This window comes from Kitasatospora sp. NPDC034533 (assembly GCF_055575155.1).
In genome coordinates, this window is record NZ_JBVITE010000010.1 from 116,218 (window position 1) to 172,429 (window position 56,212).

50 protein-coding genes and 1 pseudogene (1 of these 51 cut by a window edge) are annotated in these 56,212 nt (G+C 74.0%); 34 read left to right on the plus strand and 17 right to left on the minus strand.

Translation table 11 applies throughout. The features are described from left to right. Positions 1-130 precede the first annotated feature (130 nt). The 3 genes from ACZ55U_RS10275 to ACZ55U_RS10285 all read right to left on the minus strand — a co-directional run bounded on the left by ACZ55U_RS10275 (position 131) and on the right by ACZ55U_RS10285 (position 2,085). A complete protein-coding gene (locus ACZ55U_RS10275) occupies positions 131-718 on the minus strand; it encodes a TetR/AcrR family transcriptional regulator (RefSeq protein WP_465524486.1) in 588 nt (195 codons plus the stop codon). Between the two features lie 165 nt (positions 719-883). Next, positions 884-1,186 carry a GNAT family N-acetyltransferase gene (locus ACZ55U_RS10280; RefSeq protein WP_465524488.1) on the minus strand — a complete coding sequence of 101 codons (303 nt, stop codon included), beginning with the start codon at positions 1,184-1,186 and terminating at the stop codon, positions 884-886. A 50-nt stretch (positions 1,187-1,236) separates the two neighbouring features. Continuing rightward, entirely contained in the window at positions 1,237-2,085 is an 849-nt protein-coding gene (locus ACZ55U_RS10285; protein ID WP_465524490.1) for a class I SAM-dependent methyltransferase, read from the minus strand. A 309-nt stretch (positions 2,086-2,394) separates the two neighbouring features. Here ACZ55U_RS10285 and ACZ55U_RS10290 point away from each other — a divergent pair, with 309 nt between their 5' ends. The 8 genes from ACZ55U_RS10290 (at position 2,395) to paaE (ending at position 11,481) form a co-directional block, all read left to right on the plus strand. Continuing rightward, positions 2,395-3,810 carry a sensor histidine kinase gene (locus tag ACZ55U_RS10290; RefSeq protein ID WP_465524492.1) on the plus strand — a complete coding sequence of 472 codons (1,416 nt, stop codon included), beginning with the start codon at positions 2,395-2,397 and terminating at the stop codon, positions 3,808-3,810. Positions 3,811-3,870: 60 nt separating this feature from the next. Next, positions 3,871-4,530, plus strand: a complete 660-nt coding sequence (locus ACZ55U_RS10295) for a response regulator (RefSeq protein WP_465524494.1) — start codon at positions 3,871-3,873, stop codon at positions 4,528-4,530. A gap of 1,118 nt (positions 4,531-5,648) precedes the next feature. Next, positions 5,649-7,013: a M20 family metallopeptidase gene (locus ACZ55U_RS10300; RefSeq protein WP_465524496.1), complete on the plus strand. Its 1,365-nt coding sequence runs from the start codon at positions 5,649-5,651 to the stop codon at positions 7,011-7,013. Positions 7,014-7,333: 320 nt separating this feature from the next. Beyond that, entirely contained in the window at positions 7,334-8,332 is a 999-nt protein-coding gene (gene paaA, locus ACZ55U_RS10305) for a 1,2-phenylacetyl-CoA epoxidase subunit PaaA (RefSeq protein ID WP_465524498.1), read from the plus strand. Beyond that, complete coding sequence (gene paaB / locus ACZ55U_RS10310) at positions 8,329-8,646, plus strand: 1,2-phenylacetyl-CoA epoxidase subunit PaaB (protein WP_465524500.1); 318 nt, start codon at positions 8,329-8,331, stop codon at positions 8,644-8,646. Before paaA ends, paaB begins: the two co-directional genes overlap by 4 nt. Before the next feature lie 13 nt (positions 8,647-8,659). Beyond that, the gene (gene paaC, locus ACZ55U_RS10315) at positions 8,660-9,598 is read left to right on the plus strand and encodes a 1,2-phenylacetyl-CoA epoxidase subunit PaaC (protein ID WP_465524502.1); all 939 of its coding nucleotides are present in this window, start codon (positions 8,660-8,662) and stop codon (positions 9,596-9,598) included. Beyond that, positions 9,592-10,260, plus strand: a complete 669-nt coding sequence (gene paaD, locus ACZ55U_RS10320) for a 1,2-phenylacetyl-CoA epoxidase subunit PaaD (protein ID WP_465524504.1) — start codon at positions 9,592-9,594, stop codon at positions 10,258-10,260. The genes paaC and paaD overlap by 7 nt, the downstream gene beginning before the upstream one ends. Then, positions 10,261-11,481 carry a 1,2-phenylacetyl-CoA epoxidase subunit PaaE gene (paaE, locus tag ACZ55U_RS10325; protein ID WP_465524506.1) on the plus strand — a complete coding sequence of 407 codons (1,221 nt, stop codon included), beginning with the start codon at positions 10,261-10,263 and terminating at the stop codon, positions 11,479-11,481. Positions 11,482-11,484: 3 nt separating this feature from the next. On the opposite strand, the gene ACZ55U_RS10330 is transcribed toward paaE, so the two are convergent. Further along, entirely contained in the window at positions 11,485-12,669 is a 1,185-nt protein-coding gene (locus ACZ55U_RS10330) for an NAD(P)-binding domain-containing protein (protein ID WP_465524508.1), read from the minus strand. Between the two features lie 156 nt (positions 12,670-12,825). After that, positions 12,826-13,197 (minus strand): YbjQ family protein, encoded by a 372-nt coding sequence (locus ACZ55U_RS10335; RefSeq protein ID WP_465524510.1) that lies wholly within the window; start codon positions 13,195-13,197, stop codon positions 12,826-12,828. A 125-nt stretch (positions 13,198-13,322) separates the two neighbouring features. Between ACZ55U_RS10335 and ACZ55U_RS10340 the strand changes: the two genes are divergently transcribed. From ACZ55U_RS10340 to ACZ55U_RS10355, 4 genes are all read left to right on the plus strand, one after another. Further along, positions 13,323-14,252 carry a hypothetical protein gene (locus ACZ55U_RS10340; RefSeq protein WP_465524512.1) on the plus strand — a complete coding sequence of 310 codons (930 nt, stop codon included), beginning with the start codon at positions 13,323-13,325 and terminating at the stop codon, positions 14,250-14,252. Positions 14,253-14,402: 150 nt separating this feature from the next. Beyond that, on the plus strand, positions 14,403-15,143 hold the full coding sequence (locus tag ACZ55U_RS10345; protein WP_465524514.1) for a peptidyl-tRNA hydrolase: 741 nt from the start codon (positions 14,403-14,405) through the stop codon (positions 15,141-15,143). A 238-nt stretch (positions 15,144-15,381) separates the two neighbouring features. Next, positions 15,382-15,903: a SigE family RNA polymerase sigma factor gene (locus ACZ55U_RS10350; RefSeq protein WP_465524516.1), complete on the plus strand. Its 522-nt coding sequence runs from the start codon at positions 15,382-15,384 to the stop codon at positions 15,901-15,903. After that, complete coding sequence (locus tag ACZ55U_RS10355; RefSeq protein WP_465524518.1) at positions 15,900-16,808, plus strand: hypothetical protein; 909 nt, start codon at positions 15,900-15,902, stop codon at positions 16,806-16,808. Before ACZ55U_RS10350 ends, ACZ55U_RS10355 begins: the two co-directional genes overlap by 4 nt. A 196-nt stretch (positions 16,809-17,004) precedes the next feature. Here the strand turns inward: ACZ55U_RS10355 and ACZ55U_RS10360 are convergent, their stop codons facing one another. From ACZ55U_RS10360 to ACZ55U_RS10370, 3 genes are all read right to left on the minus strand, one after another. After that, positions 17,005-17,739, minus strand: a complete 735-nt coding sequence (locus tag ACZ55U_RS10360; RefSeq protein ID WP_465524520.1) for a hypothetical protein — start codon at positions 17,737-17,739, stop codon at positions 17,005-17,007. A 118-nt stretch (positions 17,740-17,857) separates the two neighbouring features. Further along, positions 17,858-18,604 (minus strand): hypothetical protein, encoded by a 747-nt coding sequence (locus ACZ55U_RS10365; RefSeq protein WP_465524522.1) that lies wholly within the window; start codon positions 18,602-18,604, stop codon positions 17,858-17,860. Next, positions 18,601-19,518 (minus strand): ABC transporter ATP-binding protein, encoded by a 918-nt coding sequence (locus tag ACZ55U_RS10370; protein WP_465524525.1) that lies wholly within the window; start codon positions 19,516-19,518, stop codon positions 18,601-18,603. The genes ACZ55U_RS10365 and ACZ55U_RS10370 overlap by 4 nt, the downstream gene beginning before the upstream one ends. Positions 19,519-19,880: 362 nt before the next feature. Between ACZ55U_RS10370 and ACZ55U_RS10375 the strand changes: the two genes are divergently transcribed. Both ACZ55U_RS10375 and ACZ55U_RS10380 read left to right on the plus strand, forming a co-directional pair. Further along, complete coding sequence (locus ACZ55U_RS10375) at positions 19,881-21,218, plus strand: sensor histidine kinase (protein ID WP_465524527.1); 1,338 nt, start codon at positions 19,881-19,883, stop codon at positions 21,216-21,218. Then, a complete protein-coding gene (locus ACZ55U_RS10380; protein WP_465524529.1) occupies positions 21,215-21,922 on the plus strand; it encodes a response regulator in 708 nt (235 codons plus the stop codon). The genes ACZ55U_RS10375 and ACZ55U_RS10380 overlap by 4 nt, the downstream gene beginning before the upstream one ends. A gap of 174 nt (positions 21,923-22,096) precedes the next feature. Here the strand turns inward: ACZ55U_RS10380 and ACZ55U_RS10385 are convergent, their stop codons facing one another. The 3 genes from ACZ55U_RS10385 to modA all read right to left on the minus strand — a co-directional run bounded on the left by ACZ55U_RS10385 (position 22,097) and on the right by modA (position 25,095). Further along, complete coding sequence (locus ACZ55U_RS10385; protein ID WP_465524531.1) at positions 22,097-23,182, minus strand: ABC transporter ATP-binding protein; 1,086 nt, start codon at positions 23,180-23,182, stop codon at positions 22,097-22,099. Positions 23,183-23,299: 117 nt separating this feature from the next. Beyond that, positions 23,300-24,100 (minus strand): ABC transporter permease, encoded by an 801-nt coding sequence (locus tag ACZ55U_RS10390; protein WP_465524612.1) that lies wholly within the window; start codon positions 24,098-24,100, stop codon positions 23,300-23,302. A 143-nt stretch (positions 24,101-24,243) separates the two neighbouring features. Next, entirely contained in the window at positions 24,244-25,095 is an 852-nt protein-coding gene (gene modA / locus ACZ55U_RS10395) for a molybdate ABC transporter substrate-binding protein (protein WP_465524533.1), read from the minus strand. A gap of 557 nt (positions 25,096-25,652) precedes the next feature. Between modA and ACZ55U_RS10400 the strand changes: the two genes are divergently transcribed. From ACZ55U_RS10400 to ACZ55U_RS10420, 5 genes are all read left to right on the plus strand, one after another. Continuing rightward, positions 25,653-26,501 (plus strand): MHYT domain-containing protein, encoded by an 849-nt coding sequence (locus ACZ55U_RS10400; RefSeq protein WP_465524535.1) that lies wholly within the window; start codon positions 25,653-25,655, stop codon positions 26,499-26,501. Positions 26,502-26,599: 98 nt separating this feature from the next. Continuing rightward, complete coding sequence (locus tag ACZ55U_RS10405) at positions 26,600-29,635, plus strand: sensor histidine kinase (RefSeq protein ID WP_465524537.1); 3,036 nt, start codon at positions 26,600-26,602, stop codon at positions 29,633-29,635. Continuing rightward, positions 29,632-30,042 carry a roadblock/LC7 domain-containing protein gene (locus tag ACZ55U_RS10410; RefSeq protein ID WP_465524539.1) on the plus strand — a complete coding sequence of 137 codons (411 nt, stop codon included), beginning with the start codon at positions 29,632-29,634 and terminating at the stop codon, positions 30,040-30,042. Before ACZ55U_RS10405 ends, ACZ55U_RS10410 begins: the two co-directional genes overlap by 4 nt. Positions 30,043-30,185: 143 nt before the next feature. Next, a complete protein-coding gene (locus tag ACZ55U_RS10415) occupies positions 30,186-30,518 on the plus strand; it encodes a DUF742 domain-containing protein (RefSeq protein WP_465524614.1) in 333 nt (110 codons plus the stop codon). Positions 30,519-30,660: 142 nt separating this feature from the next. Continuing rightward, the gene (locus ACZ55U_RS10420; protein WP_465524616.1) at positions 30,661-31,233 is read left to right on the plus strand and encodes a GTP-binding protein; all 573 of its coding nucleotides are present in this window, start codon (positions 30,661-30,663) and stop codon (positions 31,231-31,233) included. Between the two features lie 202 nt (positions 31,234-31,435). Here ACZ55U_RS10420 and ACZ55U_RS10425 read toward each other — a convergent pair whose 3' ends face one another. Further along, on the minus strand, positions 31,436-31,807 hold the full coding sequence (locus ACZ55U_RS10425) for a hypothetical protein (protein WP_465524541.1): 372 nt from the start codon (positions 31,805-31,807) through the stop codon (positions 31,436-31,438). A 332-nt stretch (positions 31,808-32,139) separates the two neighbouring features. Here ACZ55U_RS10425 and ACZ55U_RS10430 point away from each other — a divergent pair, with 332 nt between their 5' ends. Further along, a complete protein-coding gene (locus tag ACZ55U_RS10430) occupies positions 32,140-32,688 on the plus strand; it encodes an RNA polymerase sigma factor (protein WP_465524543.1) in 549 nt (182 codons plus the stop codon). 45 nt (positions 32,689-32,733) lie between these two features. Further along, entirely contained in the window at positions 32,734-33,792 is a 1,059-nt protein-coding gene (locus ACZ55U_RS10435; RefSeq protein ID WP_465524545.1) for a hypothetical protein, read from the plus strand. Positions 33,793-34,071: 279 nt separating this feature from the next. On the opposite strand, the gene ACZ55U_RS10440 is transcribed toward ACZ55U_RS10435, so the two are convergent. Then, positions 34,072-35,472 (minus strand): cation:dicarboxylate symporter family transporter, encoded by a 1,401-nt coding sequence (locus tag ACZ55U_RS10440; protein ID WP_465524547.1) that lies wholly within the window; start codon positions 35,470-35,472, stop codon positions 34,072-34,074. Between the two features lie 207 nt (positions 35,473-35,679). Between ACZ55U_RS10440 and ACZ55U_RS10445 the strand changes: the two genes are divergently transcribed. From ACZ55U_RS10445 to ACZ55U_RS10460, 4 genes are all read left to right on the plus strand, one after another. Continuing rightward, positions 35,680-37,608 (plus strand): sensor histidine kinase, encoded by a 1,929-nt coding sequence (locus tag ACZ55U_RS10445; RefSeq protein WP_465524549.1) that lies wholly within the window; start codon positions 35,680-35,682, stop codon positions 37,606-37,608. Next, a complete protein-coding gene (locus ACZ55U_RS10450) occupies positions 37,605-38,336 on the plus strand; it encodes a response regulator (RefSeq protein ID WP_465524552.1) in 732 nt (243 codons plus the stop codon). Before ACZ55U_RS10445 ends, ACZ55U_RS10450 begins: the two co-directional genes overlap by 4 nt. Before the next feature lie 258 nt (positions 38,337-38,594). Continuing rightward, a complete protein-coding gene (locus tag ACZ55U_RS10455; protein WP_465524554.1) occupies positions 38,595-40,112 on the plus strand; it encodes a diaminobutyrate--2-oxoglutarate transaminase family protein in 1,518 nt (505 codons plus the stop codon). Next, positions 40,109-41,629 carry a pyridoxal phosphate-dependent decarboxylase family protein gene (locus ACZ55U_RS10460; RefSeq protein WP_465524556.1) on the plus strand — a complete coding sequence of 507 codons (1,521 nt, stop codon included), beginning with the start codon at positions 40,109-40,111 and terminating at the stop codon, positions 41,627-41,629. Before ACZ55U_RS10455 ends, ACZ55U_RS10460 begins: the two co-directional genes overlap by 4 nt. Before the next feature lie 79 nt (positions 41,630-41,708). Here the strand turns inward: ACZ55U_RS10460 and ACZ55U_RS10465 are convergent, their stop codons facing one another. Further along, positions 41,709-42,506 carry an inositol monophosphatase family protein gene (locus ACZ55U_RS10465; protein ID WP_465524618.1) on the minus strand — a complete coding sequence of 266 codons (798 nt, stop codon included), beginning with the start codon at positions 42,504-42,506 and terminating at the stop codon, positions 41,709-41,711. 288 nt (positions 42,507-42,794) lie between these two features. Here ACZ55U_RS10465 and ACZ55U_RS10470 point away from each other — a divergent pair, with 288 nt between their 5' ends. Next, entirely contained in the window at positions 42,795-43,196 is a 402-nt protein-coding gene (locus ACZ55U_RS10470; protein WP_465524558.1) for a VOC family protein, read from the plus strand. On the opposite strand, the gene ACZ55U_RS10475 is transcribed toward ACZ55U_RS10470, so the two are convergent. Further along, positions 43,157-43,537, minus strand: a complete 381-nt coding sequence (locus ACZ55U_RS10475; RefSeq protein ID WP_465524560.1) for a DUF6191 domain-containing protein — start codon at positions 43,535-43,537, stop codon at positions 43,157-43,159. The genes ACZ55U_RS10470 and ACZ55U_RS10475 overlap by 40 nt on opposite strands. Before the next feature lie 158 nt (positions 43,538-43,695). Here ACZ55U_RS10475 and ACZ55U_RS10480 point away from each other — a divergent pair, with 158 nt between their 5' ends. The 6 genes and pseudogenes from ACZ55U_RS10480 to ACZ55U_RS10505 all read left to right on the plus strand — a co-directional run bounded on the left by ACZ55U_RS10480 (position 43,696) and on the right by ACZ55U_RS10505 (position 51,589). After that, the gene (locus ACZ55U_RS10480) at positions 43,696-44,454 is read left to right on the plus strand and encodes a dienelactone hydrolase family protein (RefSeq protein ID WP_465524562.1); all 759 of its coding nucleotides are present in this window, start codon (positions 43,696-43,698) and stop codon (positions 44,452-44,454) included. A 157-nt stretch (positions 44,455-44,611) separates the two neighbouring features. Further along, positions 44,612-45,598, plus strand: coding sequence for an alpha/beta fold hydrolase (locus ACZ55U_RS10485; RefSeq protein WP_465524564.1), 987 nt, complete (start codon positions 44,612-44,614; stop codon positions 45,596-45,598). 169 nt (positions 45,599-45,767) lie between these two features. Further along, positions 45,768-46,424, plus strand: a pseudogene (locus ACZ55U_RS10490) (serine/threonine-protein kinase); the annotation flags it as partial. 445 nt (positions 46,425-46,869) lie between these two features. Next, the gene (locus ACZ55U_RS10495; RefSeq protein WP_465524620.1) at positions 46,870-47,772 is read left to right on the plus strand and encodes a hypothetical protein; all 903 of its coding nucleotides are present in this window, start codon (positions 46,870-46,872) and stop codon (positions 47,770-47,772) included. Positions 47,773-48,512: 740 nt separating this feature from the next. Continuing rightward, positions 48,513-50,153, plus strand: a complete 1,641-nt coding sequence (locus ACZ55U_RS10500; RefSeq protein ID WP_465524566.1) for a M4 family metallopeptidase — start codon at positions 48,513-48,515, stop codon at positions 50,151-50,153. Positions 50,154-50,599: 446 nt separating this feature from the next. Beyond that, a complete protein-coding gene (locus ACZ55U_RS10505; protein ID WP_465524568.1) occupies positions 50,600-51,589 on the plus strand; it encodes a CPBP family intramembrane glutamic endopeptidase in 990 nt (329 codons plus the stop codon). Positions 51,590-51,749: 160 nt separating this feature from the next. Here the strand turns inward: ACZ55U_RS10505 and ACZ55U_RS10510 are convergent, their stop codons facing one another. After that, on the minus strand, positions 51,750-52,727 hold the full coding sequence (locus ACZ55U_RS10510; protein ID WP_465524570.1) for an ABC transporter substrate-binding protein: 978 nt from the start codon (positions 52,725-52,727) through the stop codon (positions 51,750-51,752). Between the two features lie 59 nt (positions 52,728-52,786). Beyond that, the gene (locus tag ACZ55U_RS10515) at positions 52,787-53,575 is read right to left on the minus strand and encodes a MerR family transcriptional regulator (RefSeq protein WP_465524572.1); all 789 of its coding nucleotides are present in this window, start codon (positions 53,573-53,575) and stop codon (positions 52,787-52,789) included. Positions 53,576-53,775: 200 nt separating this feature from the next. On the opposite strand from ACZ55U_RS10515, the gene ACZ55U_RS10520 reads away from it, so the two are divergent. Next, positions 53,776-55,347, plus strand: a complete 1,572-nt coding sequence (locus tag ACZ55U_RS10520; RefSeq protein ID WP_465524574.1) for a flavin-containing monooxygenase — start codon at positions 53,776-53,778, stop codon at positions 55,345-55,347. Next, positions 55,344-56,212 carry the 5' portion of an alpha/beta fold hydrolase gene (locus ACZ55U_RS10525; protein WP_465524576.1) on the plus strand. Its footprint extends 139 nt past the window's final position, so the window shows 869 of its 1,008 coding nt (coding positions 1-869); it begins with the start codon at positions 55,344-55,346; the stop codon falls past the right edge of the window. Before ACZ55U_RS10520 ends, ACZ55U_RS10525 begins: the two co-directional genes overlap by 4 nt.

Genomic DNA, 56,212 nt, shown 5'->3' on the forward strand with positions numbered 1-56,212 from the left:
CGGCGCCGGCGAGCGGTTTTCCCTCCGCCGGCCGGCGCCGCGCCACGGGGGCGGGCGGTCACCGCGCCCATCCCCGTACCTGGGGGCACCCCCCGTCCCCGTACCGGGGCACCCCGTCACTTCATGCGCGTCACTTGGCCTGCAGGCCGCCGAGGATGAGCTTCCAGACGACCTCGAAGCGGTCGTGGGTCGCGGGGTCGGGCCAGGTGGAGGCGTAGACCGGGTCGTGGAAGGGGCAGGTGGCGTCGAGGACGGCGCGGGCGGTGTTCCGGATGTGGGCGAGCTTGAACTCCTTGCTCTCCATGCCGTCCGCGACGATGTTGGAGACCTGGTCGACCAGCGTGTCGATGTGGGCGGCCACCAGGGTGCTGTTCTCCTCGACCAGCACCCTGTAGGTGGCGAACAGCTCCGGGTCGTCCAGCGCCTTCTTCCGCTTGGCCGCGAACAGGGCCGTCAGCAGGAGGTGCAGTCGCTCGGAGGCGGAGCCGGCGCCGGTGGAGATGGTCTCCAGCTCGTAGTGCGCCTGGTCGAGCCAGCGCCGGGTGACCGCCTCGCGCAGCGCGGTCTTGCTGGGGAAGTGGCGGTAGACGCTGCTGTGGCTGACGCCGAGGACGCGGGCGACGTCCACGACGGAGGCCTTGGCCGGGCCGAACCGCCGCAGGACGTCCTCCGCCGCGATCAGGATCTGGTCGGCGGTGAGTGCGGTGTCCGTGGTCACGTGGTCCGTCCTTGGGGTCGCTCGGTCGGAGTGGGTGTGCCACTATGGCACGACAGCGAACAGAATTCAAAATCTGTTCGCTGTCGTCTGTTATCTGAAAGTTGAAATCTGTCGATTGTCATCTGTTCGACAGGTGACAGCTCTCCGGATTACGCTCAGCGGCGGTCAGTCGGCGACCCGGCTGCGGTTCTCGTACGCGAGATCGGCGTACTCGGGGTGGCGGAGCATCCAGCCCTTGATGAAGGGGCACGTGGCCAGCACGGCCAGGCCACGGGCGCGGGCGTCGTCCAAGGCGGCTCGGGCCAGGGCGCTGCCGATGCCCCGGCCCTCGAATGCGGGGTCGACCACGGTGTGCGGGTAGACCACCAGCTGCTCGCTGCGCAGGTACTCGGCGAAGCCGGCCGACTTGTCGTCCTCCCAGGCCTCGAAACGGTTCCGGGCTTCCACGTCACGTACCGAGAGGGTCATGTGCGGCTCCTCGCCGTCGGAGAATCGGAGCCGGTTCCGGCCCCGGTCCATCATCGAGCGACCGGGGCCGACCCGTTCGTCGACTCGCCTGCCGATCCGCCCGTCGGCTGCTCCGGACCCTCACCCGTCGGCTCGTCCGCCTCGCGCGCGGCGCCCGTCGGTGCGGCGGTGACGCTCCCGGTCGGCGCCCAGGTCTCGCGCCCGCCCGGGGCCCGCAGCAGGTGGGCGCGGGCGGGCGGCACATTGCGCCACACCGTGCGCTCGCCCAGACCGTACGCCGCCTCGAACCGGCGCAGCAGTCGCACCACCGCGCGGTGACGGGCGCCCCGTCGGGGGCCCGCGGTGAGGATGCGCGCCGCCGTCGTGCCGAGGTACCCGAAGTACGTCAGCTCTCCGCCGGGTGCCAGCAGCCGCAGGTAGAGGTCGAGGAGATCGCGGACCTGTGCGGGCTCGAAGTTGGTGAACGGCAGCCCGGACACGATCACGTCGTACCGCTGGGCACCGTCCTCCGGCAGCTCCTCGACCCGGCAGGCCGACAGCCGCAGCTCGACCCCCGGGTGTCGCGCGGCCAGCACCGGATCCTCCCGCAGGCAGTCGGCGAACCGCTGGTTCGCCTCGACGACGTGCAACCGGTCGCCCGGGCGCAGGACTTGGGCCAGCCGACGGGTCACCACGCCGGTGCCGGCGCCGACCTCCAGCACCGAGATCGGACGGTTCGGGCGGCTGGTGACGGGCACTGCCAGCGCGTTCACCAGCTCCGGGCCGCTCGGGGCCAGCGCGCCGGTGTCGTGAAAGGTGCGCAGGGCCTCGGCGAGGAACAGCAGGTGGTCGCCACCGGCGGGTGAACTCCGCTGGACGGCAAGGCAATCGGGGCGGTGGTGAAGGCGTTCGTTGGTCATGCCGTCGACGCTAGGCAGCGCCGAGCCACCGCGAATCGGCCGGTCAGTGGCGCGCACCCCCGACGAAAGTCGAGGGTGCGGTAGCCCGAAAGGCAGGGGCGCTCCGAGGCCGGGCACCCCTAGCATCAAGCCTCGGAAGCCGGACAACGGGCCACGGACAACGGACAAGGAGCAGTGCACGAGGGCGAGGAACGAGGAGCCCGAAGGGGCGAGGAGCGGGAGCAACAGGCAACGGCGAACAGGCGACACGCGGCGCAACACGCGGCGCGAGTGCGGAAGGCCCTCGGAGCGAGGAAGAGGAGGAACGTCATGCGCAGGAGCCTGCTCGGCTGGTACGGCCCGGACCGCCGCCCGTGGACCGAGACGCTGCTGCTGCTCGGCGTGCTCGCCCTCGCCGCCGAGGAAGGCCTCTTCCAGTGGCTGCACTCCGACGGGCCGCTGCGCCTACCGCGCACGGTCCTCGTCGTGCTCGCCTCGCTCTCGCTGCTCTTCGCCCGCCGCTACCCGGTGGCCGCGGCCGTGCTGCCGGTGCTCACCGGCGGGCTGTTCAACCGGGCCTACCCCGGCCTGTTCAGCGTCTTCCACCTCGCCCACCTCGGCCGGACCGGCCCGGCGATGGTCTGCGGCGCGGTCATCGCGGTGGTCAGCGCTGCCGGTGCGGACTCGCTGGTCGAGTGGGCCGGCACCACCGGATCCCAACTCCTGGTCCAGGCTGCCACTTTGGCGGTCGGGCTCTGGCTGCACGGCAGAAGGGTGCTGATCCGCACCCTGCACGCGCAGGTCGACGCGCTGCGCCGCGAGCGCGAGCTGCGCGCCGAACAGGCCCGGGCCGCCGAACGCGCCCGGATCGCCCGGGAGATGCACGACGTGCTGGCCCACCGCCTCAGCCTCCTGGTCCTGCACGCCGGGGTGCTGCGCGACCAGGCCCGGGCCGGTACCGTCGCCGCCGATCCGGACCGGCTCGCCCACCGCCTCGAACTGCTGCGCACCACCGCCGCCCGTTCGCTCGACGACCTGCGCGACGTCCTCGGCGCACTGCGGGCCGACTCGTCACCGGCCCGGCCGGCCGTGGAGACCGATCCGCCGTCCGGGCCCGCAGGGGCCGCGCCCGTTCCCGCCCCCGCCCTGCGTGACCTCACCGAGCTCGTGGACGAGGCGACGCAGGCCGGGCAGCAGGTCGAACTCGCCCTCTCCGGGGACCCGGAGACCGTACCGACCACCCACCGCCTGGCCGTGCACCGGCTGGTCCAGGAGGCGCTCACCAACGCCCGTAAGTACGCCCATGCCGCGTCCGTCACCGTCCGGGTCGGCTACGGGGCACCGGCGACGACGGTGGAGGTCCGCAACGGCCCCGGCGAGGCACTGCCGGAGGGGCAGTGCTCCGGCGGCGGGTACGGGCTGGTGGGGCTGGCCGAACGGGTCGGCGCCCTCGGCGGCCACTTCGACGCGGGCCCGGACGGCAGCGGCGGCTTCCGGCTCTCCGCCCGGTTGCCCGCGCCGGACCGCCCACCGCAGACGGTGCCCGAGCCGGCTCCCGCCCGTGGCGATGGCCCGATCCCACATCCGGGGCGAGCGATACCACTGCGGCCGGGGCAGAGGACGATGCCGGGGGCGCGGCAGTCACGGGGAGGGGGACAAGGAGCGCGAAGGGTGCAGATGACGAAGCCACCGAAGCCGCCGGAACAGCCGAAGTCGGCGGGGCCGCAAGAGCAGGCACCGGAGTGACCGGCACAATCGGAACGGCGGCCGGAGCAACGGCCGAAGCAGAAACCGAAGGGGCGCCGCATGATCCGGACGATGGTGGTCGACGACGACGCGCTCGTCCGCCTCGGCCTGGTCGATCTCCTGACCCAGGACCCTGAGCTCACGGTGGTCGCCGAGGCCGCCGACGGGCTGCAAGCCGTCGAACTCGCGGGCAGCCGGCGGATCGACGTCGCGCTGATGGACATCCGGATGCCCCGGCTCGACGGCATCGCCGCCACCCGGCGGCTGCGCGAACTCCCCGACGGCCCGCGGGTCATCGCCCTCACCACCTTCGACCTGGACGAGTACGTGTACCAGGCGCTCGCGGCCGGGGCGGACGGCTTCCTGCTGAAGGACACCCCGCCCGCGGAGATCGCCCGGGCCGTCCACGTCGTCGCCGGCGGGCAGGGGATGCTGCATCCGGCGGCCGCCCGCCGGCTGATCGACCGCTACCACCGGGCCGGGGCGCCCCGGTCACTGGCCGCCCGCGATCGGGTCGCCGGGCTCACCCCGCGTGAGACCGACGTGCTGCGCGAACTCGCCGACGGGCTCTCCAACGCCGAGATCGCGGGCGTGCTCGGGATGCGCGAGAGCACCGTCAAGGCGCACGTCAGCCGCATCCTGACCGGGCTCGGCGTCGGCAACCGGGTCCAGGCGGCGCTGCTGGCACGGGATGCGGGGCTGGTGGGCGACGCCGGCTGAGGCGGGCGGCCGGTGCCGGCCGCACTCGGCCTCGGCACCGGCCTCGGCCTCGGCACCGGACCGCCCCGGCTGCCGCACTCGCGGCCGTCGTGCCGCGCCCGGGCGGCAGCCGGGGCACGCCGGGGCTCGGCAGGGCACACCGGGGTTCGACGGGGGCACATCGGGGTTCGAGGGGGCACGGTACCGTCCACTGGTCACACGGTTGTTCCCCGGACGTCGGCTCGGGACCGGGGTGGGCGTCGAACCGGACTTCCCTGAGCCGCCGCGTGCCCCCGGTTCGTATCGCCTGCTGAGCGGCTGTCACCCATCCGGCGTGGAAATGACGCGGCTTGGCCGTTTGCGCTGCCGAACTCGGGCGGCGGGTCCATGGTGGAGATGGGCGCGATCCGGCGACCGCGCCCGCGCGCCGATCCAGGCCCGCGCGCTGAGCGCCCGTGCCGGTCGCGGACGGGCGGCGTCCGAAGCGGGGCCCGGTACCGGCACGCTGGGAGCAGGGCCACCTCGCAGGAAACCGAACGGTTCTTCTAGGCTCACATCTCGGCTTCCCTGCGGCGGTCCGGCTACTGCGGCCGCTGTCAGGAGGCCGCCGTCCACGGGGCTCCGGGCGGACCGGGGCCACCGGATCGAGCGAGGAGGACACCGATGCCAAGCATGCCGCCCAGCCGTCCCACCGTAGTTGGGCCACACGGGCCGACCGGCTGGGCCGTCCATCGTGCCGGACGACTGGTGCGGTTCGGCTGGGCCTGGTGCCCGGGCGGGGCGGGCCGGCCGGTTCGGCCGCTGAATACCGGCGGCGGCCGCGGAGGCGAGCGTTGAGTCCCCAGGTCGTCGGGTCGCCCGCCGTACCGGGCGCCGCCGCCGAACCCGACCCGGCCCCGTCCACTGTCCCGGCCGCCCTCGACAGCGAGGCCCACGCGGTTGCCGCCGGGGCCACCGCAACCGCAACCGCCACTGCCACCGCCGCCGCGACCATCACCGCGACCGCGTCCGTCGCCCCGGCCACGGGAACCGCTGCGGTGGGCGCCGGCACGGCGACTGCCACCGCGGCTCCGGCAGGCGTTGCCGCTGCCGCTTCCCCGGCGGGCCCGGCAACGGCCGGTGGGGCAACGGCCGGTGCGGTGAAGGCCGTCGCGGCGAAGACCGTTGTCGCGAAGGCCGCAGCCGCGCAATCCGCGCTCACGAAGTCCGCCCTCACCAAGACCGTCGCCGCGACGAGCGCGATGGCGAAGGCCGCGGTGACGGCGACCGCCGTGGTGAAGAGCACGACACCACCGGCTCCACCTGCCACCGCCGGACCCGCCACCACCACGGCGCTGCCCGGTGTGCCGCAGGCGATCAGCGCCTGTGCCCGGACCCTCGCCGGCGCGGTGCGGCGCCGCTGCGCCGACCTGGCGAGGATCGAGTCCCCGAGTGGGGACGTGCCCAGACTGAACGCCCTGGCAGAGGAGTTGGCCGACGGCTACTGTGCCACCGGCGCCACCGCCCGGCGCGAACCAGGGCCCGCCGGGGACCATCTCGTGCTGGAGTGGGAGGGCCGGGACGAGACCCTGCCGCACCTGCTGATCGTCGGGCACCACGACACCGTCTGGCCGGTCGGCACCCTCGCGGACTGGCCGGTGACCGAACAGGAAGGCCGGCTCACCGGTCCCGGTGTGGTCGACATGAAGGGCGGACTCGCCGTCCTGGAGGGCGCGTTGGCGCTGCTCGCGGACCTCGGCGAACGTCCGCACCGGGCCGTGCGACTGGTCGTGGTCTCCGACGAGGAGGTGGGCAGCCCGGACGGGCGGAACCTGGTCGAGCGCCACCTGCGGGGCGCCGCGGCGGTGCTGGGGCTCGAACCGCCGCACCCCGACGGGCGGTTGAAGACCGCGCGACGCGGCAGCACCCGGGTGCGGCTCACCGTGACCGGCCGTGAGGCGCACGCGGGCAACGACGCCCACGACGGGGTGTCCGCGGTCGACGAGCTGGTGGACCAGCTGGTACGCGTGCGCGACCTCGCCGGTCAGCCCGGCACCGAACTCAACGCCGGTCGGATCAGGGGCGGTTCGCGCGCCAACGTGGTCGCCGGTCGGGCCGAGGCCGAGCTGGGCCTTCGGTTCGCCACGGCCGAAGCGCAGCGCCGCACGCTCGACAACCTGGCCCGGCTCACCGCGCTCCGCCCGGGGGCCAGGGTCCGTACGGAGGTGCTGTCCAGCCGTCCGGCCTGGCCCGAGCGGACCGGCAATCCGCTGCTGCGGCACGTGCGTTCGCTCGCCGCGGTACTGGGGCAGCAGTTGGACGGCGCTCCGGCGGGCGGGGCGGGGGACACGAACCTGCCGGGCTCGCGCGGGCTTCCGACCCTGGACGGCTTCGGCGCGGTGGGCGCCGGGGCCCACGCCCGCCACGAGTACATCCGGCTGGACCAGATCGCGCCCCGGGTCGCCCTGCTGGCGGCGCTGCTCGCCGTGCCCCTGCCGAGGCTGCGTGACCGTGGGGAGGGGTGAGACAGGGCGTAGGGGAATGAACGGTGAGCCGCTGGGGGCCGACGACCGGGCGGAGAGCAACGCTCAGGCGACAGCCGGCGATGGCGGCTCACAGGTAACGGATAACAGATAACAGGTAACGGATAACAGCTGACAGATTCTGAAATCTGTCAGCTGTTATCCGTTATCCGTCCCGCGCCTTGCCATCCCTCCGCCCCGCCCCGCAGAATGGTACCGACCGAACGGTCAGTCGGTCGGCGCCCGGGCCGGACCCAGGCCGAGGCCGACCGGGCAGCGCCGACAAGCACGGCAGCAGCCGGAGCAGGACACGAGAGGGGACCGTGGTGACAGCAGAGGTGGCCGAGGCGGTCCCCGCGCAGACGCCGGAGGACCGGTTCGAGGCGGTCGTCGCCGCCGGGCAGCGGATCGAGCCCAGGGACTGGATGCCCGACGCCTACCGGGCCACCCTGATCCGCCAGATCGCCCAGCACGCCCACTCCGAGATCATCGGCATGCAGCCCGAGGGCAACTGGCTGACCCGGGCGCCGTCCCTGCGCCGCAAGGCCATCCTGCTCGCCAAGGCCCAGGACGAGGCCGGCCACGGCCTCTACCTCTACGCCGCCGCCGAGACCCTGGGCGTCGACCGCGCCGAGCTCACCGAGAAGCTGATCTCCGGCCGCCAGAAGTACTCCTCGATCTTCAACTACCCGACCCTCACCTTCGCCGACGTCGGCGTGATCGGCTGGCTGGTGGACGGCGCCGCGATCTGCAACCAGGTCCCGCTCTGCCGGTGCAGCTACGGTCCGTACGCCCGGGCGATGGTGCGGATCTGCAAGGAGGAGTCCTTCCACCAGCGCCAGGGCTACGAGCTGCTGATGACGCTGATGCGCGGCACCGACGCCCAGCGCCGGATGGTCCAGGACGCGGTGGACCGCTGGTGGTGGCCGTCCCTGATGATGTTCGGCCCCTCCGACGCCGACTCGCCGAACACCGCCCGCTCGATGGCCTGGCGGATCAAGCGGCACAGCAACGACGAACTGCGTCAGCGCTTCGTCGACATGACCGTCCCGCAGGCCGAGCACCTGGGCGTCACCCTCCCCGACCCCGAACTGCGCTGGAACGAGGAACGCGGCGGCTGGGACTTCGGCGAACCGGACTGGTCGGAGCTGACCAGGGTGATCCACGGCCAGGGCCCCTGCAACGCCCAGCGGATCGACCGCCGCCGCGCCGCCCACGAGGACGGAGCCTGGGTGCGCGAGGCGGCCGCCGCCTACGCGGCCAAGCGCACCGCGGAGCGGTCCGCCCGGCAGCCCGCCACGGAACAGGAGAACGCAAAGTGACCGAGCCCCAGACCGCCACCCCGGCCGGGTCCAAGACCGGCTGGCCGCTGTACGAGGTGTTCGTGCGCCCCCGGCGCGGGCTGAACCACGTCCACGTCGGCTCGCTGCACGCCTCCGACGACCGGATGGCCCTGCTCGCCGCCCGCGACCTGTACACCCGCCGCAACGAAGGCGTGAGCCTCTGGGTGGTCCGCTCGGACGCGATCACCGCCTCCACCCCCGACGAGCGCGACCCGTTCTTCGAGCCCAGCGGCGACAAGGTCTACCGCCACCCGACCTTCTACGACATCCCCGAGGATGTCCCGCACATCTGACGGGGGAGCCACCGTGCACGACCACACCACGTCCACCACCGGCCTCGGCCCTGGTACCGGTACCGGCCCCGGCGATGACGACCACGTCTACCTCAGCCTCGCCGACGCCGCCCCCGGCCCCGAGGGCGAGGGCCGCTGGGCGTACGGGACGGGCTTCGCCGACCCCCTGCTCGGCGTGGACACCGCCCTGCCGGCCGGCCTGGACGGCGCTGACCTTGCCGCCTACTGCCAGATGCTGGGCGACGACGCGCTGGTCCTCGCCCAGCGGCTGATCGAGTGGTGCACCCGGGCGCCCGAGCTGGAGGAGGAGGTCGCGCTCGCCAACCTGGGCCTCGACCTGCTCGGCCAGGCCCGCCTGCTGCTCACCCGGGCCGGCCAGGCGGACGGCACCGGCCGCAGCGAGGACGACCTGGCGTACTGGCGCGAGGAGCACGAGTTCCGCAACGTGCGCCTGGTCGAGACGCCGAACGGCGACTTCGCGTACTCGATCGCCCGGCTGCTGCTCTTCTCCACCGCGCGCGGCGCCCTGTACGAGGCGCTGAGCGCGCACCCGGACCCGGTGCTGGCCGCGGTGGCCGCCCGCGGCGTCAAGGAGCTGGCGTACCACCGGGAGTACGCCGCCGCCTGGACGCTGCGCCTCGGCGACGGCACGCCGTACTCCGCCGAGCGGATGCAGGCCGGGCTGGACGCCGTCTGGCCGCTGCTGGAGGAACTGTTCACAGCGCACCCGGTGGAGCTGCGGGCGGGCGTCGACCCGGCGACCCTGCGCGAACCGGTGCTGGACTCGCTCACCGCCGTCCTCGCCGAGGCCGGGCTGACGGTGCCGGACGTGCCGCCGCTGGCCACCGTCCTCGGCCGGGCCGGCCGCGACGGCGTGCACACCGAGGCGCTCGGCCCGCTGCTCGCCGAACTCCAGGTGGTGGCCCGAGCCCACCCGGGGGCGACATGGTGACCGGCACGACGGGCGTGACGGGTACGGGCGGCGCCGTCGGCACGACCGACACGACCGGCACGACCGGTCCCACCACCCGGGACCTGGCCTGGGCGGTCGCCTCGGCCGTCCCGGACCCGGAGCTGCCCATGCTGACCCTGGCGGACCTGGGCGTCCTGGCCGAGGTCGAGGTGGACGGCTCCGGCGGCACGGTCACCGCCTGGCTGACCCCGACCTACTCGGGCTGCCCGGCCGTCGCAGAGATGGCCGCGGACGTGGACCGCCGGTTGCGCGCGGCCGGCTACCCGGACGTGCGGGTGCGGCTGCGGCTGGACCCGCCGTGGTCCACCGACCTGATCACCGCCGAGGGCCGCCGCAAGCTGGCCGAGGCGGGCATCGCCCCACCGCGGCCCACCACCGCTGCCGGGAGGAGCGCCGCTGCCGGGACCGGCCCGGTGGCGCTCACCCTCGGCCCGACCCGGACCGCGATCGCGGTCGGAAGCACGGCCGGAACCGAGGCCGAAGCCGCAGCTGTGATCGCGGCCGCGTCGGCGGCCGTACCGTGCCCGCGCTGCGGCGGCACCGACACGGAGGAGCTGTCCCGCTTCGGCTCCACCGCCTGCAAGGCGCTCTGGCGCTGCCGGGCCTGCCGCGAGCCGTTCGAACGCGTCAAGGAGATCTGAATGCCCGCCGCTGCTGCCGCTTCCGCCGGCCCCGTCGCTGCTGCCGCTTCCGCCGCCGGTCCCGCCGCTGCTGCCGCTTCCGCCGCCGACACCGGGTCCGACCCGGTCGGCGAGGTGTCCTCCGGCATCCGCCCGGCCCGCCGTCCGAGCTTCCACCGGCTGCGGATCGACCGGGTCGAGCGGCTCTGCGAGGACGCCGTCGCGGTGACCTTCGCGGTGCCGGACGAGCTGGCGCGGGAGTACGCCTTCCGCCCCGGGCAGACCCTGACCGTGCGCAAGCTGGTGGACGGCGCCGACGAGCGCCGCTCCTACTCGATCTGCTCCCCGGTCGGCGGGCCGCTGCGGATCGCCGTCCGGGAGGTGCCGGGCGGGTTGTTCTCCCGCTGGCTGGTGCGCGAGGCCCGGCCCGGCGAGGAGGTGGAGGTCCTGACGCCCTCCGGCCTGTTCACCCCCGAGCTCGGCGTCCCCGCCGACCACGTCCTGCTGGCGGCCGGCTCCGGCATCACCCCGATGCTGTCGATCGCCGCCTCCGTGCTGGCCGCCGACCGCAGCTCCACCGTCACCCTGCTCTACGGCAACCGGCGCAGCGACACCGTGATGTTCGCGGACGAGCTGGCCGACCTGAAGGACCGCTACCTCGGTCGCTTCCAGCTGGTCCACGTCCTCTCCCGGGAGACCAGGGACGCCGAACTGCTCAGCGGCCGGCTGGACCCGGACCGGGTACGGGCGCTGCTGGCGGCGCTGGTGGACGTCGGGAGCGTCGGGCACTGGTGGCTGTGCGGTCCGTTCGGGATGGTCGCCGGCGCGAAGGACCTGCTCGCCGAGCTGGAGGTCCCGGGCGAGCGGGTGCACCAGGAGCTGTTCCACGCCGAGGACGAGCCGCTGCCGGAACGCGACGAGGACTGGGACCGGACGGACGGCACCTCCGACGCCCCGGCGGGCGCGCACAGCGAGGTCACCGTCGTCCTCGACGGACGCGGCAGCACCCTCTCCCTCCCACGCGACCGCTCGATCCTGGACGGTGCCCAGCGCTCCCGCCCCGACCTGCCGTTCGCCTGCAAGGGCGGGGTCTGCGGCACCTGCCGCGCCCTGGTCACCGAGGGCGAGGTGGAGATGCGCCGCAACTTCGCGCTGGAGGAGAAGGAACTGGCGGCCGGGTACGTTCTCACCTGCCAGGCCCGCCCGGTCACCGACCGGGTGACCGTCGACTACGACCGCTGAGCCTCAGACGGCGGCCGGCTCCCTCACCGGGGCTCCGGCCGTCCGTTCGCCTGCCGCTGCTTCCCCGGCCGTCGGTTCCCCGAACGCCGGATCCTCGGCCGTCGGTTCCCCGGCCGCAGGGGCGGCGAGCTTCGGGTCCCCGAGCAGCTTGACCAGGTCGTTGACGGCCGCCCGCCCGGCCCGGTTGGCGCCCACGGTGCTGGCGGACGGGCCGTAGCCGACCAGGTGGACGCGGGGGTCGGCGGTGGCGCGGGTGCCGGAGAGCGCGATGCCGCCGCCGGGGGAGCGCAGCCCGAGCGGGGCGAGGTGGCCGACCTCGGGCCGGAAACCGGTCGCCCAGACGATCGAGTCCACCGCCAGTTCCTCCTCGCCCCAGGCGACCCCGCGCTCGGTCAGCCGGTCGAACATCGGCCGGCGGTGCAGCGCTCCCAGTTCCTCGGCACGCCGGAGGGCGACGGTCGGGCCGAGTCCGGTCACGCCCACCACGCTGAGCGTCGGCAGGCCCTGCCGGACCCGCTCCTCGACCTTGGCGACCACCGCGCGCCCGTACTCGGGGGTGAACGGTCCGTCGTGGTAGACGGGCTCGGAGCGGGTGACCCACACCGTCTCGCCGACCGCGGCCACCTCCGACAGCACCTGGATCGCCGAGGCGCCGCCGCCCACCACCAGCACGCGCTCGCCGGCGAACTCCTCGGGGCCCCGGTACTCGGCGTAGTGCAGCTGGCGACCGGCGAAGTGGCCCGGGTAGTGGGGGAGGAAGGGGCGGGTCCACGTGCCGGTGGCGTTGATCAGCGCGCGGGTCGACCAGGTGCCGCGGTCGGTCTCGACCAGCAGCCGGGAGTCCGGGCGCTCGGACTCGGCGCGTACGGCGCGCACCGTGACCGGGCGTACGACCGGGAGCGCGTGCCGGGCCTCGTACGCCGCGAAGTACTCCGGCACCACCTCACGTGCGGGGGCCTGTGGGTCCGGCGGCGGGAGCTCCTCGCCCGGGAGGTCGTGGACGCCGTGCACGGTTTCCATCCGCAGGGACGGCGAGCGGTGCGCCCAGGCGCCGCCGGGTGCGGCGTCGGCGTCGAGCACGACGAAGCCGCCGTCGACGTCCGCCCGGTAGGGGGCGAAGCCGCGGCGGCGCAGGTGGTAGGCGGCGGACAGGCCTGCCTGCCCGGCGCCCACCACCAGGACGTCCACGCGCCGTACGCGCCGGAGAGCGCCATTGGTTGCACCGTAAACAGTCACGCCCGTGAAACATCAGGGGGGCCGAAGACTGTTCCCGCCGCCGAGGACCCGTCAGTGGTGCGGTGGGGCAGCGGTACGCAGGGGTGGTGGCGCTGAGGGCGAGGGGCGTCAGGCGGCCGGGGAGACCACCGCGGCGGTGCCGTACGCGCAGACCTCGGTGCCGACGTCGGCGGCCTCCGTGACGTCGAAGCGCATCATCAGGACGGCGTTGCCGCCGCGCGCCTTGGTCTGCTCGACCAGTCGCTGCATGGCCTCGTTGCGGCTCTCGACCAGGGTCTTCGTCAGACCGCGCAGCTCGCCGCCGATCAGCGACTTCAGACCGGCACCGATCTGGCTGCCGATGTGGCGGCTGCGGACGGTCAGCCCGAAGACCTCGCCGATCACGTGGTCGACCCGGAAGCCGGGGATGTCGTTGGTGGTCACGACCAGGACGTCGGCGTTCGGGCGCTGCCCGCCGCCGTACTCATTGATATCAGCCATGGGTCACATCCTGCCAAGTTCCTGCGTCCGGGTGATCGAGGCGGGGCCGGATGGTGGCCGAGATCGCTTTCGGAAGCTGCTCCGGACCGGTGATCGGAGGACCGAAAAGCCGTACCGTTAGCCCCATGGGCGAGCGAAGCGATCATCCACAGGGGCCGGGCGCGGCGGAGGACTCCGGCGCGCAGGAGATCGAGGCGACGGTGGTGCTGGGCCTGCGGATCAATGACTGGCCGGCCCTGCGGGCGGCCGCGATCAGAGCGGTCGAGGAACTGGACTTCGAGGGCATCGACCCGGCCGGTCAGCGCCGTGAACTGCTGCGCGAGGTCGCCGAGGACGCCAACGCGGCGCTCGGCGCACTGCTGCACCCGGACCGGCTGGTGGCCGCCATCCCCGGCGTCGAGGCGATCGGCGGCACGCTGGAGATCAGCGTCACCGAGGACTTCACGCCGGATTTCGCCGACCTGTTCCCCCTGGACGGCGACGAGGAGGACGGCGGCGCGGGCGCCGACTGGAGGCTCACCCCGCGCACCGCCTGTCTGCTGCACGCCCAGCTGATCGGCCTGGCCGACGCCGCCTACGACGACTTCGAAGAACACGGCGACGAGCCGGTCGTCGAGGCCGAGGACGCCGACTGGACGGTCTTCTCCCGGCTGCCCCAGCGCACCTGGCAGCTGCACCGGGGCTGGCGCCGCGCGATGGCCCGGGCCTTCGACGACCTCGCCGACGACCTCGCGCTCGGCGAGTGGCCGCTGCCGCGCTGCCTGGCCGAGGAGATCGCACTGCGGATGGCCCTGGTGGACGCCCGGGCGCTGCTCGGTGCGCAGCCCGAATCGGTGGCGGACATGATGGGCGACCTTCCGGCCGACCTCTACGACTACGACTGGGACGGCTGCCAGGACGAGCTGTTCGGCGTGTACGGGCCGGACGACGGGGATCCGGAGCTGGGGGCGGAGCAGCGGACGGAGGTCCTGCTGGCGGCCACCCACCCCGAGGGCTGGTTCCTGATGTACGAGGATGCGGAGGAGCGGGACCCGCAGCGCGGCTACCGGCGCTGACGGGCCCTGCTCCCGTTCCGCTCCGGGCCTGTGCCGTCCCGGGCCTGTGCCGAACGGGGCGGGCCCGGTCCGCCGGGGCGGGGCTGGCATCCTGGACGGGTGACTTCTGCTTCCGGTGCCCCGACTCCCACGCCCCAGAACCCCGCTCCCGTGGCCGACTCCGTCGACCCCGCTGACTCCGCCGACGTCCGGGAGCCCGAGGACCGTGACGCGCGGCCGCAGTACGTGCTGCCGCTGGTCGTCCGGCTGGAGCGGGCCACTCCGCCGGGCCGGACGGACGCGCTGGAGACCTCGGCGCGGGCGGTGCTCACCCTGCTGGCCGACTCGCGGGTGACCGAGGCGGACGGGGAGTGGGCGCAGCGGGTCGCCGCGTGGGAGGACGCCCGGATCCGCAAGGTGGTCCGGCGGGCGCGGGGCGGGGAGTGGCGCCGGGCGGGCGAGCTGCCGGGCGTCACGGTGCACGGCAGGGAGGCGGAGGTGCGGGTGTTCCCGCCGATCCCGCTGGACGGCTGGCCCAAGGAACTCGCCAAGCTCCAGGTGTCGGGGACGGACCTGGAGGAGACGGCAGAGATCGGCGCCCCCGAGCCGGGCCTGCCGGTGCTCTGGCTGAACCCGGAGCTGGAGATGAGCGCGGGCAAGACGATGGCGCAGACCGGGCACGCCGCTCAGCTCGCCTGGTGGCGGCTGGACGAGGCACAGCGCAAGGAATGGGCGGAGGCCGGCTTCCCGCTCGCCGTCCGGACGGCCTCGCCGCAAACGTGGCAGGAACTCGTCCACAGCGGACTCCCGGTGGTCCATGACGCGGGCTTCACCGAGATCGCGCCCGGGCCGACTGTCGCCTTCGAAGGCGGTACGCGCTACTGCTCCACCCCGGCCCTTCGGCGCCCGTGATCGCACCGCGCTGACCGCCACGACGCCTGTTGCTCACGGGACAGGAGGCGGCCTCAGCCGTTCCCGCTCGGTACATGTCAGCTCACCCCGCCCGGCGATCGAGCGGTAACGCTTGGGTCACGGACGCCCCTTGCGTGCAGCAGCGCCGGAACGCCCCGCGTCAGGTCGGTGGAAGGGGCCAGAGCGGCTCCAGAAGGGGGGGCGGCCATGTCGAGGAACCACGTGCCGAGGGTCTCCGATGCGCGGAAGTGACGTCGAGGGCTACACGTCGTTCGTCCGAGCGCGGTCGGCGGCGCTGTTCAGAACCGCGCTGCTCCTCACCGGGGAGCCTCATGCGGCCGACGACCTCGTGCAGTCCACGCTGGAGCGGGTCTACCGGCATTGGCGACGGGTTCGCTCCGCGGAGGTGCCCGAGGCGTACGCACGCAGGATCCTGGTGAACCTCGCCAACGACGGCTGGCGCAGGCAGCGCAGGCACCCGGAGGCACAGCTCCATGACGACGTCGGTGGTGGACGGGTCGATCCGTACAAGGGCGTGGACCTGCGGGACGAGCTGATGCGCACGCTCCAGACCCTGCCGACCAGCATGCGGACCGTCCTGGTGCTGCGGTACTTCGAGGATCTCAGCGACACGGAGATCGCCGGCCTGATGAACATCTCGGCCAGTACCGTGCGCTCCCAGGCGAGCCGTGGACTGGCGAAACTCCGGTCGACCGTCGACCGGAACACCCATCACACATCTTCGGGAGGGGCCAAATGAAGGACTTCGACCTGGAGGGCGAACTGACCGCGGCCATGCGCGACCGCGCGGCGCAGTTTCCTCCCCGTGCGTACGAGGCGGACGGGCTCGTCGCAGCGGTGAGGCGTCGCCGTCGCCGCCTGGCGGTCGGCGCGGCCGGCGTGGCCGCGGCTCTGGCCGTGGTGGCGCTGGGCGCCGCGTTCGCGACTCAGCCGAGGCACGGGGGCGGCTCGTCCGGGGTGCAGGCGCCTGCCGCCGCGCCGTCCTCCTGGGCTTCTTCCCTGCCGGACACCCCCTCGCCCCAGCCCCCTGCCAAATCGGTTCCGTCCGCCGATCCCTCGGAGACGACGCGTGCGCTCTACACCGCCGCCCTGCGCTACCAGAATCCGGCGACCCGTGCCGAGGTGAACCTCGACACGGTGGCGGCCCTGTTCGCCGACGCCGACACGTATCGGCGGATCTGGGGCACCGACTCGCGCGGGGTGACCTGTGGAGCCGCGGTCGACGGCGTGCTGGCGGCCAGCGAGATCCGGCTGTACCAGGGCGACCAGCCGTTCGGCAAGGTCGCCTCGCTCGAGTTCGACGGTTCGGGCACAGTGCGCTCGCTGACCTGCAAGGCCGACACCACGTCGGGCCGGGGTGACGACCCGAGCGTCAACGGCTTCTACGGCGGTCTCGTGGCAGCCGTCCGGTCCGGCGACTCCTCGCTGCGCCCGCACCTGGCCGGGCAGTTCCTGAGCGCGGCGTTGCGATCACGCGGGGGCGCCACCGCCGGCACCTGCTTCACCGACACTCCAGTGTTCTGGTTCGCGGACGATCCCACCTCGGCGACTCTGCGCCATGGGTGGAGCATGACGCTCAGCGACGGTCACCGATTCCCGATCGATCTCGACGAGAACGGAAAGATCGACGCCGCGTGCGCGTGAGGAACCACTGGTCACGTCCTCGCTTGGCTTCGGGTGCACCGTGATCGCGGAGCATCCGGCGTTGCGGTAGCGGGGTGGCGGCGGACAGCGGACAGCGGACAGCGGACAGCTGACAGCTGACAGATTTCGAAATCTGTCAGCTGTCATCCGTCATCTGTTTTTTGTCATCTGTTCGCCGCCCGCCCCCTGGGCGCGGTCAGCTGTGCTCGTACCGGCGCATCGCCCGCAGGCCGCCGCAGACCGCCAGGGTCGTCCAGAGCGCCATGATCAGCAGTCCGGTCCAGTGGCCGTAGTGGATGCCCGGCTCCGCCTGGGTGCGGGTCGCGTACAGGCCGGCCCGGTCGGGCAGGAACTGGCCGAGTTCGCGGACACCGGGGATGGCGGCCAGCCAGGTGGTGCCCAGGAACACCATCGGGGTCAGCAGGCCGAGTGCCGCGCTCAGGTTGCCCAGCATCGCGGTCAGCCCGAGGCAGAGCAGCACCATCATCGGGTGGTACAGCACCCCGGCCAGGAAGCTGCGGGCCAGGCCCGGGGTGGAGAAGTCCAGGCCGACGGTGGTGGCGACTGCCAGGAACGAACCCGCCGTCGAGGCCAGCCCGAGCAGCAGGCCCAGCCCGGCGCCGAGCGCGAGCTTGGCGCCGTACAGCCGGCCGCGCCGGGGGACGGCGGTGAGCGAGGTGCCGATCATGCGGGTGTTGAACTCCTGCCCGATCAGCAGGACGCCGAGGCAGGCCACCGCGACGTGGCCGAACAGCAGCCCGTAGAAGATCCCGCCGGCCGGGTCCTCGCCGGGGGTGTGGTCCTTCACCCCGTAGGCGGCGTTGACGGCCGCCGTGACGCCGACGGTCAGTGCCAGGGCGACCAGTGGCGCCGCCCACTGCGAGGGCAGCGTGGTGAACTTGATCCGTTCGGCGCGCAGGGCATCGGCCACTGTGCTCGTCGTCGCTCGCGTCCCCGGCGCCACAGTCTCCCGCGTCCCCGTCCCCGGCGTTCCCATCTCCGGCCTCCTGTCCGTCATCGACCGCGTCCCGTCTTCCGTTCGCCCGGGCTCACTTGGCACCTCGCAGGGCGCGCAGACCGCCGTACGCGGCCAGGGCCGTCCAGAGCGCCATGATCAGCAGTCCGGTCCAGTGGCCGTACGCGACCTTCGGGTCGTCGGCGTAGCGCAGCGCGTACTGGCCGGCCCGGTCGGGCAGGAACTGGACCACGAGACGGACCCCGGGGACGCCGCTGAGCAGCGGCGAGAGCAGGAAGAGGGACGGGACCAGGAGCCCCATGGCGGCGGTGAGGTTGCCCAGCAGGGCGGTCGTCCCGAGGCAGAGCACCACCAGCATGGTCTGGTAGAGCACTCCGGCGACGGCGGAGCGAACGAAGGCGGGCCCGTCCCACTCGGCGGGGACGGTGGTCGCGTACCCGGCGAAGGCACCCGCCGTGCCGACGGCGCCGACGGTGAGCCCGACCAGCGCGCCGAGCGTCAGCTTGGCGCCGTACAGCCGGCCGCGCCGGGGGACGGCGGTGAGCGACACGTCGATCATGCGGGTGTTGAACTCCTGGCCGATCAGCAGGACGGCGAAGCAGATCAGCGCTGCCTGGCCGAAGTTGAGCCCGTAGAAGACACCGACGCTCGGGTCGTCGGTGATGCTGTGGTCCTTGTCCCCGAGGGCGGCGCCGACGGCGGCGGTGCCGCCGACGGAGAGCGCGAGGGCGAGCAGCGGGGTGATCCAGAGCGAGCGGAGGGTGGTGAGCTTGATCCGTTCGGCGCGCAGGGCGTGGACGGCGGAAAGCGGCGCGTTCATGCGGCGGCCTCCGCGCGGTACTCGACGCTGTCGGCCGTCATCCGCATGAACGCCTCCTCCAGGGAGTCCCGTTGCACGGCGATCTCGTACAGCACGACGCCGTTGGCGGCGGCGAGCGCGGCGATCCGCTCGGGTTCGGCACCGCTCACCTCCCAGGTGCCGCCGCCGACTTCGGTGGCGTCGAGGCCGTGGGCGGGGTCGCCGAGCAGGGCGGCGAGCTTGGTCGGGTCGACGGCGCGGACCCGGATCCTGGCCCGGCCGTGGCGGTCGATGAACGCGGTGGTGGCAGCGTCGGCGAGCAGCCGGCCGCGCCCGATCACCACCAAGTGGTCGGCGGTCAGCGCCATTTCGGTCATCAGATGGGAGGAGACCAGCACCGCCCGGCCCTCGGCGGCCAGGTCGCGCAGCAGGGTGCGGATCCAGCGGATGCCCTCCGGGTCCAAGCCGTTCACCGGTTCGTCCAGCAGCAGCACCGGTGGGTCTCCGAGCAACGCGGCGGCCACCCCGAGGCGCTGGCGCATGCCGAGCGAGAAGCCCCGGATCCGCCGCCCGGCGGCCTCCGTCAGGCCGACCTGGCCGAGCACCTCGTCGACCCGGCGCTGCGGCAGCCCGTTGCTCGCGGCGAGCCAGCGCAGGTGGCCGTGCGCGGTCCGGCCGCCGTGCAGTGCCTGGGCGTCCAGCAGCGCTCCGACCGTCCGCAGCGGGGCCGGGAGTTCGAGGTACGGCCGGCCGTCGACCAGCGCACGTCCGGCGGTCGGCCGGTCGAGGCCGAGGATCAGGCGCATGGTGGTGCTCTTGCCGGCGCCGTTCGGGCCGAGGAAACCGGTCACCACGCCGGGTCGGACCTCGAAGGTCAGGTCGTCGACGACGCGCCGGCCGTCGTACTCCTTGGTCAGGCCCTGGATCTCGATCACGGCCCGCTCCCCTCGTCTCGTCGTCGGTGGCTTCCGCCGGGCCGGCCGTGGTCGGCCCCGGGCGGTGGCTCCATTCGACCGGAGCGGGCGGGGGCGGCGGATCCCGCCGGGGCGGGGAGCGGTCTCCCTCCCGGGAGGGAGGGCGCGGGCGACCGGGGCGGGACCCGGCGACCGCCCTGGGCTGGCAGGATGGCGCCATGTCCAAGATCGCGGCGTTCAGGAGCACGGTGTTCGGAACCGGCGCTCCGGGAAGTGCGGGCCCTGGGAGTGCGGGGCCGGGGAGCCTGGTGCCGGGCAGGCCGACGCTGGGCGGGTCGACGCTGGGAAACCCGACGCCTGGAGGCCCGACGCCGGGGAACGCGGTGCGGAGGCTCGTCGCGCCGCTGGTGGCCGGGGTCACGTACGCGCGACTGCTGCACCTGCTGGTCGGGTGGATCTTCGCGGGCGTCGTGCTGATGGTCTATCCGGGAACGTACCGCAAGGGCCTCGGCGAGATCCTGATGGCGGCCGTCCCGGTCGACTGCGTGCTGCTCGCGGCGGTCGCCCTCATCCCGGCGGCGCGGCGGGCCGAAGGGGTGCAGGCGCGGCTGCTGCTGGTGCCCGACCGCGAGGAGGACATCGCCACCGAGCCCTCCCGTACCTGGGCCGACCGGCGGCGCACGGCGGCCTGGCTGATCGGCCGGGTCGGGCTCGGTTCGGTGGCCGGATTCGTGCTGTCCTTCGGATCGGTCGCCTGCTACGACCGGCTGACCGGCCCGGACGCGCTCTGGTACCTCCCGTTCTCCCCGCTGCCGGTGCTCGGCTTCGGCTGGTTCCTGGTCCTCGCCGGCCGCCTCCAACTGTCCATGGCCGTGAGGTTGCTGGGTCCGTCGCCGGTGGAGCGACTGGCCGAGGCGGAGCTGCGGGCCGAACGGCTGCTGGAACGCAACCGGTTGGCCCGGGAGCTGCACGATTCGATCGGCCACGCCCTGACGGTGACGGTCCTCCAGGCGGGTGCGGCGCGCGAGGTCGGGGACCCCGCCTTCGTCGCCAAGGCGCTCGAAGTCATCGAGGAGACCGGCCGCTTGGCCATGGAGGACCTCGAACGCACCCTCGTCCTGCTGCGCGAGGCCCCGGCCGGAGCGGGCGGCACGGCCACCGAACAGCCCGGCATCGACCAGCTGCCCGCGCTCCTCGACACCGTTCGTGCGGCCGGAAGTCCGGTGGAGGCGCGGATCGAGGTGCCGCCCGGCGCGCTGCCCGGGGTGCTCTCCCGCGAGTCGTACCGGATCGTCCAGGAGGGCGTCACCAACGCGCTCAAGTACGCGCCCGGCGAGCCGATCGACATCCGGGTCGCCGTACGGGACGGATGGTTGGAGCTGCGCTGCGCCAACCGGCTGTCCGGCGGCGGGCGTTCGGCGGGCGGTCCGGCACGGCCGTCCGGGGCGGGGCCGACCAGGGGCGGAACGCGCAAGGGCGGCAAGGGGCTGCGCGGCATCCGTGAGCGCGCCGCGCTGCTCGGCGGCGAGGCGACGGCGGGGGCGACGGGAGCGGTGGGAGCGGCGGGGGCGACGGGAGCGGCGGGGGCGACGGGAGCGACGGGGACAGGGGGAACAGCGGGGACAGCGGGGACGGAGACCGGGACGGCGACGGGGGCGCTCCAGGGCGGCGGCCGGGAGTGGGTGCTGAGCGTCCGGCTGCCCCTACGCTTGGGCTCGTGACGAACGATCTCGATGCGGCGGGTCGGGGCGGGGCAGCCGCCGGCGTGACGGACATCCTGCTGGCCGACGACGAGGAACTGGTCCGGGCCGGCCTGCGGGCCGTCCTGGAAGCGCAGGGAGACCTGCGGGTGGTCGGTGAGGCGGCGGACGGCGCGCAGGCCGTCGCCCTCGCCCGGGCGCTGCGTCCGCACGTGGTGCTGATGGACGTCCGGATGCCGGTGCTGGACGGCCTGGCCGCCACCCGCGAACTGCTGCGCCCCGGCGCACCGGGGGAGCGGCCGCCGCGCATCCTGGTCGTCACCACCTTCGAGAACGACGACTACGTCTACCAGGCGCTGCGCGCGGGCGCCGACGGCTTCCTGCTCAAGCGCGCCCGCCCGGCCGAGATCGCGCACGCGGTACGGCTGGCGGCGGCGGGAGAGTCGCTGCTGTTCCCGGCCGCGATCCGCCGGCTGGCGGCCGGGCAGGGCAACCCGACCGCCCGCGCGGCCATGGAGCGGGCGGCGCTGACCGAGCGCGAGGCGCAGGTGCTGCGGCTGGTTGCGCGGGGCCTCAGCAACGGGGAGATCGCCGAGCAACTGTTCCTCGGCGTACAGACGGTGAAGACGCACGTCAGCAGTGTGCTGGCGAAGCTGGGCGCGCGGGACCGCACCCAGGCGGTGATCGCGGCGTACGAGTCGGGGTTCGTCGAGCCGGCGGAATGAGGGCGTCCGGACGAGGGCGTCCGGACGAGGATGTCCGAATGAGGACGTCGGGATGAGGGCGTCGGGATGACCGGGCCGGAATGACGGTGCCGGATGGACCGTGCTGGGGCGGTACCGGAGTGTGGGCAACGGCCTGAGGGCACCGGCAGTCGGCGCCGCCGACGGGGCGGTCCGTCAGGCGGGGTAGGCGTGGGTCTGGGTGGCCTTGACCGACGCCCAGACGGCCGCGCCGGGCGCCAGCTCCAGCTCCGCGACGGCGGCCGGGGTCAGGTCGGCGGCCATCGGCAGATCCCCGACGAGTTCGGCGCGGACCTGGTCGCCGTGCAGCTCCAGCCCGGCGACCTCGGCCTTCCACAGGTTGCGCGCGTTGGTCTGCGGACGCTCCCGGTACAGCGTCACGGCGGAGGGCGGGAAGGCGACGAACGCCGGACCGTCCAGCTCCTCGGTGGTGGCCAGGACGGTGCCGTCCGGGAGCGTGACCCGGCTGCCTTCGGCCAGGCCCTGGTACAGGTTCAGCCCGACCAGCCGGGCGATGTAGTCGGTGCGCGGGTGCCGCGCCACCTCGGCCGGGCTGCCGGACTGCACCTGCCGTCCGTCCTCGATCACGACCAGCCGGTCGGCCAGCACCATGGCGTCCAGCGGGTCGTGCGTCACCAGCACCGCCACCGCCTCGAACTCGGCCAGGTGGCGCCGCAGTTGCGCCCGAACGTCGAGCCGGGTGCGGGCGTCCAGGGCGGCCAGTGGCTCGTCCAGCAGGAGCAGCCGGGGGCGTACGGCGAGGGCGCGGGCGAGCGCCACCCGCTGGGCCTGCCCGCCGGAGAGCCGGCCGGGGCGGGCCGAGGCGTGGTCGGCCAGGCCCATCCGCTCCAGCCAGCCGGCCGCCTCGGCCCGCGCCTCGCGCTTGGGGCGGCCCTGGCAGCGCGGGCCGAAGGCGACGTTGTCGAGCGCGCTGAGGTGCGGGAACAGCAGGTAGTCCTGGAACACCACGCCGACCGGCCGCTGTTCGGCGGGAGTGTGCACGCGCCGGGCCGGGTCCTCCAGGAGGCGGCCGTCCAGGCGAAGATGGCCGCCGGTGAGCGGGAGCAGGCCGGCGAGGGCGCGCAGGGCGGTGGACTTGCCGGCGCCGTTGGGGCCGAGCAGCGCGACCACCTCGCCGGGGGCGGCGGTGAGGGCGAGGTCGAGGGCGAACGCGGCGCGCTCGACCCGCAGTCGGGCGTCCAGGGCGGGGCCGGGAAGGCTCTCGGTGCTCATCACGCTCATTCGCTCGTCACGGTAGGCGGAGTTCGTGGGGCCGCCGGAGCGGCGTCCGGGCGTACGGGAGCGGCCCCGAGGGTGCACCGGGCGCGATCGCGGGCGCGGTCACGGGCATGGTCGCGGTCACGGTGTCGACAGCCAGCGGTCGCGCAGGCCGACCAGGACGGCGACGGAGACCACCAGCAGCACCAGCGACAGCGCGATCGCCGCCTGCGGGTCCGACTCCATGGCCAGGTAGACGGCCAGCGGCATGGTCTGGGTGCGGCCGGGGAAGTTGCCCGCGAAGGTGATCGTCGCGCCGAACTCGCCGAGCGCCCGGGCCCAGGCCAGGACGGCTCCGGCGGCGATCCCCGGGGCGATCAGCGGCAGGGTGACCCGCCGGAAGGCGGTCAGCCGGGAGGCGCCCAGGGTCGCGGCGGCCTCCTCGTAGCGGGGGTCGGCGGCCCGCAGCGCGCCCTCGACGCTGATCACCAGGAACGGCATCGCGACGAACGCCTCGGCGATCACGACCCCGGTGGTGGTGAACGGCAGCGTGATGCCGAACGCCGAGTCCAGCCAGGAGCCGACGATTCCGCGCCGCCCGAGCACCAGCAGCAGGGCCACACCGCCGACCACCGGCGGCAGCACCAGCGGCAGGGTGACCAGCGCCCGGACCAGCCGCCGGCCCGGCAGCTCGGTGCGGGCGAGCAGCCAGGCCAGTGGGACACCGAGGACCAGCGACACCGCGGTGGCGGCGGTGGCGCTGATCAGCGACAGGCGCAGCGCGTCCCAGACGGCGGTGCCGGTGAGCTGTTCGGACAGGCTGCTCCAGGGCGCCCGGACGAGCAGGCCGACCAGCGGCAGGACCAGGAACGCCAGCCCGAGCAGCGCGGGGAGCAGCAGGGTGACCGGGACGCGGTGCGGGCGCGGGCGGCGGCGCGGCAGGGCCGTCGCGGGCCCTGGCGGGCCGCCGCCGGCGGACCGGTCCGGGCCCGAGCGGTCGGGGCCCGAGCGGTGCGGGCGCGGGCGGTCGGGGCCCGAGCGGTCCGGGTGCGGGCGGTCCGCCCCGGCGCCGGTGGTGCGGTCGCTCACGGGGCCTGGAAGCCCGCGGCGGTCAGCACCTGTTCGGCCTCGGGCGACCGGACGTAGGCGAGGAAGGCGGCGGCGCCGTCCTTGTTCGGCGCCTTGGCGAGGGCGGCGATCGGGTAGTCGTTCACGGCCTTGTCGGCCTCGGGGAAGTCCACGCCGTCGATCTTCGCAGCATCGGCCCGCACATCGGTCCTGTACACCAGGGAGGCGTCGACCTCGCCCAGTTCGACCTTGGTCAGAGCGCCCTTGACGTCCTGTTCCAGGGTGACCGGCGTCAGGTCGAGGCCGGCGGCCTTGAGCGCGGTCTGGGCGGCGGCGCCGCACGGCACCTCCTTCGCGCACAGGGCGACCTTCACACCGGAGGCGGTCAGGTCCTTGAGGCCCGTGACGTGCTTGGGGTTGCCCTTGGGGACGGCGATGGTGAGCGTGTTCCTGACGAAGGTCGTCGGCTGTCCGCTGACGCCGCCCGCGTCCGTCACGGTCTTCATGGTCGCCGGGCTGGCGGCGGCGAACACGTCGGCCGGGGCACCGGAGTTGATGCTCGTGGCGAGGCTGGAGCTGCCGCCGAAGTTGAAGGTGACCTTGGTGCCGGGGTTGGCGGCCTCGAACTTCCTGCCGAGGTCGGTGAAGGTCTCCTTGAGCGAGGCGGCCGCGAAGACGCTGATGGTGCCGGAGGCCTTCGGGACGCTGCCGGCGCCGGCAGCGGACGCGTTCGGGGAGGCGGCGGCGGAGCCCGCGGAACCGGAGGACGTGCCGCCGCCGCTGCCGCAGGCGGTGGCCCCGAGGCCGAGGAGGAGGGTCGCCACGGCGGCGACGGCGAGCCTGCGGGTGGTGGTCGTTCGGGTGCTCATCGGTGCTTCCCCTCCAGGATGCGCGCCGGGACGGGCGGCAGGGAACGGTCGCAGGTGCGGCCATTGTGGTGATCATAATGCCGCACATGCGAGCGATGAACCCCCTGTGGCATTGCAGGGGCGAGGGCGGGGACGGGTGCGGGTGCTCGCACTGCTATGGGAGCGGGGCGCGCGGGCCTGGTGGGGGTGATGCGGAGGCCGGCGGCTGGGGGCGTTCAGCGGACGGATGTCAGATGACAGATGACAGCTAACGGATTTCAGATGACAGATTTCAGTTTCTGTCATCTGTTCGTTGTTGCTTGCCCCGCTTACGGCCAGCTCCGCTGCCCGTCGTCCGCCGGGCACACGACCGGGTCATTCGAACACATCGCTCGCGGCTCGCGGGCTGCTTTTCAGATGTTCGCCTGACCAATTCCGGCCGCTCGATAGCGTCCCACGCACCCCAGGCCGGAAGCGCACATGCGGTTGGCATATGCCAACCGTGTGCAGTCCGCCCGGCCGGGGAGCCCGGGTGCACCGCGTACCGCCCCGGGCCCGACCGGTCGACCGGAGGTCCCATGGGCACTCTCAACCATCTCAGCCTCGGCTGGCTGACTCCCGCCCTCTCCTACCTGATGGCCTGTGCCGGCGCCGCCCTCGGGCTGCGCTGCGCCCTGCGCGGTCTGGCCGCGAGCGGCCCGGTCCGGCGGAACTGGCTGGTCACCGCCGCCGCCGCGATCGGCTCCGGCATCTGGACCATGCACTTCGTCGCCATGTTCGGCTTCACCGTCGACGGCACCGAGCTGCGCTACAACGTGCCGCTGACCGTCCTCAGCCTCGTGGTCGCGGTGCTGGTCACCGGTCTGGGCCTGACCGTGGTCTGCTACGGACGCCACCGCGGCCTCGCCCTGCTCTCCGGGGGCGTCACCACCGGCCTCGGCGTCGCCGCCATGCACTACCTGGGCATGGCCGCCGTACGGATGCACGGAGCCCTGCACTACGACGCCGGGACGGTCGCACTGTCCGTGCTGGTCGCGGTCGGGGCCGCCACCGCCGCGCTCTGGGCCGCCGTCACCATCCGCAACGTCTACGCGGCCGCGGCCGCCGCACTGGCCATGGGCCTCGCCGTCAGCTGCATGCACTACACCGGCATGGCCGCCGTCCACGTCCGGCTGGACCCGACCCGTGGCGCTCTCGGTGGCGTCAGCCCGATGGAGTTCGTCTTCCCGCTGGCCGTCGGCCTCGGCTCCTTCCTCTTCCTCGCCTCGGCCTTCGTGGCGCTCTCGCCGACCGACCAGGAGCGGGCCGGCTACCGGGAGGCCGGGCGGCTGCCCGTCGAGGAGCCCGCAGGCACGGCCGCGCACCCCGCCGCCGAACGGCGCGAGCCCACCCCGGCCGGCGCCGGACGCCACGACCGCGCAGCCTGAGGCGGTCACCCGGTCCGTCCCGCACGCGCCGCACCTGGGCTCAGCCCCTGCCGCCCGCCGGCTCCACCCGCCATCCCCGCCCGAAAGGCTCCTCACCCATGCGAGAAGACCGCGGTACCGCCGCCGGCGCCCGTCGGGGTGCCCACGCCGGGCCGCCCGCCCGGTCGCCGCGCCCCGGCCCGTGGCTGCGCGGACTGCGCCCCCGGACCGTCCGCGCCCGCATCATCGCGCTGCTGATGGTCCCGGTCGTCTCCGTCATCGCCCTGTGGGGGTTCGCGACCGTCACCACCGCCCAGGGGGTCTGGGACCTGCTGCGCCAGCGGGACGCCCAGCGCACGGTACTCACCCCGCTCGCCGAGGCGGTCGCCGGGCTGCAAGCCGAACGCACCGCCGCGGGACAGTTGCTGGCCGCCTCGGCGGCCGCTCCCGCGACGGCCCCCACCGCCGCCCGCGAGAGCGCTCTGCGCGAGGCCGCCGCGGCCACCGACCGGGCGCTCACCCCGCTGTTCCCCGAGGCCCGCCACCCCGACCGCGGGTACAACCGCGCCGACGCCCAGGGCCTGGGCGGTGACGCGGCCTCCCGACTGGACGCCTTCGGCGGCTCGCTCGCCGCGCTGCCGGCACTGCGCGACCGGGTCCTGGCCAGGAGCGTCGGCTGGCCCGAGGCGTACGCCGCGTACGGCGAGGCGGTGGACCGGGCACTCGCCGCGGCGGGTTCGGTCACCCCGTCCCTGGACCACCACGTGGCCACCGACGCGCGGGCCTCGCTGGAACTGGCCCGGTCCCGGGAACTCCTCGCCCGGGAGGACGCGCTGCTGCGCGCCGCCCAACTGTCCGGCGGGATCGGTGACGACCAGTTGCGGGAGTTCTCCGGTGCGGTCTTCGCCCGGCGCGCGTTCGAGCAGGACGCCGCCGCCGGTCTGCGCCCCGCCGACCGGCAGGCGCTGCTCGCCGTCACCGGAAGCCAGGACCACCGTGAGCTGGCCGGGTACGAGGACAGGGTCCGGACGGCCGTCGACGGTCGGTCGGCCGTCGCCGGAGTGCCGGGGGACCGCTGGGCGATGGTCGCCGGCAACGTGGCCGGCGGACTGCGGTCCGTCGAGGACCAGGCAGGACAGCTCGCCGCCGAGCGGCAGAACCCCTACGCGCTGGGCCTGTTCACGCCGGCCGGGATGGCCGTGCTGCTCGGTCTGGTCGGCGTGGTGGCCTCGCTGGTGATCTCGGTGCAGATCGGGCGCGGGCTGGTCACCGAGCTGATCGGCCTGCGCAACTCGGCACTTGAGCTGGCGGGGCGCAAACTCCCCGAGACCATGCGGAAGTTGCGCGCGGGAGAGGAGGTGGACATCGAGGCCGAGACACCTCGGCCGGTGGAGCGGGGCGACGAGATCGGCCAGGTCCACCGGGCGTTGGGCACGGTCCAGCGGGCGGCTGTCACGGCGGCGGTCGAACGGGCCGAGGTGCTTTCCGGGGTCTCCGGGGTCTTCGTCAACCTCGCGCGTCGCAGCCAGGTCCTGGTGCACCGCCAACTCACGCTGCTGGACGCGATGGAGCGCCGCACCGACGACCCGTCCGAGCTGGCCGACCTGTTCCGGCTGGACCACCTCACCACCCGGATGCGCCGCCACGCCGAGGGCCTGATCATCCTCTCCGGGGCCTCCCCGGGCAGGGGTTGGCGCCGGCCGGTCCCCTTGGTGGACGTCGTGCGAGCGGCCGTCTCGGAGGTCGAGGAGTACGCCCGGGTCGAGGTGCACCCGCTGCCGCGCACCGCCGTGGTCGGTCACGCGGTCGCGGACCTCACCCACCTGGTGGCCGAGCTGGTGGAGAACGCCACCGGTTTCTCCCCGCCGCACACCCGGGTACACCTCCGGGGCGAACGGGTCGGCAACGGCTTCGCGTTGGAGATCGAGGACCGCGGTCTGGGCATGGGCCCGGAGATGCTGGACTGGGCCAACCGGCGGATCGCCGCCGCCGAACAGAGCGACCTCTTCGACAGCGACCGGCTCGGCCTGTTCGTGGTCAGCCGGCTCGCCCGGCGGCAGGACGTCCGGGTCTCGCTGGTGACCTCCGCGTACGGCGGCACCACGGCGGTGGTGCTGCTGCCCACCACGTTGTTGGCCGATGGAACGGCGGAGGCCGAGCCAGGGGACGTGCGGCACGAGCCGGACGTGCGGCACGAGTCGGGGGACGCGCGGCACGGGTCGGGGGACGTGCGGCACGGGTCGGGGGACGCGCGGCACGGCTTCGAGCGGGTGTCGCCCGGAGCGGCAGGGGATCGGGTGGGTCCGGTCGCCGGGTCCGCCGAGCCGAGCTCCGTGGAGCCGGAGTTCGCGCAGCCGACGCCATGGGGCGGGCCGGAACATGAGCTCACCTCGGGGAACGGACACCCGGAGGGTCCGGCCGACGGTCCGGCCGGAGAACCACGGCACGGGGAGTGCCCGCAGGGCCGCGCGGACCACGGGCGTCCGGTGGCCGGCGGGCCGCCGCCCGAGGGCGGGGCGCTGCTGCCGTTCGGCGTCCGGAACGGAGCCCCCGGGGCGGCACGGCGCACCCCTTTCCGGGCCTCCGGCGTTCGGGCCTCCACCGCCTGGACGGCCGGTCCGGCCGCGGACGGAGGCGCGGGTACGGCCGTGGGCCGAGCGGCCGGTCATCAGACGGGCAGTCACCGCGCGGACGGTCATGACGCTGACGGTCACCACACCGACGGTCACCACACGGACGTTCACCGCGCGGACGGCCACCGAGGGAGCCGTGGCCGATCGCCGGATCCTCGTGCCGACCAGGGCCCCGAGGAGCTGCCGCGCCGGACCCGGCAGGCGAGCCTCGTGCCGCAGCTGCGCGAGGCCCCGGAGCGGCAGACCGCGTACAACCGACGCGCGGCCGCCGTCTCCACCGCCGCGACCTCCGCCTCCGCCGCGACCTCCGCCACAGACTACGTCGCCGGTTCCGGCGACGGCTCCGGTGCCGCCGACCGCAGTCCGGAGGCGGCGCGCGCGGCGATGGCCGCCTTCCAGAACGGATGGGCGCGCGGCCTGTACCCGGAGGGCGGGCAGGCCGGACCTCCCGCCGGCCCTCCGCCGACGCCGCAGGCACGCCGACCCCAACCGCCGTCCCGACCCGAAGGAGCGCACCCGTGATCGCCACCACCCACCGTGCGGGGGAGCTGAACTGGCTCCTCGACGAGCTCGTCCAGCGCGCCCCCGAGCTCCGCTTCGCCGTGATGCTCTCCGCCGATGGCCTGGCCGTGGGCACCTCGACCGGTCTGCCGCGCGAGGACGGAGAGCACCTGGCGGCCGTCGCCTCCGGATTCCACAGCCTGGCCAAGGGAGCCGGCCGGCACTTCGGTGCGGGCGAAGTCCGCCAGACCATGGTCGAGTTGGAGGGCGGCTACCTGCTCGTCGCGGCGGCGGGGGCGGGCACCTGCCTCGCCGTGTTCGCCACCGCTCGCGCCGACCTCGGGCTGATCGCCTACGAGATGGCCAGACTGGTCCGCCGGGTCGGGGAGCACCTGAGCACTCCGCCGCGGGCGGTGGGCGGCCGGTGAGTCCTGCGCCCCACCCGTACCGGGAGCGACATCCGGAGCGCCCGAGGGCCGAACCCGGTGAGTGCCCCCGCAACCCGCTCGCCGCCGCGCACCGGGCCTGCTGGTACGACGACGAGGCCGGACCGCTGGTCCGCCCGTACGCGATGACCCGGGGGCGCACCGGGGGCGGGGAGCAGCAGTTCGATCTGATCGCCGTGGTGGTGGTCACCGAAGTGCCTGATCCGGGGCTCGTCCCGGACGTGCCCGAGCCGCCGGTCGGGCCGGAACAGGCTCGGATCCTTGCGCTCTGCCGGAGTGCCCCGCTGTCCGTGGCCGAGCTGGCCGCCGACCTCGACCTGCCGGTGGGCGTCGTGCGGGTGCTGCTCGGTGACCTCCTGGCGGCCGGGCTCATCCGGGTCCGCCGTCCCGTCCCGCCCGCCCTGCTCCCCGACGAGCGCATCCTCCAGGAGGTCATCCGTGGACTCCGTGCACTCTGACCACCCGTCCGACCCGTTCCACCCGTCCGACGAGTCCGACCCGTACGGAGGGTCCGATCCGTACGGCGGGACCGGTTCGTTCGGCGGGGCCGATCCGTACGGGGGCTCGGACCGGCTCGACGGCGAGGATCCTGATGACACCGTGCTCGCGCTCAAGATCCTGGTGGCGGGCGGTTTCGGGGTCGGGAAGACGACGCTGGTGGGCGCGGTCAGCGAGATCCGCCCGCTGAGGACCGAGGAGCAACTGTCCGAGGCCGGGCGCGAGGTGGACGATCTGGACGGGGTCGAGCGGAAGACGACCACCACGGTGGCGATGGACTTCGGGCGGATCACCATCCGCGAGGGCCTGGCGGTGTACCTGTTCGGCACCCCGGGGCAGGACCGGTTCTGGTTCCTCTGGGACGAGTTGGCCCAGGGGGCGCTCGGTGCGGTGGTGCTCGCCGACACCCGTCGCCTGACCGACTGCTTCCCGGCCGTCGACTTCTTCGAGCATCGCGGCATTCCGTTCGTGGTTGCGGTGAATCGTTTCGCCGGGACGCGGGAGTTCGGCCCGGAGGACGTCGCCCGCGCGCTGGACCTGGATGCCGGTACGCCCGTGCTGCTGTGCGACGCACGCCTCCGCGCCTCGGGCAAGGAGGTGCTGGTCAACCTGGTCGAGCACGCGGGCCGGGTGCGCGCCGCCCGGCTGCTCGCGGAGCCCTCGCCGGTGGGCTGACGCGGCCGAGACGGCGGCGGGAGGGCGAGGACGGACGGCGCGCGGATGACGGCTGACAACTGACAAGTAACACCTGACAAGTAACAAGTAACAGCTAACAGATGACAGCTGACAGATTTCGAAATCTGTCAGCTGTCATCTGTCGGTCATCGGCCGTCCGCCCCCGCCGGAGCGCAGGGCGGCCCGGGGTTCGGCCGAGCGCTCAGCTGTGCCACTGGAACACGACCCTCGTCCAGGTGGACCCGGGGCAGTTGCCCCAGACCGCCCAGGCGTTCGGCCGCGCGCCGATCCACAGGCCGGTGCTGTGCGAGCCGTCCGCGCAGTAGGTGGTGGTGCGCAGCCGGCCGGAGTAGACGTGGCAGCTACCCTCCCAGCGCCAGCCGTAGTTGGCGGTGATGACGCAGCGGTAGGCCTCCGACGCGACGGTGTTCGAGACCGCGGCGGCCCCGGGCGTGATGCTCTGGTGGTGGCTCGTCGCCGCGGCGGCCGGCAGGGTGGTGGTCCCGATCACGCCGAGGGCGGCCGCGGCCGCCAGTCCGAACGCGGCGATCTTCCTGGCGATGCGACCTCGCATGCTGGTTCTCCTCGCTGAGGGGTCTCGTCGGGCCGTCCCGGCCGCCGGAGCGGGCGCCCGTCCGGAGGCGAACTCCCGCACCCTGCAAGGCCGGTGACTTGTTGCGTACGAATGACTGCACAGAGTGAGACGACGAACTATGATGTGACCTGTGTCACAAGTAGTTCAGTCGGGTCGGGCTCCGGCGGTCGAGCCGGGTCGGGCCGGACGTTCGGGTGCCGATTCCCGGGGAGAGCGGCATGGTGGAGTGCGGTGATCGCGATGAGGGTGGCGGACGAGAAGACGACTTCGCTCCGAACGGGAGCGGCGGACAAGCGGCCGAATTCAACCGGATGTTCACGGATCTCCTGCCCAGGCTCCACCAGGCCGCGGCCTCCCTCGCCGGAAGTCCGCTCGGCGCCGGGGACATCGTCCACGACGCGTACCTCCGGATCGCCCGCCGCCCGGAGCGCTTCCTCGGGCACCCGCAGCCGTACGCCTACGTGTTCACCACGATGGTGAACATCCTGCGCGACCAGTGGCGTCGGGAGCGGCGCCGGGTGCCGATGTCCGAGGTGCCGGAGCCGGGAGGGGCCGTCGATCGGGGCCGGGGGCTGTCCGATCCCCGGGCCGGCGGGATGGCCGAGTTGCAGGCGCACTGGGAGGTGCTCCGGCTGCTCGGTCACCTGACCGACAAGCAGGCCCGCGCGGTGGTGCTGGTGGACCTCGACGGCTACAGCGTCGACGAGGCCGCCGAACTGCTCGGACTGCACCGCAGCACCCTGGCCGTCACCCGCCGTCGCGCCCACGGCCGGCTGCGCACCGTCCTCGAACGGGAGCGCGAAGGGGAGCGGGCGCGGAGCCGGAGTCGGCGGGACCGGCGTCCCGACGCACCGAGCTGACGGCAAGTCAGCTGATGTGCCGCCCCGGCCCGTACCCTGCGAACCGTGATCTCGTACGAGGACGGCCGCCTGCGCGCCCTGGCCGAGGACGGCCGCTGGCCCGAGCTGCTCGCCGCCTACCGGCAGGGTCGGGCGGCGGCCATGGTGGAGGCGGGGGAGGAGGCCGCGGCGGCCCTGACCGCGCCGCTCGGCCACCTGATCGCCTACGCGGCGCCGCCCGAGCTGGCCGTCCGGCTGTTCGACCGCGACGGCGGCGCGGGGACGGCCGCCGGGGTGGCCGACCATGACGCCGGTCCGCTCTGGGAGGTGCTGGCCACCCGGCACTCGTGGCTGCGGCTCTCCCCGCTGCTCGGTCCGGCCCCGGTGCGGCGCCTGGTCGCGCACACCCGGGTGCTGCTGGGGGAGGACCTCCGCCACGGGGCCGAGTCCGACCCGGAGGGCGTGCCGCTGAGCCTGGAGCCGTGGGAGTCGGCGGGCTGGGACGAAGCGGGCCGGGTGCGCGAGTACCTGCCCGACGGGGGTGCCCGCAGCGCGCTGCTGACCCTGCCGGCCAGTCGGGAGGGCTTGGGTGAGGTCGAGCTGCCGCCCCCGGTGGAGCGGGCGGAAGGACGGCCGGACGGTCGGCGGGCCGCCCTGGCGCTGGCCGGGCTGGGAGCGCTCGCGCCGTGGGCGGGAACGGTCTGCGTCCGTGGTCAGGCCCCGGCGGCGGCCACCCTGCTGGCCCGCGACCGACGGGTCGTCGGCGGGTACCTGCCGTTCGCGCTCGCCTACCCGGCGCTGGTGCGGGCCGCCGCCGTGGGGCGGGCGCAGGGGTGTGCGCACGGCCGGCTGGAGCTGTGGCGGGCACTGTCCGCGATGGCCGCCATGGCCGGGGCGGTCGGCCCGGGCCCGGCGGACGAGGTGGACGGGGTCGGCGGGCTGGACGGCGCGGGCGGGATGGACGGCACGGGCGGGGTGGACCGGGGCGAGGTGAACGCGCTGGTCGCACGGATGCGCTGCTTCACCTGGCTGGAACCGTCGGCCGGGCTGCACCACCTGCACCTCGCGCTGGAGGACCCGGTCTGCGGCGTGGCCTGGGCGGTGAGCGGCTCGCAGGAGCTGTAGCAGGGAGCGGCACTTGCTGGACTACCGGCACCGCACGGGCCCAGAGGGCCACGCCCCTCGGAAGCCGTGACACCTGATAGCGGGGACACCCGGAATCCGTGACATCCGGAATCCGTCCGGAATCCGTGAGCCCCGGGAATCCGTGCCCCCGGAAACAAGCGCCCCGGAGGACCCGCACCCCCGGGGCGCCCCACCGGAAACGCGCGACCCCCGGCCGACGCCCCTCCCAAGAGCGGGATGGGGACGCCGACCGGGGGCGTGCGGAGATCGCCGCCGGGATCAGACCGAGGTGGGGGCGCCGCCCTGGGCGGGGACGGTCCCGGGAGCGCCGTCCGCGGTGGCGGAGTCGGCGGGCGCACCGTGGGTGTCGACCAGCGTCAGCTCGTCGAACGGCACCTCGCCGGCCAGCACCCGGCGGGCGCGCTCGGCGTCGAGCTCGCCGGTCCAGTGCCCGACCAGCACGGTCGCGACGGCGTTGCCCGCGAAGTTGGTGAGCGCCCGGGCCTCGGACATGAAGCGGTCGATGCCGACGATCAGGCCGACCCCGTCCACCAGCGCCGGCTTGTGCGACTGGAGCCCGCCCGCCAGGGTGGCCAGACCGGCGCCGGTGACACCGGCCGCGCCCTTGCTCGCGATCACCATGAAGACCAGCAGCGAGAGCTGCTCGCCGAGCGACATGGGCTTGTCCATCGCCTCGGAGATGAAGATCGAGGACATGGTCAGGTAGATGGCCGTGCCGTCGAGGTTGAAGCTGTAGCCGGTCGGGACGGTGATGCCGACGACCGGGCGGCTGACGCCGAGGTGCTCCATCTTGGCGATCAGCCGGGGCAGCGCGCTCTCGGAGGAGGAGGTGGAGAGGATCAGCAGGAACTCGCGGCCGAGGTACTTCAGCAGCGCGAACACGTTGATCCCGGCGACCAGGCGCAGCAGCGTGCCCAGCACCACGACGACGAACAGCACGCAGGTCACGTAGAAGCCGACCATGATGACGGCCAGGCTCTTCAGCGCGGCGGTGCCGGTGGCGCCGACCACGGCGGCCATCGCCCCGAAGGCGCCGATCGGCGCGACCCACATGATCATCGACATGACCCGGAACACCAGCCGCTGCACGTGCTCGATGCCGCGCAGCACCGGCGCGCCGGCCGCGCCCATCGCCTGGAGGGCGAAGCCGGTGAGCAGGGCGACCAGCAGGGTCTGGAGCACCTTGCCCTGGGTGAGGGCGGAGAACATGGTCTCGGGGATCATCCCGAGCAGGAAGTCGGTGGTCGACTGGGCGCCGCCGGCGGCCGCCTGGGCGTGGCCGGACTTGGCGAGCGCGGCGGTCAGGTGCAGGCCGCCGCCGGGCTCCAGCAGGTTGCCGACGACCATGCCGATGGCCAGCGCGACGGTCGACATGGCGAGGAAGTAGCCGAGGGCGAGACCGCCGACCTTGCCGACCTTCGCGGCCTTGGTCACGGAGCCGATGCCCAGGACGATGGTGCAGAAGATCACTGGGCTGATCATCATCTTGATCAGGTTGACGAAGCCGGTGCCGACCGGCTTCAGTTCCACGGCGAACCCGGGGGCGGCCAGACCGACCACCACGCCCGCGACCACCGCGACGATCACCGCGAGGTAGAGGTAGTGGGTGCGGTCCTTGCGTCTGGGTCCCGCCGCCGTGGCGGCTCCAGCGATCGACATCTGCGGCTCCCTTGCCGTGCAGTCCTGGCGGCCCCGGGGGGTGGGCCGCTCCGACTATGGGCCTCCGGGTGACGGAGGTCACGTTTGCGTTCATAGAGTTCACGAACGGTGCGGGGGAAGTGGATCGGAGGGTCTACGAACGGTGTCGGCCGTCCGGGGTGGGGCGGGCCATGGGAGCGCCCGGGGCCGTGGTGCACACTGGCAGGCATGTCCGAGCGCACCGCCCCCACCGCCACGCGCCGCCGCTCGTACCGGCCGACGGGCCGAACGTCGCGGCGGCTGCTCCGACGCCTGGCCCGATGCCTGCCTCGGCGGCTGGTGCGCAGCCTGGCCGGACAGCTGTTCGTGGTCCAGGTGGTGATCGTCGCCGCCGTGGTCGCCGGCGGCGCGGTGGTCGCGTACCTCTTCACCGCCGACCGCACCGAGGACGCGGCCCGCCGTCAGGTGGCCGCGGTGGCGCACGCCGTCGCGGACTCGCCGTCCGTCCGCACGGCGGTCACCGCAGCGGATCCGACCCCGGTGCTCCAGCCCTACGTCGAGCGGGTGCGGGCGGACACCGGGGTCTCCTTCATCACCGTCATGGACACCGGCGGCGTGCGCTGGACCCACCCGCTGCCCGAGCAGATCGGCCGGACCTACCTCGGACACATCGACCGGGCGCTCGCCGGGCAGACCCGCACCGAGACGTACACCGGCACGCTCGGTCCGTCGGTGCGGGTGGTCACCCCGGTGTGGGACGACCGGCACCAGGTGGTCGCGCTGGTCAGCGTGGGCCTGACGGTGGAGTCGATCTCCGCGCGGCTGAGCGGTCCGCTGCTGGCGCTGGTCGGGGTGGCGGTGGCCGCGCTCGCGGTCGGCGCCGTCGGCACCTACCTCGCCAACTCCCGTCTGCGGCGGCACACCCACGGGATGGGGCCGGACGAGCTGAGCCACCTCTACGAGTACCACCAGGCCACCCTGCACTCGGTGCGTGAGGGGCTGGTGCTGCTGGACCGCTCGGACCGGGTGGTGCTGTGCAATGACGCCGCCCGTGAACTGCTCTGTCTCTCCGGTGAATTGGACGGAAGGCCGGTGGCGGAGCTGGGCCTTCCGGAGGCGCTGGTGGCTGCCGTGCTGGGGGAGGAGGCGGTCCGGGACGAGGTGCACCTGACCGCCGAGCGCGTCGTGGTGCTGAACACCTCGACGATCGGCGACGGGGCGGGGCTCGGCCGGGTGGTCACCCTCCGGGACCACACCGAACTCCAGGCGCTGAGCGGCGAGTTGGATTCGGTGCGTGGCTTCACCGACGCCCTCGGCGCGCAGGCGCACGAGGCCGCCAACCGCTTGCACACGGTGGTCTCGCTGATCGAACTCGGCCGCCACGAGCAGGCGGTGGAGTTCGCCACGGCCGAGCTCGAACTCGCCCAGCAGCTCACCGACCGGGTGGTCGCGGCGGTGACCGAGCCGGTGCTCGCCGCGCTGCTGCTCGGCAAGGCGGCCCAAGCCGCCGAGCGGGGAGTGGAGTTGACCCTCACCGAGGACAGCCGGATCGACGACGGGGTGTTGCCGCCCGGGCTCGGCGCACGGGACCTGATCACGTTGCTCGGCAATCTGATCGACAACGCCGTGGACGCCGCCATCGCCGGAGCGGCGCGGAGCCCCGTCCCGCCGGAGGTCACCGTCACGGCGCGGATCGCCGACGCCCGGGACCGTGACGGCGACGGCGACGGTGACGGCGTCAGTGGCGGTGACGGTGCCGGCGCGGGGGCCGGTGGGGACTGCCTGCTGTTGAGGGTGGCCGACACCGGGGCGGGGATCGACCCGGGCGTGGTCGAGGACGTGTTCCGGCGCGGCTGGAGCACCAAGCAGGACGGTCACGGGCACGGGCTCGGGCTGGCGCTGGTCGCCCAGACCGCCCGGCGCAACGGCGGCACCGTCGAGGTCGGACGGGACCGCGGCGCGGTGCTCACCGTTCGGCTGCCGCTGGCGGGACGGCCCGGGGCGTCCGGCGACGGGGCGCAGTCGTCGTACGGCGGGGCGCAGGCGTACAGCGGGGCGCAGGCGTCCGGCGGGGCCGGGAAGCCGGACGAGGGGGCGCGGCCGTACGGAGGGGCCGGAGAGCCGACCGCCCGGGAGCGGCAGGGGGCCCTGCTGTGAGCGGCGCCGCTGACGGCACCCGCGCCACCGAGGGGATCTCCGTCCTGGTGGTCGAGGACGACCCGGTGGCCGCCGCCGCGCACACCCTGTACGTCCGGCGGGAGCCCGGCTTCCACGCCGCGGGAACGGTCCACAGCTGCGCCGACGCGCTGCGCTTCCTTGACGGGGCCCGCGCCGCCGGGGCGCCCGTCGACCTCACCCTGCTCGACCTCTACCTCCCGGACGGCCACGGCCTCCAGCTCTGCCGCACCCTGCGCGCGGCCGGCCACAGCACCGACGTCATCGCGGTGACCTCGGCCCGGGACCTCGGCATGGTCCGGCAGGCGGTCTCCGCGGGCGTGGTGCAGTACCTGCTGAAACCTTTCAGCGCAGCCGCCCTCCACGACCGCCTGGAGCGCTACGCCCGCTACCGGGACAGCCTCGGGCGCACCGGCGAGGCGACCGGGCAGGAGGAGGTCGACCAGGCGTTCGCCCTGCTCCGCGCGCCGGAGCGCACCACCCTGCCCAAGGGGCTGAGCGCGCCCACCCTGGACAGCGTCGCGTCCGTTCTGCGCGAGGCGGCCACCGGCCTGTCGGCGGCCGCCGCCGGCGCCGCCGCCGGGGTTTCGCGGATCACCGCGCGGCGCTACCTGGAGCACCTGGTGGACACCGGGTGCGCGGTGCGCGAGCCGCAGTACGGGAGCGTCGGGCGGCCGGAGCTCTGCTACCGGTGGAGGAGCCGGGGCTGATGTCTCCGCGCGGTGCCCGCCGGGCGGTCTCCACTGCCGTGCTCCCGCAGTGCCCCCAGTGCCCCACGGGCCCCCGGTGCACGGCCTCTTCAAGTGGCGTCAGGGGCGTGGGCGCTTCGCGCGGCACCAGGGGCGTGACCTCGTCGCGCGGCGCTCGTTGGGAGAGCCGGGGAAGGTTCACTCGCTCGGGTGGTTTCAGAGGGCCCGGCGGCATCTCGCCCGGTCAAGGGCAGTAAAGTTAGGCTTACCTAACTTCCCTTGGGGGTTCTCGTGTCGCTCGCTGCCGTACCCGCCCAGGCCGTCTCCGGAGCCCTGGACGCCGGTGAAGCCATCCTGCGCCGTCAGCGCGTCCGCGAGTCCGCCGCCAGAACGTACGCCCGCTCCTTCCCGATCGTCCCGGTCCGCGCCCACGGCATGACCGTCGAGGGCGCCGACGGGCGGCGCTACCTGGACTGCCTCTCCGGCGCCGGCACGCTCGCCCTCGGCCACAACCACCCGGTGGTGCTGGAGGCGATCCGCCGCACGCTCGACAGCGGCGCCCCGCTGCACCTGCTCGACCTCGCCACCGCCGAGAAGGACGACTTCACCAGCGCCCTGTTCGAGAGCCTGCCCGCCGAGTTCGCCGCCCGCGCCCGGGTGCACTTCTGCGGTCCCGCCGGGACGGACGCCGTCGAGGCCGCGCTCAAACTGATGCAGACCGCCACCGGCAGTTCCGGGGCGCTCGCCTTCACCGGCGCCTACCACGGCATGACCGCCGGCGCCCTCGCGCTCACCGGCAGCGTCGCCGTCAAGGAACCGCTGCCGAGCGGCGGCGAGGTCACCCGGCTGCCGTACCCGTACGGGTACCGCTGCCCGTTCGGGGTCGGCGGTGGGGCGGGCGCAGACCTCGCCGCGACCTACGTGGAGCGCCTGCTCGACGACCCCTCGGGCGGCGTGGTGGCCCCCGCCGCGATGATCCTGGAGGCCGTCCAGGGCGAGGGCGGCGTCGTCCCCGCGCCTGACGACTGGCTGCGCGCGATGCGCCGGATCACCGCCGAGCGCGGCATCCCGCTGATCGTGGACGAGGTGCAGACCGGGGTCGGCCGCACCGGTGCGATGTGGGCGGTCGAGCACAGCGGCATCGTGCCGGACGCGATGGTCCTCTCCAAGGCCATCGGCGGGAGCCTGCCGCTCGCCGTCGTCGTCTACCGCGAGGACTACGACGGGTGGCGGCCCGGAGCCCACACCGGCACCTTCCGCGGCAACACCCTCGCCATGGCCGCCGGCGCCGCGACACTGCGCCACGTCGCCGCGAACGGGCTGGCCGAGCGGGCCGCAGCCCTCGGCGAGCGGATGACGGCGCGGCTGCGCGAGCTCGCGGCGGAACTGCCGGTGATCGGCGACGTGCGCGGGCGCGGGCTGATGCTCGGAGTCGAACTGGTCGACCAGACGGCCGAGCCCGACGGGTGCGGCGCCCGGCCGGCGGACCCGGCGCTCGCCCTGCGGGTCCGTGAGGCGTGCCTGGCGCGCGGTCTGATCGTCGAGCTCGGCGGTCGCCATGACGCCGTGCTGCGGCTGCTCCCACCGCTCACCATCACGGACGAGCAGGTGGCGGCGGTGCTGGAGCGACTCGCGGAGGCGATCGCGGCGGCCTCGGCCGACGGCCCGGCGACCGGTCCGGCAGTCGGCTCAACGAGCGGTTCGGCAGGCGGTTCGACGAGCGGTTCGGTGACCCGCCCGGTGACCTCCTCGTCGACCTTCTCGGCGGGTGGGCCGGCGGACCGGGAGCAGCGGTGAGCGCGCCCGCGCCCGGTCCCGGCCCCGTCGAACTTCCCGGGGGCGGCACGGCGACGGACGCCCTGGCCGGCGGTGCGGCGGGGCCGGGAGCGCTCGCGCCGCTACTGGCCACCGTCCTCGACTCCCTGGAAGCGGGCACCGTCAGGCGCGCCGGACCGCTGCCGGCGGGCAGCCCGGCCGAGATCGCCGCCCTCGTCGACGAGACGCTCGCCACCAGCGAGGGACCGGCAGCACTCGCCGCGCTCACCGAACTCCTCGCCCACGGCGCCGCCGACCCCGCCGACCCGGCCTGTGCCGGGCACCTGCACTGCCCGCCGCTCGCCGTCGCCGCCGCGGCGGACCTCGCGGTCAGCGCGCTCAACCCCTCCCAGGACTCCTGGGACCAGGCCCCCGCCGCCACCGCCCTGGAGAGCGCGCTGCTCTCCGAGATCGCCGGACTGGTCGGCTACGACCCGGCGCGCTCCGCCGGAGTCCTCACCTCCGGAGGCACCGAGTCCAACCTCACGGGGCTCATGCTCGCGCGCGACCAGAAGCTCGGCGGCCTCGTCGAACTGGACGGCATCCCGGCCGGTGCCCGGCCGTGCGTCCTCGCCTCCGAGGCCGCGCACTTCTCCGTCCAGCGCGCCGCCGCCCTGCTCGGGCTCGGCGAGCGGGCGGTCGTACCCGTCCCGGTCGACCGCCGGCTGCGGATGCGGGAGGACGAACTGGCGCGGGCGCTGGCCGAGGCCGTCAGGTCCGGACGGACCCCGATCGCGGTGGTCGCCACCGCCGGCACCACCGACACCGGGGCCGTCGACCCGCTGAACGCCGCCGCCGACCTCGCCGGACGCCACGGCGCCTGGCTGCACGTGGACGCCGCGTACGGCGGCGGGGCGCTGCTCTCCGACCGGCTCGCCCCGCTGCTCGACGGCATCGCCCGCGCCGACTCGGTCTCCCTCGACTGGCACAAGCTCGGCTGGCAGCCGGCCGCCGCCGGGATCTTCCTGGTGCGACGTGCCGAGACCTACGCCTCGCTCGCCCGCCGTGCCGAGTACCTCAACCCGATCGACGACGAGCGGGCCGGTTACCCCAGCCTGCTCGGCCGGTCGCTGCGCACCACCCGCCGCGCCGACGCCTTCAAGCTCGCCGTCACCCTGCGCACCCTCGGCCGCGAGGGGCTCGGGCGGCTGGTCGACAGCTGCCACGACCTCGCCCGCGCCGCCGCCGACGCCGTCCGCGCCGACCCGGCGCTCGAACTCCACGCCGAACCCGTGCTCACCGCCCTCCTCTTCCGCTACCGGCCGCCGGGGGTGACGGACGAGACGGCGCTCGACGAGCTGAACGGCCGGCTGCGGCGCGTGCTGCTGCGCACCGGCCGGGCGGTGGTCGGCCGCACCGAGCTTCCGGGCGACGGACCGGGGCGGGTCCGGCTGAAGCTCACGCTGCTCAACCCGCACGCCACGGCGGGGGACGTCGGCGCGCTGCTGCGGGAGGTGGTGGGCGCCGGCCGCGTGGCGGCGGGAGAACCCGCCGGGTAGTCGGGCGGGGTGGGCGAGCCAGGGCGGCAGGGCGGGGCGGGGCCGGGGCCGATGGGGCAGGAGGCGGTGGCGCCTTCGGTCAGTCGCTCATCAGGATCGACCGGGTGAGTTCCCAGGTGTCGGGGTCGGCGGCGACCAGGAGGCCGTCCTCGCAGCCGGGGGCCTCGGGCCGGTAGGGGGTGCCGTCCGGGCGGGCGGACACGCCGCCGGCCTCGGTGACCAGGAGGGAGCCCGGGGCGTGGTCCCAGGGGAGGGTGCGCCAGTAGAGGAGGAAGTCGAAGCGGCCCTCGACGACGTCCGGGTACTCGATCCCGGCGGCGTGCCGACCGGGGGAGATCTCGCCGAAGGACGCGATGTTGTCCGTGAGTCTGCGGCGGTGCTGGGGGTCGAGGTAGCGGCTCTTCACCGAGCCGCGCAGCTTCGCGACGTCCGTCGGGGCCGGCGGGCGGGTCAGGCGCACTCCGTCGCGCCAGGCGCCGGAGCCAAGCTCGGCGCAGTAGGTGGTGGCGGTGGCGGGCTGCCATATCCAGGAGGCGACGGTCCGGCCGGAGCGGACCAGGGAGCACATCACGGCGTACTCGGGGCGGCCGGCGACGAAGTTGGCGGTGCCGTCGACCGGGTCGACCAGCCAGGCCGCCGGTTCGTCGTGGAGGGCCATGGCGAGCGACGGGTCGGCGGCGACCGCCTCCTCGCCGACCACCGGGACGGGAAGCAGCTCGTGCAGCCGACGGGCGATGATCGCTTCGGCCTCGCGGTCGGCGACCGTCACGATCTCGCCGGGGGCCTTCTCCATCACCTCACCGGCGGCCAGCGCCCGGAAGCGCGGCTCCACCGCCTCGGCCGATGCCTCGGCGAGTATCTCCGCCACCTTGTCCATCAGCACGTTCGCGCTCCCTTCGCTGCTTACCACTCTCCCATGAGTGGAGCGAGTGGGCGGCGGCGGACCGGGGGACGGTGGGCGGCTGACAGCGGGCGGCGGACGGAATTGGGATGACGGGTTTCAGATGACAGATAACAGATTTCGAAATCTGTTATCTGTCGCCTGTCATCTGTTACCTGTCTCCGCGGCCCGCCCGTCGCCGCCGACGGATCTCCCTGACGGTTCGTCCACAGCCGGGCCGCGACGCGCGGTTCGGCGCCGAGGGCATCGGCTATGGTCGCCCGCATGATCGATTCCACCACCAGGGTCCGGATCGCCCGCCCCTCGCGCGACCTCGCGGCAGCCGAGCGCTTCTACGTCGGCGGCCTCGGCCTCGACGTGGTGTGGCGCAGCACCGAGCGGGTGTCCGGCAAGCACGACCTCCTGATGGTCGGTCCCTCCGGCGGCAGTTGGCACTTCGAGCTGACCCACGACCCGGAGCGGCCGCTGGAGCCCACCCCGACGGTGGACGACCTGTTCGTCGTCTATCTCGGCGCCCCGGTGGACGAGGCCCTGGTCGCCAGGCTGGAGGCGGCCGGTGGCACCCGCGTGGAATCCCACAACCCCTACTGGGACGAGTTCGGCGTGACGGTGTCCGACCCGGACGGCTACCGGTTGGTGCTCTGCTCCCGCACCTGGGCGGCCTGAGCCCCCGGATCCCGGGGCGCCCCGGCATCCGTGCCCGTCCCGCTTCCGCTCCCGCCGCGCAGCACCGCCACACCCCGGTCCAGGTCCACGCCGAAGTGCGGTGGTGCTCCGGCCCGCGCGTCGTCCCGCAGCGCGAGCCGCTCCCGCTTCTGCTCGACCTGTATCCGCTTGCCCGAGCTGAACAGCGCGTGCAGCTCCTCCAGCCCGCCGACGCCCGCCCCCACCCCTGGTCCGCGGTGCCGCGGCCGTGACGAGGACTCGTCCCGGACCTGCCATGACGCCAACAGCACCAGCCCCAGTACCGCCGCGACCGCTGCCGCCACACCCACGATCAACCCCATGACCGCTCAACGCGCCCGCGCCGCCCGGACGTTCCCCAGGGGAACACCGTGACGAGAAGCGCCCGGGGAACGACGGGCGGCGCAGAGGGCGGCCTACGGACAGCGAGCGGCGGGACCACCGGATACGCTGCCGCACGAACGGAAGGAGCGCCCACACCATGCCCGTGCGCGGAACCCTCGTGGACATCCCGACGGCGGACGGCACCGCCGACGCCTACCTCGCCCACCCCGATGACGGTCGGGCCCACCCCGGCGTCATCCTCTACATGGACGGCTTCGGCCTCCGGCCGCAGTTGGAGCGGATGGCCGACCGGCTGGCCTCGGCCGGGTACACCGTGCTCGTCCCCAACGCGTACTACCGCAACGGCCGCGCGCCGGTCGTCGAACTGCCCGAGCTCATCGACCTGGAGCACTTCGGTGAACTCTTCGGCAGGATCGGCCCGTTGCTCGACACCCTCACGCCGGAGGCGACCACCCGCGACGCGGACGCGTACCTGCGCTGGCTCGCCGAGTCCCCGCTGGTCCAGGACGGCCCGGTCGGCCTGACCGGCTACTGCCGCGGCGCCCTGCTGGCGCTGCGCACGGCTGCCAGCCACCCGGACCGGATCGCCGCCGCGGCCGGGTTCCACGGCGGCGGCCTCGCCACCGACGCTCCGGACAGCCCGCACCTGGGCGCGGGCCGGATCACCGCCGAGCTGTACTTCGGCCACGCCGACGAGGATCCGTCGCTGCCGCCCGAGCAGATCGACCGGCTCGCCGCCGCCCTCACCGCCGCCGGCGTCCGCTACCGGGCGGAGGTCTACGCCGGCGCCCCGCACGGCTACACCCAGGCCGACACGACCCGCTACGACGCGGCCGCCGACGAGCGCCACTGGGAGGCGCTGCTCGCGCTGTTCAACCGCGCACTGCCGGTCTGAGATCGATTCACGGGCTTCCGGCGCCTCACGGGCTTCTGGCGTCCCGCGGGCTTCTGGCGTCCCACGGGCCTCGTGCGCCTTACGAGCCTGACTGGCGTGAGCGGCCGACCAGTTGACGGAACGAACGCACCGGCCAACGGATTCACGGGGGGTCCTCATGAACACCGGATCGAGCGGACGGGGAGCGCCGTCCGGACCGGACCTGCGGGGTGTCCGCGACGCGATCGCACGGGCGCTGGGAGCGCACGTGCCGGACGGCGTCCGGACCGGTGAACTGGACCGCGGCGGTAGGGCGTTGCGCTGGGTGGAAGCCGGCCGGGGCGGCGCCGCGCCGGTGGTGCTGATCGCGGGCGCCGGCTCCTCCTCGCTCACCTGGTGCCCCGTACTGCCCCAACTCGCCGAGCACGGGCGGGTCGTCGCGTACGACCGGGCCGGGCTCGGAGCCAGCGATCCCGGCCACGCCGCCACCCCGACACCGGACGGGCAGATCGCCGACCTGGCGGCCCTGGTGGAGCACCTGGACGCCGGCCCGGTCCTGCTGGTCGGGCACAGCTGGGGCGGTCAGCTGGCCCAACTCCTCACCTGGCAGCGGCCGGAGCTGGTGGCCGGGCTGGTGCTGGTGGACCCGGCGCACGAGGAGTTCCAGCCACGGTCCATCCGGGTCGCGGAGTCCGTGCTGAACCGGATCTGGCTGGCTCGGGCGGCTCGGGCGGCTCGGGCGTCGAGGGCGGCTCAGGCGGCTCGGCCGTCGAGGGTGCCGCAGCCGGCGGTTTCCGGCCCGGTGGATTCGATGGAGCGGGCGGAGGCGGCCGAGACCGCGCACCGGCACCAGCGCCGGACCATCCTCGCCGAGCAGCGGATGACGGCCGCCGCCGTCCGTGAGGTCCGGCGGCGCCGCTTGGCCGCCCGGCCGCCCGACGTGCCGCTGGTGGTTCTGAGCGCGACCGACGGGCTGCCCCGGGGGATGCGCTCGCGCTGGACCGCGATGCAGGCGGCCGTCGCGGCCGGTGCAGCCCGGGGCACGCACCGCGTGGTGCGCGGCGCCGGGCACGCCGTCCATGCCGACCAGCCGCAGGCCGTCACCGAGGCTGTCCGAGAAGTCGCCGACTTTGTCCGAAGCAATCCGGAGGCTGACGACAAGTGAGCAAACCCTGGTCGAAATCGGACTGCTGAGGCTGTGACATGCTCTGGCACACTGTGTGCCGACGACCCGCCGGGGTGGGTCACGACACAGGGGGAGCAGGGGTATGGGCGGCGCGGGCACCGTGCTCGGCGGGCGGTACGAGCTGGTCGAGAAGATCGGCGGTGGCGCGATGGGGTCGGTCTGGAAGGCCGAGGACACCGTGCTGGCGCGGCAGGTCGCGGTCAAGATCCTGCGCTCGGAGCTGCTGGAGGACGACACCTCCGCCCAGCGCTTCCGCCGTGAGGCCCGGCTGGTCGCCGCGGTCGACCACCCGGGCGTGGTGGGCGTCCACGACTACGGCGAGAGTGGCGGGGAGGGCGAGGAGCGCTGCGCCTACATCGTCATGGAGCTGATCGACGGCCGTCCGCTGGACAGGGTGCTCAAGGACACCGGCCCGATGACCGTCGCGCGGACCCTCGAACTGGTGGCCGGCGCCCTGGACGCGCTGCACGCCGCGCACCGGCGGGAGATCGTGCACCGGGACGTCAAGCCGTCGAACCTGATGGTGCGAACCGACGGACGCGTGGCCATCACCGACTTCGGCATCGCCCGGGCCCTCGCCAGCACCAAGCTCACCGCCCCGTTCGCGATCATCGGCACCGCGCTCTACATGTCTCCGGAGCAGGCCGAGGGCGCGAGCCTGGGGCCGGCCACCGACCTCTACTCGATCGGCGTGGTCTGCTACGAACTGCTGGTCGGCGAACCGCCGTACACCGGTGACGGCCCGCTCCAGATCGCGCTCAAGCACGTCAACCAGCCGGTGCCGCAGCTGCCGGACACCTTCCCGGCGCCGGTGCGGGCACTGGTCGCCCGGGCGCTCGCCAAGAAGCCCGAGGAGCGGTACGCGGACGCCGCCGAGATGGCCGCCGCGGCGCGTTCGGCGCTCGCGGGGGAGGACGGCGCCGGAGCCGGCCGGTCGGCGGGGCGGGCCGGGGCGGCCGACAGCCGGACCATCCCGCTTCGGCCGGGCGCGGACGGGGAGGGCAAGGGCGGCGGCGTCGCGGAGCCTCCCGAGGGCGCCGTGGGGCGGCCTCCCGAGGACGTCGATCCGGGGCCGGCCACGGGCGTGGCGGCGGTGCGGGCCGAGGAGGAGCCCACTGCGGGGTCGGCCAAGGGCGGCGCCGTGGTGGCGCCCGCTTCGGGGGGGCACCCCGGCGCCGGACGAGGTCGCGAGGCTGGAGCCGCAGGCGCCGACCGAGCCCGGCCGCCGGCGGTCGCGCCGCACCCTGCTGGTGCCGATCGTCATTCCGGTCGTCATCTCCATGGGCACGGCGACCGTCCTGTTGATCGACCGCGCGCCCGGTGGCTCCGACGCCGCCTCGCCGCCCGCCGCCCAGCCGACCGTGGTGGTCACCGCGCCCGCCAGCCCGGGCGCCGCCGCCTCGGCGCCCGCGACCGGCACCGCGCCCGCCACCCCGACGCCGACCGACGCCCCGGCGGCCACTCCGGGGCCGGACCAGCCGACGCCCGGTGCGGCCCAGAACCAGCCACCGGTCCCGGCAGCGGGCCAGGGCGCCTCGGGCCAGGGTGTCTCGGGCCCGGGTGGCGCCGGAGGCTCGGGCAGCGGCCGGACCGGCGGCGCGGGCACGGCCGGTGGCGGGTCGTCGGCCGGGCAGGCGAACCAGCCCGGAGGCGGGAACCCGGCCAACCCGCCCGCCAACCAGAACCCGCAGCCTCCGGCCCAGACGACGGGCGGCGGAACCGCCGGTGCCCAGCAGAACCCGGGCCGACCGCCGTCCTGCGGAGGGAACAACTGGAGCACCATCGTCAGCGTGAAGGACGGCCGCACGATCGGCATGCGCGACGACAACCTGAACGGAGACAACCCGATCGTGCTCGGCGGCCACGCACAGTACGGCTGGGTGCGCTCGACCAACCCCGGCGCGTGGATCCTGTTCAACGCCTGCAACAACGGCGGCCCGCAGATGGTCCAGACGATGGACGGGAAGGTGACCCTGAGCGGTGGCTTCAGCTTCCTGACCAACTGGTCCGTCCGTCAGGGGAGTTCGGCTGGCTCGTACACGCTCGGCGACTACCAGAACCAGTCCTGCATGACCAGCAACGGGCCAGGTGCCGCGGTCACCATGGTGGCCTGCACCCCCGGCAACACCGCTCAGGAGTGGCGGTTCCAGTGACCGGCCCGAGCGGGCGGAGGGCGTCCGGAGGATGAAATCCGGCGACACCGCAGGCCGTTGGCCTGGGAGGCTGCCGGGATCGCCACCGATGTCGGCCGTCTTCTCGATCACGGGCGAGGAGTGGCCGTCCCGCCGGGTGGGTCCGGAGCGGCGGATCGCGGAGTTGCGTTCGGCGAAGTCGCGTTCCGCGTAGCCGCCTTCCGTGTGGCTGGTTGCCGTGTGGTCGCGGTGGTGACGTCGGGCGACCGGATAGCAGACAGCTTGCCGACCGGCAACGGGGTCCGGGTGGCGGAAGCTCGCCACTCGGACGTCAAGCGAACGTATGGAGTCATCTACACACATGTAAAAGTCGATCGCGGGTCGGACGGCCTCCGGCCCCGCCCGTCGAACCGGCAGTCGGTGAGCGCGCGCCCGTAGGAGCAGGCGGTCGGCCGTCGGCCGGCCGGGAGCCCTCGACGGGATGTGGTGGATTGTTCCGGTTCGTCCGCCGATTGAAGGCCCTTTACCTTGTGGCGGGACCTGGCCAATCGCTGAAGCAGGCCTGTCAATTCACCTGCTGGATTGTCATGCTTCTGATCACTCCTCGGCGGTAGCCCCCACCCCCACCCCTCGGTGGCGAGCCGTTCGACCGCACGGGGTTCCAGCACGTCAGTGCCCGTCCCGCCCCACGGTGCCGACCCGGCCCCCGGGACGCGGTGCGACCGCGCCGCCCGGACGCGGTTTCCAGGAAGGACTCGCACGTGAAGCGTAAGCTCGCGGCCGTCGCCGCACTCTCGGCCACGGCCCTGTTGACCGGTGTGATCCAGGTGAGCACCGCCGCCCAGGCCGCTCCCGCCCCCTCCTCGTCGCAGGCCCAGCCCGCCCGGCAGCACGCGGCCGCGCTCACGCTCGCGGCCGGTCAGGCCGGCCCGCTGGCCAAGGCGCTCAAGCTCGGCGACAAGGAGCAACTCGTCGCCAAGGACGCGGTGGTGGACCAGGACGGCACCCGTCACCTGCGCTTCGAGCGCACCTATGCGGGCCTGCCGGTGATCGGCGGCGACCTGGTCGTCCACCAGAGGTCCGACGGTTCGGTGAAGTCCGTCGACAAGGCCGTCACCGCGCGGATCGCGCTGCCGAGCCTGACCCCGAAGATCGCCGCCGACCAGGCCGCCGCACAGGCCACCGGGACGGTCAAGGCCACCGTCGGCGTGACCACCGACGCCGACGAGTCGCCACTCACCCAGGTCCAGCCGGCCGATCGGGCCGAGCTGGTGGTCTGGGCCACCGACGGCGACCCGCGCCTGGCGTACCGCACCACGGTCGGGGGCGTGCGCGCCGACGGCACCCCGAGCCGCCGGATCCTGGTCACCGACGCCGCCGACGGCCGGGTCCTCGCCACGCACGAGACGATCGAGACCGCCGTCGGCACGGGCCACGGCATCTTCGTCGGCCGGGTCCCGCTGACCACCACCCGGAGCGGCTCGCAGTACCGGCTGAGCGACGCGACCCGCGGCGGCCAGTCCACCAGCGACCTGGGCAACGGCACCAGCGGAACCGGCTCGGTGTTCGCCAACACCAGCGACAGCTTCGGCGACGGCACCGTCAGCAACCGCGAATCCGCCGCTGTGGACGCCCAGTTCGGCGCCGCCGCCACCTGGGACTTCTACAGGAGCACCTTCGGCCGCAACGGCATCCGCAACGACGGCGTCGGCGCGCTGAGCAGGGTGCACTACGGCTCCAACTACGTCAACGCCTTCTGGGACGACAGCTGCTTCTGCATGTCGTACGGGGACGGCGCCAACGACGCCGCCCCGCTCACCGAGATCGACGTGGCCGGCCACGAGATGAGCCACGGCGTCACCGCCGCCACCGCCAACCTCGACTACGCGGGCGAGTCCGGCGGCCTCAACGAGGCCACCTCGGACATCATGGGCACGATGGTCGAGTGGTACGCCAACCTCCCCTCCAACCCGCCGAACTACTGGATCGGCGAGCTGATCAACCTGCGCGGCGACGGCAGCCCGCTGCGCTACATGGACCAGCCGAGCAAGGACGGCGGCTCGGCGGACTACTGGGACGCGAACGTCGGCAACCTGGACGTGCACTACTCGTCCGGGGTGGCGAACCACTTCTTCTACCTGCTGGCCGAGGGCAGCGGCGCGAAGACGATCAACGGGTTCAGCTACAACAGCCCGACGTACGACGACTCCACGCTCGCGGGCATCGGCCGGGACAAGGCGGCGCAGATCTGGTACCGCGCGCTGACCACCTACTTCACCTCCACCACCGACTACGTGGGCGCCCGGGCGGGCACCCTCAGCGCGGCGGCGGACCTGTACGGCTCGGGCAGCGCGGAGTACAACGCGGTCGCCGCCACCTGGACGGCGGTCAACGTCAACTGATCCGGGGCGGACCGCCCGGGCCCCGGCACGGGAACGCGGCGGATCGAGATCCCCGCCGGGCCGTGGGTGCCGGGCCGGCGGGGAAAGCGGCGGGGCGACGGTGAGCGGACCACCGTCGCCCCTGCTGCCGTGCTGCCTGACGATACGTCAAATTCGTTGCTCGTGCAGCTCGTGGGGTGATCTCGTGTCGGCGGTCGGCGGTCGGCGGTCGGCGGTCGGCCTGGGGTGGTGCCTCGGCGTAACGGCGTTGCCCCATCGGTCCGTTGCTCGACCCGGAGCGGCGTCTCGTTCGGGACCTTCGGGCGCGGCGGATGACGCCGATCAGCACATCGGACGGGCCTGCGTACACCCAGAAAACTCCACCATCGGGGCGGCAGCGGACTGCTCCCGCGAGCGGCAGCGCACGTGCTACCGGGGGTCTTCGCCGTTTCCGTAGCGTCCCCGGCATGACGTTACTGACGCGAACTCCGCCGAGCGCCGTCCGGCGACGCGCCCTGCTGGTCTACCTGGTGCTCGCCTACGCCGGGATGTGGGCGGCCATGGCGCCGCTGCTAGCCACCGGGTACCAGCGGGCCGACGCCCGAGAGGAGACCGGCGGTCTGGAGCAACTCTGCATCGCGGCGGCGATGTTGGCCCCGGCGTTGGCGGCGCTGTTCGTCGTCCGCTTCGTCGAGCGTGGCGGGCGTGGGCGTGGGCGTGGGCGCGGGGACGGAGTCCGGGACGACGGCGGGACCGGCGGGGTGTGGGAGGCGCTCGCGCTGCGCCGGCCCCGGCTGCGGGACCGGGCGCTTCGGGCCTGCCTGCTGCCGCTCGGGGTGCTCGGCGGGCTGACGGCGGCGGCGCTGGCGCTCGGCGCCCTCCTGGGCAGCTACCCGTTCGCGGGCTTCGGCTCGCTGAGCGCGGGACAGGTCGGTGGGTGGGCGGTCCGGGGCGTGATCGGGATGGTGCTCTCGCTGCCGCTGTTCTTCGGGGAGGAGATCGGCTGGCAGGGGTTCCTCTTCCCGCGGCTGCTGCGGCTCGGTGAGGCCGGTCGAGGCTCGGAGGTGGGTGGTGGGCCGAGGCTGGTCCGGGCGTACGTGCTCACCGGTACGGCCTTCGCACTCTGGCACCTGCCGACGCTGCTGATGGGCGGCCAGTACCCGGGGCGGCCCTGGTACCTGGCGGTGCCCGCGCTGACGGTCAGCTGTGTGCTGGTGCTGCCGGTCTTCACCTGGCTGCGGCTGCGCTCGGGGTCGGTGATCCCGGCGGTGCTGGCACACGCCTTCACCAGCAGCATGAGCGTCTCGATGGTCCGGGAGTTCGCCGGCCCGGACGCCGAGTTGGACCCGCTCACCATGTCGCTCGCCGGTTGGCCCGGCTGGATCGTCCTCGCGGCGTTCGTGGCCTTCCTGGGCTGCACGGGACGCCTGCGGCCGGGGCGGTACGGTCCGGAGTGACGAGTGCCCGGGCGGCGGGGGCGGCGGGGGCGGAGGGGGCGCTCGGCGGACGGTGGATGACAGACGGCAGATGACAGGTGACAGCGGACAGATTTCAGATGACAGATGTTGAAATCTGTCATCTGAAATCCGTCAGCTGAAAGTCGCCCGCCGTCCTCCGTCACCCACCCGCCGGCGCCAGGTGCTTGCGGATCTCGTCCAGGATCAGCCCGGCCCCGGTGTAGCCGATGCCCAGCATCCACAGGTCGTCGTCCACCCGGAACACCCGCCCGCTCCGCACCGCGTCCAGGCCCTTCCAGAGCGCGCCTTCGGTGATCTTCCCCTGGTCCGACTTGGCGGCGTCCCCGTACACCGAGTAGAAGATGACGTCGGCTGCCGCCTGGTCCACCTGCTCCGGGCTGATCTCCAGGGAGAACCCGGGCTTGTCCTGGTTGGCGGGCCGGCCGAGGCCGAGGTCCTTGAACAGTGAGCCGACGAAGGTGTCGTTCAGGTAGAGCCTGGTCGGCGCCCCCGCCAGGAAGCGGGCCATCTCGACCCGGGTGGCCGCCGCCCTGGCGGGCCCGCCGAGTGCGGTGACCAGGTCTCGCAGCTTCGCCCGGTACGCCGCGTCCACCGCCTCGGCCTCGGCCTGGCGGCCCAACGCCTCGGCGTGCAGCCGGACGTTCTCCTTCCAGGCCGGCCCGGTGGTCCTGGAGAGCACGGTCGGCGCGATCTTCGACAGTTCGTCGTACCGCCTGTCGTCGCGGACCTGGTTGCCCAGGATGAGGTCCGGCCGCAGCGCCGCGATCGTCTCCAGGCTCGGCTGACCGATCGCCCCGACGGGCTTGGTCCCGGTCAGCCGCTCGGTTGGCAGGTAGGCGGGGAAGGCGGCGCCGGCGCTGACGGTGGTGGCACCGACCGGGCCGAGACCGAGCGTGACCACCGAGTCCAGCGCGTCGGTGTCCAGGACCACCACCCGGCTCGCCCGCGCCGGCACGGTGCTCTCGCCGCGCGCGTGCCGGACCGTCCGCGTGCCGGCGGCGCCGGAGGAACCACCGCCCGGCGCCTGGGAGTCGGGTCCGCACCCGGCGAGCGCGAGCCCGGGGGCGAGTCCCGCGGCGAGGCCGAGGACGGCGCGGCGGCTGAGCGGTCCGGGCATCGGCGGCACCTCCAACGTGCGGGCGGGGCGCGGGAATCCCTGCCCGCACGGCGGCCCGGCTACGCCTCGGAGCCGTTCTCCCGTCGCTGGCGCAGCAGTTCCTCGTACTCGGCGTGCACCCGCCGGTCCATCGCGAGGGTGAACTGGGCGTCCGCGACGGTGCGGGCCAGCGGCCGCACCCGCAGGACGCGCTCGGTGAGCCGGGCCGCCTCGCCGGGCGGGAGCGGAGCGTCGGTGCCCAGCGCGCTGAGCAGGTGCTCGCTCACCACCTCGATGAAGATCTCGGCGATGGCGTCCACGTGCTCCCGGGTGCGCCGGCTGGCCTCCAGCACGGCCGAGAGCGGTACCCCCTCCGCCACCAGCGCGGTGGTGGCGTCCATGAGCCGCCGGCTGACGTGGGTGATGCCGTCCTCCTCGACGGCGATGTAGCCCTGGGCGATCGACTCGGCGACGTTCTCCTCGGTGAGCTGGTCGCCGAAGGCGGTCTTCAGCTCGTCCCAGTCCAGGCGCACCGGGGTCTCGTCCGACCACGGCGCGACGATGGCGGCCTCCAGCCCGATCAGGCCCGCGACGTCCCGCCCGCTCTCGCCGGCGCCGATCAGCTCGGCGATGCCGCCCAGGGTGTGGCCGCGTTCCAGCAGTTCGCCGATCATCCGCAGCCTGGCCAGGTGCTCGTCGCCGTACCAGGCGATGCGCCCCTCCTTGCGGGGCGGCTGGAGGAGCTTGCGCTCGCGGTAGAAGCGCAGGGTGCGAGTGGTGATCCCGGCCGCCTCGGCCAGTTCCTCCACCCGGTACTCGCGTTTTCTGTCGCCCGCGGCAGCTCTGACCTTGTCCACGGCGATCAGCATAGGACCGTCGGCTCGCGAGGTTCCCCGAACCGGAGCCGTCGCGCTCCTTCCATCCGGTGTCGGCACGGGCTACCCTGCCAACCATGCCAGTGATTACTGGCGCGATTGGCAGGGTCTCGGAGGCGAGCCCCGGAAGCTTCCGGGGCGGACGGCCCCGGGAGAGCGCGACGATCACCGCCCCACCCTCAGGAGGTTGCCGCATGGCATCCAGCAGCAAGCGCCCCCGCTCCGACGCGTCCGCCGCGAGCGGCACCGCCACTGCGCCGCAGGCCGTCCCGCACGTCCGGGTGGCGGTGATCGGCTCCGGCTTCGGCGGTCTCGGCGCCGCGGTCCGGCTGCGCCGCGCCGGGATCACCGACTTCGTGGTCCTGGAGCGCGCGGACTCCGTCGGCGGCACCTGGCGCGACAACAGCTACCCCGGCTGCGCCTGCGACGTGCCCTCGCACCTCTACTCCTTCTCCTTCGCGCCCAACCCGGAGTGGCCGCGCAGCTTCTCCGGCCAGCCGGACATCCGCGCCTACCTGGAGAAGGTCGCCACCGTCTTCGGCCTCCGCCCCCACCTTCGCTTCAACACCGAAGTGCTGGAAGCCCGTTGGGACAGCGAGCAGACCCACTGGCGGATCGCCACCTCGGCCGGCCAGTGGACCGCCGACGCCATCGTCTCCGCCGCCGGACCGCTCGCCGACCCGCAGATCCCCGACCTCCCCGGGCTGAGCGGCTTCCCCGGGAAGGTCTTCCACTCCTCCCGCTGGGACCACGACTTCGAGCTGACCGGCAAGCGCGTCGCGATGGTCGGCACCGGCGCCTCCGCCGCCCAGATCATCCCGTCGATCCAGCCCCGGGTCGGAAAGCTGACGGTCTTCCAGCGCACCCCGGCCTGGGTGCTGCCGCGCCGTGACCGCGAGATCAGCGGGCTGGAGAAGTGGCTGCACGGCCGTCTGCCGATCACCGCGAAGGTCCGCCGCGGCACCCTCTTCGCCCTGCGCGAGCTCCAGGTGGACGCGTTCGTCCGCCGCCCCGGGCTGCTGCGCCTGGTCCAGCAGGTCGCCGAACGCCACCTCGCCCAGGGCGTCCGGGACCCGGAGCTGCGCGCCAAGCTCACCCCGGACTACCGGATCGGCTGCAAGCGCATCCTGCTCAGCAACACCTACTACCCGGCGCTCGCGGCGGCCAACACCGAGGTCGTCGCCTCCGGGCTTCGCGAGGTGCGAGGCTCCACGCTGGTCGCGGCCGACGGCAGCGAGCACGAGGTGGACGCCATCGTCTTCGGCACCGGCTTCCACGTGACCGACATGCCCATCGGCGCCCGGGTGTTCGGCGCCGACGGAACGAGCCTGGCCGAGGAGTGGAAGGACGGCATGGAGGCGCTGCGCGGCTCGACCGTGCACGGCTTCCCGAACCTCTTCTTCGTCATCGGCCCCAACACCGGCCTCGGCAACAGCTCGATGATCCTGATGATCGAGTCCCAACTGAACTACATGATCGACGCGTTGACCACGCTCGACTCGATCGGCGCCACCGCGATGCAGCCGACCGCGCGCGCCCAGCGGCAGTGGAACCTCGAACTCCAGCACCGGATGGACCGCACCGTCTGGACCACCGGGGGCTGCCGCAGCTGGTACCTCGACCCGAGCGGCAAGAACACCGTGCTCTGGCCCGGTTCCACCACCTCGTTCCGCAGGGCCACCCGCAAGGTCGACCTCGGCGAGTACGAGCTGATCATGCGCACCGCGCCGACCGTCGCCCGCACCGTCCAGGAGGTCTCCGCATGAGCCCCGTCCGACTGCCCGCCGAGTACGAACCGCCGGTGCCGCAGGAGGAGTTCAGCGTACTGTCGGCGGACGGAGTCCGGCTGCACGTCGAGGTGCACGGCCGGATCGGCGCGCCCACCGTGGTGCTCGCGCACGGGTGGACCTGCTCGACGGTCTTCTGGGCGCCCGTGATCCGACTGCTGGCGGACCGCTACCGGGTGGTGGTCTACGACCAGCGCGGCCACGGGCGCAGCGAGATCCCGCCGAGCCGGGTCCGCTACTCGACCCGGGCGCTGGCCGAGGACCTGTCCGCCGTGCTCGCGCGGACCGTCCCGGCGGGGGAGCGGGCGGTGCTGGCCGGGCACAGCATGGGCGGGATGACCATCATGGCCGCCGGCGGCCGTCCCGAGGTCGCCGAGCGCACCGCCGCCGCCGTGCTGATCTCCACCGGGCCGGGAGAGTTGGTGGCCGAACTCACCGTCCTCCCGCCGGCCGTGCGTGCCCGGGGCCTGCGGCGCTTCCTGCACCGGCAGCTGCTGCGCTCCCGGATGCCCCTCGGGCCGGTCTCACCGGTCAGCCGGGCGGCGCTCAAGTACGCCACCATGGGGCCGAGTTCGCCCGCCGGACAGGTCGAGGCGACGGCCCGGATCGTGCACGCCTGCCCGACCGCCGTCCGCGCCAACTGGGCCGCGGTGCTCGACCGGCTGGACGTCCACTCCGGGCTCGCCCGGCTCACCGCGCCCACGGCGGTGGTGGTCGGCACCGGCGACCGGCTGACCCCGCCGGTGCACGCCCACCGGATCGTCGCCGGACTCCAGGACCCGCAGGGGCTGTTGCTGCTGCCCGGGGTCGGTCACATGGCGCCCCTGGAGCGCCCGGTGGAGGT

What these genes read in the sequence shown, in the direction of transcription:
- ACZ55U_RS10445 (WP_465524549.1), top strand. Translation starts at nt 35,680, where the DNA reads ATGTCCGAGCGCACCGCCCCCACCGCCACGCGCCGCCGCTCGTACCGG.
- ACZ55U_RS10285 (WP_465524490.1), bottom strand. Translation starts at nt 2,085, where the DNA reads ATGACCAACGAACGCCTTCACCACCGCCCCGATTGCCTTGCCGTCCAG.
- ACZ55U_RS10520 (WP_465524574.1), top strand. Translation starts at nt 53,776, where the DNA reads ATGGCATCCAGCAGCAAGCGCCCCCGCTCCGACGCGTCCGCCGCGAGC.
- ACZ55U_RS10440 (WP_465524547.1), bottom strand. Translation starts at nt 35,472, where the DNA reads ATGTCGATCGCTGGAGCCGCCACGGCGGCGGGACCCAGACGCAAGGAC.
- ACZ55U_RS10340 (WP_465524512.1), top strand. Translation starts at nt 13,323, where the DNA reads ATGGGCGAGCGAAGCGATCATCCACAGGGGCCGGGCGCGGCGGAGGAC.
- ACZ55U_RS10485 (WP_465524564.1), top strand. Translation starts at nt 44,612, where the DNA reads ATGAACACCGGATCGAGCGGACGGGGAGCGCCGTCCGGACCGGACCTG.
- ACZ55U_RS10400 (WP_465524535.1), top strand. Translation starts at nt 25,653, where the DNA reads ATGGGCACTCTCAACCATCTCAGCCTCGGCTGGCTGACTCCCGCCCTC.
- ACZ55U_RS10465 (WP_465524618.1), bottom strand. Translation starts at nt 42,506, where the DNA reads ATGGACAAGGTGGCGGAGATACTCGCCGAGGCATCGGCCGAGGCGGTG.
- ACZ55U_RS10280 (WP_465524488.1), bottom strand. Translation starts at nt 1,186, where the DNA reads ATGACCCTCTCGGTACGTGACGTGGAAGCCCGGAACCGTTTCGAGGCC.
- ACZ55U_RS10430 (WP_465524543.1), top strand. Translation starts at nt 32,140, where the DNA reads ATGTTCACGGATCTCCTGCCCAGGCTCCACCAGGCCGCGGCCTCCCTC.
- ACZ55U_RS10475 (WP_465524560.1), bottom strand. Translation starts at nt 43,537, where the DNA reads ATGGGGTTGATCGTGGGTGTGGCGGCAGCGGTCGCGGCGGTACTGGGG.
- ACZ55U_RS10290 (WP_465524492.1), top strand. Translation starts at nt 2,395, where the DNA reads ATGCGCAGGAGCCTGCTCGGCTGGTACGGCCCGGACCGCCGCCCGTGG.
- ACZ55U_RS10480 (WP_465524562.1), top strand. Translation starts at nt 43,696, where the DNA reads ATGCCCGTGCGCGGAACCCTCGTGGACATCCCGACGGCGGACGGCACC.
- ACZ55U_RS10505 (WP_465524568.1), top strand. Translation starts at nt 50,600, where the DNA reads ATGACGTTACTGACGCGAACTCCGCCGAGCGCCGTCCGGCGACGCGCC.
- paaE (WP_465524506.1), top strand. Translation starts at nt 10,261, where the DNA reads ATGCCCGCCGCTGCTGCCGCTTCCGCCGGCCCCGTCGCTGCTGCCGCT.
- ACZ55U_RS10415 (WP_465524614.1), top strand. Translation starts at nt 30,186, where the DNA reads ATGACCCGGGGGCGCACCGGGGGCGGGGAGCAGCAGTTCGATCTGATC.
- ACZ55U_RS10405 (WP_465524537.1), top strand. Translation starts at nt 26,600, where the DNA reads ATGCGAGAAGACCGCGGTACCGCCGCCGGCGCCCGTCGGGGTGCCCAC.
- ACZ55U_RS10470 (WP_465524558.1), top strand. Translation starts at nt 42,795, where the DNA reads ATGATCGATTCCACCACCAGGGTCCGGATCGCCCGCCCCTCGCGCGAC.
- ACZ55U_RS10295 (WP_465524494.1), top strand. Translation starts at nt 3,871, where the DNA reads ATGATCCGGACGATGGTGGTCGACGACGACGCGCTCGTCCGCCTCGGC.
- ACZ55U_RS10335 (WP_465524510.1), bottom strand. Translation starts at nt 13,197, where the DNA reads ATGGCTGATATCAATGAGTACGGCGGCGGGCAGCGCCCGAACGCCGAC.
- ACZ55U_RS10350 (WP_465524516.1), top strand. Translation starts at nt 15,382, where the DNA reads ATGCGCGGAAGTGACGTCGAGGGCTACACGTCGTTCGTCCGAGCGCGG.
- ACZ55U_RS10355 (WP_465524518.1), top strand. Translation starts at nt 15,900, where the DNA reads ATGAAGGACTTCGACCTGGAGGGCGAACTGACCGCGGCCATGCGCGAC.
- ACZ55U_RS10510 (WP_465524570.1), bottom strand. Translation starts at nt 52,727, where the DNA reads ATGCCCGGACCGCTCAGCCGCCGCGCCGTCCTCGGCCTCGCCGCGGGA.
- ACZ55U_RS10365 (WP_465524522.1), bottom strand. Translation starts at nt 18,604, where the DNA reads ATGAACGCGCCGCTTTCCGCCGTCCACGCCCTGCGCGCCGAACGGATC.
- modA (WP_465524533.1), bottom strand. Translation starts at nt 25,095, where the DNA reads ATGAGCACCCGAACGACCACCACCCGCAGGCTCGCCGTCGCCGCCGTG.
- ACZ55U_RS10515 (WP_465524572.1), bottom strand. Translation starts at nt 53,575, where the DNA reads ATGCTGATCGCCGTGGACAAGGTCAGAGCTGCCGCGGGCGACAGAAAA.
- ACZ55U_RS10385 (WP_465524531.1), bottom strand. Translation starts at nt 23,182, where the DNA reads ATGAGCGTGATGAGCACCGAGAGCCTTCCCGGCCCCGCCCTGGACGCC.
- ACZ55U_RS10425 (WP_465524541.1), bottom strand. Translation starts at nt 31,807, where the DNA reads ATGCGAGGTCGCATCGCCAGGAAGATCGCCGCGTTCGGACTGGCGGCC.
- paaD (WP_465524504.1), top strand. Translation starts at nt 9,592, where the DNA reads ATGGTGACCGGCACGACGGGCGTGACGGGTACGGGCGGCGCCGTCGGC.